This window comes from Microlunatus sp. M237 (assembly GCF_056896895.1).
The window spans coordinates 1,073,175-1,128,827 of the sequence record NZ_JBXHBL010000001.1; the positions used below are offsets into that span (position 1 = coordinate 1,073,175).

The 55,653-nt window shown below is 69.9% G+C and carries 54 protein-coding genes and 1 pseudogene (2 of these 55 running past the window's edge); 24 read left to right on the plus strand and 31 right to left on the minus strand.

What is annotated here, in order from left to right; all coding sequences use genetic code 11:
• Positions 1-1,298: the 3' portion of an amylo-alpha-1,6-glucosidase gene (locus AC1XX3_RS05155; RefSeq protein ID WP_483319993.1), read on the plus strand. 613 nt of this gene lie to the left of the window's left edge; only the last 1,298 of its 1,911 coding nucleotides appear in the window; its start codon lies beyond the left edge, outside the window; the stop codon is at positions 1,296-1,298.
• Between the two features lie 11 nt (positions 1,299-1,309).
• Here AC1XX3_RS05155 and AC1XX3_RS05160 read toward each other — a convergent pair whose 3' ends face one another.
• Complete coding sequence (locus AC1XX3_RS05160) at positions 1,310-2,098, minus strand: Fpg/Nei family DNA glycosylase (protein ID WP_483319994.1); 789 nt, start codon at positions 2,096-2,098, stop codon at positions 1,310-1,312.
• Between the two features lie 26 nt (positions 2,099-2,124).
• A complete protein-coding gene (locus AC1XX3_RS05165) occupies positions 2,125-3,372 on the minus strand; it encodes an MFS transporter (RefSeq protein ID WP_483319995.1) in 1,248 nt (415 codons plus the stop codon).
• Positions 3,373-3,433: 61 nt separating this feature from the next.
• Between AC1XX3_RS05165 and AC1XX3_RS05170 the strand changes: the two genes are divergently transcribed.
• Entirely contained in the window at positions 3,434-4,189 is a 756-nt protein-coding gene (locus AC1XX3_RS05170) for a SanA/YdcF family protein (protein ID WP_483319996.1), read from the plus strand.
• Here the strand turns inward: AC1XX3_RS05170 and AC1XX3_RS05175 are convergent.
• The gene (locus AC1XX3_RS05175; RefSeq protein ID WP_483319997.1) at positions 4,079-5,290 is read right to left on the minus strand and encodes an MFS transporter; all 1,212 of its coding nucleotides are present in this window, start codon (positions 5,288-5,290) and stop codon (positions 4,079-4,081) included. The genes AC1XX3_RS05170 and AC1XX3_RS05175 overlap by 111 nt on opposite strands.
• A gap of 150 nt (positions 5,291-5,440) precedes the next feature.
• Here AC1XX3_RS05175 and AC1XX3_RS05180 point away from each other — a divergent pair, with 150 nt between their 5' ends.
• Positions 5,441-6,022, plus strand: coding sequence for a hypothetical protein (locus AC1XX3_RS05180; RefSeq protein WP_483319998.1), 582 nt, complete (start codon positions 5,441-5,443; stop codon positions 6,020-6,022).
• Here the strand turns inward: AC1XX3_RS05180 and pgi are convergent.
• Positions 6,019-7,692 (minus strand): glucose-6-phosphate isomerase, encoded by a 1,674-nt coding sequence (gene pgi / locus AC1XX3_RS05185; protein WP_483319999.1) that lies wholly within the window; start codon positions 7,690-7,692, stop codon positions 6,019-6,021. The genes AC1XX3_RS05180 and pgi overlap by 4 nt on opposite strands.
• Before the next feature lie 163 nt (positions 7,693-7,855).
• Here pgi and AC1XX3_RS05190 point away from each other — a divergent pair, with 163 nt between their 5' ends.
• Both AC1XX3_RS05190 and AC1XX3_RS05195 read left to right on the plus strand, forming a co-directional pair.
• Positions 7,856-8,260 carry a DoxX family protein gene (locus tag AC1XX3_RS05190; protein WP_483320000.1) on the plus strand — a complete coding sequence of 135 codons (405 nt, stop codon included), beginning with the start codon at positions 7,856-7,858 and terminating at the stop codon, positions 8,258-8,260.
• Positions 8,261-8,310: 50 nt separating this feature from the next.
• Positions 8,311-9,837 carry a deoxyguanosinetriphosphate triphosphohydrolase family protein gene (locus AC1XX3_RS05195; RefSeq protein WP_483320001.1) on the plus strand — a complete coding sequence of 509 codons (1,527 nt, stop codon included), beginning with the start codon at positions 8,311-8,313 and terminating at the stop codon, positions 9,835-9,837.
• A 489-nt stretch (positions 9,838-10,326) separates the two neighbouring features.
• On the opposite strand, the gene AC1XX3_RS05200 is transcribed toward AC1XX3_RS05195, so the two are convergent.
• Positions 10,327-12,117, minus strand: a complete 1,791-nt coding sequence (locus AC1XX3_RS05200) for an HNH endonuclease signature motif containing protein (protein WP_483320002.1) — start codon at positions 12,115-12,117, stop codon at positions 10,327-10,329.
• A gap of 59 nt (positions 12,118-12,176) precedes the next feature.
• A complete protein-coding gene (locus tag AC1XX3_RS05205; RefSeq protein ID WP_483320003.1) occupies positions 12,177-13,841 on the minus strand; it encodes a hypothetical protein in 1,665 nt (554 codons plus the stop codon).
• 153 nt (positions 13,842-13,994) lie between these two features.
• Between AC1XX3_RS05205 and AC1XX3_RS05210 the strand changes: the two genes are divergently transcribed.
• From AC1XX3_RS05210 to cobA, 4 genes and pseudogenes are all read left to right on the plus strand, one after another.
• The gene (locus AC1XX3_RS05210; RefSeq protein ID WP_483320004.1) at positions 13,995-14,591 is read left to right on the plus strand and encodes a LysE/ArgO family amino acid transporter; all 597 of its coding nucleotides are present in this window, start codon (positions 13,995-13,997) and stop codon (positions 14,589-14,591) included.
• 48 nt (positions 14,592-14,639) lie between these two features.
• Positions 14,640-14,990: an MmcQ/YjbR family DNA-binding protein gene (locus tag AC1XX3_RS05215; protein WP_483320005.1), complete on the plus strand. Its 351-nt coding sequence runs from the start codon at positions 14,640-14,642 to the stop codon at positions 14,988-14,990.
• A 102-nt stretch (positions 14,991-15,092) separates the two neighbouring features.
• Positions 15,093-15,386: pseudogene (locus AC1XX3_RS05220) on the plus strand (NAD(P)-dependent oxidoreductase); the annotation flags it as partial.
• 36 nt (positions 15,387-15,422) lie between these two features.
• Positions 15,423-16,196: a uroporphyrinogen-III C-methyltransferase gene (cobA, locus tag AC1XX3_RS05225; RefSeq protein WP_483320216.1), complete on the plus strand. Its 774-nt coding sequence runs from the start codon at positions 15,423-15,425 to the stop codon at positions 16,194-16,196.
• 36 nt (positions 16,197-16,232) lie between these two features.
• Here the strand turns inward: cobA and AC1XX3_RS05230 are convergent, their stop codons facing one another.
• Together AC1XX3_RS05230 and AC1XX3_RS05235 are read right to left on the minus strand one after the other, a co-directional pair.
• Positions 16,233-16,658, minus strand: coding sequence for an MmcQ/YjbR family DNA-binding protein (locus AC1XX3_RS05230; RefSeq protein ID WP_483320006.1), 426 nt, complete (start codon positions 16,656-16,658; stop codon positions 16,233-16,235).
• A 146-nt stretch (positions 16,659-16,804) separates the two neighbouring features.
• Positions 16,805-17,095 (minus strand): DUF1330 domain-containing protein, encoded by a 291-nt coding sequence (locus AC1XX3_RS05235; protein WP_483320007.1) that lies wholly within the window; start codon positions 17,093-17,095, stop codon positions 16,805-16,807.
• A 99-nt stretch (positions 17,096-17,194) separates the two neighbouring features.
• Here AC1XX3_RS05235 and AC1XX3_RS05240 point away from each other — a divergent pair, with 99 nt between their 5' ends.
• Positions 17,195-17,575 carry a VOC family protein gene (locus AC1XX3_RS05240; protein ID WP_483320008.1) on the plus strand — a complete coding sequence of 127 codons (381 nt, stop codon included), beginning with the start codon at positions 17,195-17,197 and terminating at the stop codon, positions 17,573-17,575.
• A 19-nt stretch (positions 17,576-17,594) separates the two neighbouring features.
• Here the strand turns inward: AC1XX3_RS05240 and aqpZ are convergent, their stop codons facing one another.
• Together aqpZ and AC1XX3_RS05250 are read right to left on the minus strand one after the other, a co-directional pair.
• Positions 17,595-18,428, minus strand: coding sequence for an aquaporin Z (gene aqpZ / locus AC1XX3_RS05245; RefSeq protein WP_483320009.1), 834 nt, complete (start codon positions 18,426-18,428; stop codon positions 17,595-17,597).
• Positions 18,429-18,537: 109 nt separating this feature from the next.
• Positions 18,538-19,275 carry a TetR/AcrR family transcriptional regulator C-terminal domain-containing protein gene (locus AC1XX3_RS05250; RefSeq protein WP_483320010.1) on the minus strand — a complete coding sequence of 246 codons (738 nt, stop codon included), beginning with the start codon at positions 19,273-19,275 and terminating at the stop codon, positions 18,538-18,540.
• A 104-nt stretch (positions 19,276-19,379) separates the two neighbouring features.
• On the opposite strand from AC1XX3_RS05250, the gene AC1XX3_RS05255 reads away from it, so the two are divergent.
• From AC1XX3_RS05255 to AC1XX3_RS05270, 4 genes are all read left to right on the plus strand, one after another.
• Positions 19,380-20,081, plus strand: a complete 702-nt coding sequence (locus AC1XX3_RS05255; protein WP_483320011.1) for a DUF4386 domain-containing protein — start codon at positions 19,380-19,382, stop codon at positions 20,079-20,081.
• A gap of 390 nt (positions 20,082-20,471) precedes the next feature.
• Positions 20,472-20,903 carry a phosphotransferase gene (locus AC1XX3_RS05260; RefSeq protein WP_483320012.1) on the plus strand — a complete coding sequence of 144 codons (432 nt, stop codon included), beginning with the start codon at positions 20,472-20,474 and terminating at the stop codon, positions 20,901-20,903.
• Positions 20,904-21,057: 154 nt separating this feature from the next.
• Positions 21,058-22,485, plus strand: coding sequence for an APC family permease (locus tag AC1XX3_RS05265; RefSeq protein WP_483320013.1), 1,428 nt, complete (start codon positions 21,058-21,060; stop codon positions 22,483-22,485).
• 3 nt (positions 22,486-22,488) lie between these two features.
• The gene (locus tag AC1XX3_RS05270; protein WP_483320014.1) at positions 22,489-22,956 is read left to right on the plus strand and encodes a universal stress protein; all 468 of its coding nucleotides are present in this window, start codon (positions 22,489-22,491) and stop codon (positions 22,954-22,956) included.
• A gap of 37 nt (positions 22,957-22,993) precedes the next feature.
• Here AC1XX3_RS05270 and AC1XX3_RS05275 read toward each other — a convergent pair whose 3' ends face one another.
• Positions 22,994-23,881, minus strand: a complete 888-nt coding sequence (locus AC1XX3_RS05275; RefSeq protein WP_483320015.1) for an alpha/beta fold hydrolase — start codon at positions 23,879-23,881, stop codon at positions 22,994-22,996.
• A gap of 149 nt (positions 23,882-24,030) precedes the next feature.
• Between AC1XX3_RS05275 and AC1XX3_RS05280 the strand changes: the two genes are divergently transcribed.
• Positions 24,031-25,998: an AfsR/SARP family transcriptional regulator gene (locus AC1XX3_RS05280; RefSeq protein ID WP_483320016.1), complete on the plus strand. Its 1,968-nt coding sequence runs from the start codon at positions 24,031-24,033 to the stop codon at positions 25,996-25,998.
• Positions 25,999-26,112: 114 nt separating this feature from the next.
• Positions 26,113-27,057, plus strand: a complete 945-nt coding sequence (locus tag AC1XX3_RS05285; protein WP_483320017.1) for a phosphotransferase enzyme family protein — start codon at positions 26,113-26,115, stop codon at positions 27,055-27,057.
• A gap of 9 nt (positions 27,058-27,066) precedes the next feature.
• Here the strand turns inward: AC1XX3_RS05285 and AC1XX3_RS05290 are convergent, their stop codons facing one another.
• From AC1XX3_RS05290 to AC1XX3_RS05320, 7 genes are all read right to left on the minus strand, one after another.
• Positions 27,067-28,275 carry an RNA polymerase sigma factor gene (locus AC1XX3_RS05290; RefSeq protein ID WP_483320217.1) on the minus strand — a complete coding sequence of 403 codons (1,209 nt, stop codon included), beginning with the start codon at positions 28,273-28,275 and terminating at the stop codon, positions 27,067-27,069.
• Positions 28,276-28,295: 20 nt separating this feature from the next.
• The gene (locus AC1XX3_RS05295; RefSeq protein WP_483320018.1) at positions 28,296-28,619 is read right to left on the minus strand and encodes a YciI family protein; all 324 of its coding nucleotides are present in this window, start codon (positions 28,617-28,619) and stop codon (positions 28,296-28,298) included.
• A gap of 118 nt (positions 28,620-28,737) precedes the next feature.
• Positions 28,738-29,301 carry a dihydrofolate reductase family protein gene (locus AC1XX3_RS05300; protein WP_483320019.1) on the minus strand — a complete coding sequence of 188 codons (564 nt, stop codon included), beginning with the start codon at positions 29,299-29,301 and terminating at the stop codon, positions 28,738-28,740.
• A 62-nt stretch (positions 29,302-29,363) separates the two neighbouring features.
• Complete coding sequence (locus AC1XX3_RS05305; protein ID WP_483320020.1) at positions 29,364-29,900, minus strand: hypothetical protein; 537 nt, start codon at positions 29,898-29,900, stop codon at positions 29,364-29,366.
• Positions 29,897-32,296: a DEAD/DEAH box helicase gene (locus AC1XX3_RS05310; RefSeq protein ID WP_483320021.1), complete on the minus strand. Its 2,400-nt coding sequence runs from the start codon at positions 32,294-32,296 to the stop codon at positions 29,897-29,899. The genes AC1XX3_RS05305 and AC1XX3_RS05310 overlap by 4 nt, the downstream gene beginning before the upstream one ends.
• Positions 32,293-33,102: an ABC transporter permease gene (locus AC1XX3_RS05315; protein ID WP_483320022.1), complete on the minus strand. Its 810-nt coding sequence runs from the start codon at positions 33,100-33,102 to the stop codon at positions 32,293-32,295. The genes AC1XX3_RS05310 and AC1XX3_RS05315 overlap by 4 nt, the downstream gene beginning before the upstream one ends.
• The gene (locus AC1XX3_RS05320; protein WP_483320023.1) at positions 33,099-34,055 is read right to left on the minus strand and encodes an ATP-binding cassette domain-containing protein; all 957 of its coding nucleotides are present in this window, start codon (positions 34,053-34,055) and stop codon (positions 33,099-33,101) included. The genes AC1XX3_RS05315 and AC1XX3_RS05320 overlap by 4 nt, the downstream gene beginning before the upstream one ends.
• Positions 34,056-34,156: 101 nt before the next feature.
• Here AC1XX3_RS05320 and AC1XX3_RS05325 point away from each other — a divergent pair, with 101 nt between their 5' ends.
• Complete coding sequence (locus AC1XX3_RS05325) at positions 34,157-34,918, plus strand: TetR/AcrR family transcriptional regulator (protein WP_483320024.1); 762 nt, start codon at positions 34,157-34,159, stop codon at positions 34,916-34,918.
• Positions 34,919-34,961: 43 nt separating this feature from the next.
• On the opposite strand, the gene AC1XX3_RS05330 is transcribed toward AC1XX3_RS05325, so the two are convergent.
• The 5 genes from AC1XX3_RS05330 to AC1XX3_RS05350 form a co-directional block, all read right to left on the minus strand.
• Positions 34,962-35,816, minus strand: a complete 855-nt coding sequence (locus tag AC1XX3_RS05330) for a class I SAM-dependent methyltransferase (protein ID WP_483320025.1) — start codon at positions 35,814-35,816, stop codon at positions 34,962-34,964.
• A gap of 76 nt (positions 35,817-35,892) precedes the next feature.
• A complete protein-coding gene (locus tag AC1XX3_RS05335) occupies positions 35,893-36,624 on the minus strand; it encodes a Type 1 glutamine amidotransferase-like domain-containing protein (protein ID WP_483320026.1) in 732 nt (243 codons plus the stop codon).
• A gap of 44 nt (positions 36,625-36,668) precedes the next feature.
• A complete protein-coding gene (locus AC1XX3_RS05340) occupies positions 36,669-37,628 on the minus strand; it encodes a hypothetical protein (RefSeq protein ID WP_483320027.1) in 960 nt (319 codons plus the stop codon).
• Between the two features lie 88 nt (positions 37,629-37,716).
• Complete coding sequence (locus AC1XX3_RS05345; RefSeq protein ID WP_483320028.1) at positions 37,717-38,268, minus strand: histidine phosphatase family protein; 552 nt, start codon at positions 38,266-38,268, stop codon at positions 37,717-37,719.
• Positions 38,268-38,990, minus strand: coding sequence for an ion channel (locus AC1XX3_RS05350; protein WP_483320029.1), 723 nt, complete (start codon positions 38,988-38,990; stop codon positions 38,268-38,270). The genes AC1XX3_RS05345 and AC1XX3_RS05350 overlap by 1 nt, the downstream gene beginning before the upstream one ends.
• 267 nt (positions 38,991-39,257) lie before the next feature.
• Here AC1XX3_RS05350 and cobT point away from each other — a divergent pair, with 267 nt between their 5' ends.
• Together cobT and AC1XX3_RS05360 are read left to right on the plus strand one after the other, a co-directional pair.
• Positions 39,258-40,328, plus strand: coding sequence for a nicotinate-nucleotide--dimethylbenzimidazole phosphoribosyltransferase (gene cobT, locus AC1XX3_RS05355; RefSeq protein ID WP_483320030.1), 1,071 nt, complete (start codon positions 39,258-39,260; stop codon positions 40,326-40,328).
• Positions 40,325-41,095 (plus strand): adenosylcobinamide-GDP ribazoletransferase, encoded by a 771-nt coding sequence (locus tag AC1XX3_RS05360; RefSeq protein ID WP_483320031.1) that lies wholly within the window; start codon positions 40,325-40,327, stop codon positions 41,093-41,095. Before cobT ends, AC1XX3_RS05360 begins: the two co-directional genes overlap by 4 nt.
• 11 nt (positions 41,096-41,106) lie before the next feature.
• Here AC1XX3_RS05360 and AC1XX3_RS05365 read toward each other — a convergent pair whose 3' ends face one another.
• Genes AC1XX3_RS05365 through AC1XX3_RS05375 form a run of 3 tightly spaced genes read right to left on the minus strand, consistent with a single transcriptional unit; the run spans position 41,107 to position 45,514 of the window.
• Positions 41,107-41,673: a bifunctional adenosylcobinamide kinase/adenosylcobinamide-phosphate guanylyltransferase gene (locus tag AC1XX3_RS05365; protein WP_483320032.1), complete on the minus strand. Its 567-nt coding sequence runs from the start codon at positions 41,671-41,673 to the stop codon at positions 41,107-41,109.
• 41 nt (positions 41,674-41,714) lie between these two features.
• Entirely contained in the window at positions 41,715-43,586 is a 1,872-nt protein-coding gene (locus AC1XX3_RS05370; protein WP_483320033.1) for an ABC transporter ATP-binding protein, read from the minus strand.
• Complete coding sequence (locus tag AC1XX3_RS05375; RefSeq protein ID WP_483320034.1) at positions 43,583-45,514, minus strand: ABC transporter ATP-binding protein; 1,932 nt, start codon at positions 45,512-45,514, stop codon at positions 43,583-43,585. Before AC1XX3_RS05375 ends, AC1XX3_RS05370 begins: the two co-directional genes overlap by 4 nt.
• A 213-nt stretch (positions 45,515-45,727) precedes the next feature.
• Here AC1XX3_RS05375 and AC1XX3_RS05380 point away from each other — a divergent pair, with 213 nt between their 5' ends.
• From AC1XX3_RS05380 to AC1XX3_RS05400, 5 genes are all read left to right on the plus strand, one after another.
• Entirely contained in the window at positions 45,728-46,771 is a 1,044-nt protein-coding gene (locus AC1XX3_RS05380) for a hypothetical protein (protein WP_483320035.1), read from the plus strand.
• Between the two features lie 155 nt (positions 46,772-46,926).
• Positions 46,927-48,045 carry an S-(hydroxymethyl)mycothiol dehydrogenase gene (locus AC1XX3_RS05385; protein ID WP_483320036.1) on the plus strand — a complete coding sequence of 373 codons (1,119 nt, stop codon included), beginning with the start codon at positions 46,927-46,929 and terminating at the stop codon, positions 48,043-48,045.
• The gene (locus AC1XX3_RS05390) at positions 48,042-48,665 is read left to right on the plus strand and encodes an MBL fold metallo-hydrolase (protein WP_483320037.1); all 624 of its coding nucleotides are present in this window, start codon (positions 48,042-48,044) and stop codon (positions 48,663-48,665) included. Before AC1XX3_RS05385 ends, AC1XX3_RS05390 begins: the two co-directional genes overlap by 4 nt.
• A 57-nt stretch (positions 48,666-48,722) precedes the next feature.
• Positions 48,723-49,118: a phage holin family protein gene (locus tag AC1XX3_RS05395; RefSeq protein ID WP_483320038.1), complete on the plus strand. Its 396-nt coding sequence runs from the start codon at positions 48,723-48,725 to the stop codon at positions 49,116-49,118.
• Positions 49,111-49,590: a low molecular weight protein-tyrosine-phosphatase gene (locus tag AC1XX3_RS05400; protein WP_483320039.1), complete on the plus strand. Its 480-nt coding sequence runs from the start codon at positions 49,111-49,113 to the stop codon at positions 49,588-49,590. Before AC1XX3_RS05395 ends, AC1XX3_RS05400 begins: the two co-directional genes overlap by 8 nt.
• A gap of 20 nt (positions 49,591-49,610) precedes the next feature.
• Here AC1XX3_RS05400 and AC1XX3_RS05405 read toward each other — a convergent pair whose 3' ends face one another.
• From AC1XX3_RS05405 to AC1XX3_RS05425, 5 genes are all read right to left on the minus strand, one after another.
• Entirely contained in the window at positions 49,611-50,279 is a 669-nt protein-coding gene (locus AC1XX3_RS05405; RefSeq protein WP_483320040.1) for a response regulator, read from the minus strand.
• A gap of 19 nt (positions 50,280-50,298) precedes the next feature.
• Positions 50,299-51,537 (minus strand): sensor histidine kinase, encoded by a 1,239-nt coding sequence (locus AC1XX3_RS05410; protein WP_483320041.1) that lies wholly within the window; start codon positions 51,535-51,537, stop codon positions 50,299-50,301.
• Between the two features lie 10 nt (positions 51,538-51,547).
• Positions 51,548-52,456, minus strand: a complete 909-nt coding sequence (locus tag AC1XX3_RS05415; protein ID WP_483320042.1) for a CPBP family intramembrane glutamic endopeptidase — start codon at positions 52,454-52,456, stop codon at positions 51,548-51,550.
• A 149-nt stretch (positions 52,457-52,605) separates the two neighbouring features.
• On the minus strand, positions 52,606-54,870 hold the full coding sequence (locus tag AC1XX3_RS05420) for a YhgE/Pip domain-containing protein (protein WP_483320043.1): 2,265 nt from the start codon (positions 54,868-54,870) through the stop codon (positions 52,606-52,608).
• A 45-nt stretch (positions 54,871-54,915) separates the two neighbouring features.
• A protein-coding gene (locus AC1XX3_RS05425) for an MMPL family transporter (protein ID WP_483320044.1) crosses the window boundary here: on the minus strand, positions 54,916-55,653 show its end. It continues 1,983 nt past the right edge of the window; the window shows 738 of its 2,721 coding nt (coding positions 1,984-2,721); its start codon lies beyond the right edge, outside the window; its stop codon occupies positions 54,916-54,918.

Consider the following 55,653-nt stretch of genomic DNA (forward strand, 5'->3'; position numbering starts at 1 on the left):
TGACGTTGACCATCGGCGACGCCGGCAGCGTGGTGGTGGCCGCCACCGGCATGGCCTTGGAGGTGGACGCCCTGACCGCCCGTGCACTGGACCCGCTGGAGGCACCCGACCCCCGGCTCGAGCCGTGGCTGCGCCGCTCCCTGGCGGACCTGGACAGCCTGCGGATGGCCACCGCCGACGCGCCCGATCTGACCTTCTTCGCCGCCGGCTCCCCCTGGTATCTCACCTTGTTCGGCCGGGACAGCCTGTGGGCGGCACGACTGCTGCTGCCCCTCGACCTCGAGCACGCGCTGGGCACCCTGCGTACGCTGGCGCGCCTGGCCGCGACCACGATGGACCCCGAGACCGCAGCACAACCGGGCAAGATCATGCACGAGCTCCGGCGCGACCAGCTCGCCTTCTCCGACACCTCGCTGCCGCCGCTCTACTACGGCACCATCGACGCCACCCCGCTGTGGATCTGTCTGCTGCATGACGCCTGGCGGGGCGGGCTGCCCGAGAGCGCGGTACGCGAGCTCGCGCCGACCCTGGTCGGAGCCCTGGCGTGGCTGACCGACTACGGCGACGCGGACGGCGACGGGTTCTTGGAGTACATCGACGAGAGTGGCCGCGGGCTGGCCAACCAGGGCTGGAAGGACTCTCACGACTCCGTCCGGTTCGCCGACGGCACGATCGCCGAAGGCCCGGTGGCGCTGTGCGAGGTGCAGGGCTACGCGTACCAGGCCGCTATGGCCGGCGCGGAGCTGCTGGACCATCTCGGGATGGAGGGAGCCGAGGGATACCGTCGCTGGGCCGGCGCACTGCGGCAGCGGTTCCGCGAAGCGTTCTGGTGCGGCACGGGCGACGGCCGATATCCCGCGCTGGCCCTGGACGGGACCAAGCGGCGGGTCGACGCCGTGACCAGCAACATCGGCCACCTGCTCGGCACGGGTCTGCTCGACCGCCACGAGGAGGAGCTCATCGCTCGCCGGGTCACCGCGGCGGACCTCGACTCCGGCCTCGGGCTGCGCACGATGTCGACCCTCGCCGGCGGCTACTCACCGCTGAGCTATCACTGCGGCTCGGTCTGGCCGCACGACACCGCCATCGTCATCGCCGGGCTGGTGCGCGCCGGGTTCGCGGAGTACGCCCGACCGCTCGCCGACGGCCTGCTGCGCGCCTCGGCGGCGTGGGACCAGCGACTGCCGGAGCTGTGGTCCGGCGAGTCCGACCCGGTCCCGTACCCGGCCGCCTGCCGGCCTCAGGCCTGGTCCGCCGCCGCGGCTGTCACGGTGGCCGCCGCGCTCGCCGCCGGCTGACACTGAACCCGTCACGGAGCCGGCTGGCAGCGCGGGCACCAATAGCTGCGTCGCTCCTGACCGCGGGGACCGAACTCCTCGGTCCGGATCGGCGTCCGGCAGCGTCGGCACGGCTGGCGGGCCCGCTCGAACACCCAGGCCCGGCGGGTGGGCCGGAGGTCGCCGGTGGTGGCCTGCTCGGGGCGCCAGCGGTTGGCGTACAGCAGCTGCTGGGCACGGATCACGAGGCGGCGCAGGTTCTGAACCGCCGCGACCGGGGTACGTGGGTGGATGCCCTGCAAGAACAGCACCTCGGCCCGATAGAACGTACCGATGCCGGCGAGGTTGCGCTGGTCGAGCAGCGCCTCGCCGATGCTGCGCTCGGGTTGCGCACCGATCCGACGTAGCGCCTCGTCCACGTCCCAGTCCGGACCCAGCAGGTCGGGGCCCAGGTGCCCGACGACGGTGTCCTCGTCGGCGGTGGGCAGCAGCTCCAGCACCGGCAGCCGGTAGCCGACCACGTCGTGGGTGGCGGTGCCGAGCACGACCCGGATCTGGAACTCCTCACCGCCGGACCACCGCCGGCCGGTGCCGTAGATCCGCCAGGTGCCGTCCATCCGGAAGTGGGCGTGGATGGTGTAGTCGTTGTCCAGCCGGAGGAGCTGGTGCTTGCCGCGGGAGACCACCTGACGCACGGTCACCCCACTGAGGTCGGTCGTGGCCAGCTGCGGCACCCGGAACTCGCACCGGGTCAGTCGCTGGCCGGCGAGCGCGTCGTCGAGTCGGCGGCAGGCGCGCCAGACCGTGTCTCCCTCGGGCATGGACCCATTGGACCATCCCGCCTCGGTCAGCTCGCCGGGATGGCCGCCCGGGCCAGGACGCCGAGGCGACGCCAGACCAGCACCGTCAGCAGGACCATTGCGGCGAACGCGACCCAGAATGGGGTGACCAGGGTGAAGGCCTGCGCCACCGCGCCGCCGAGCAACGCACCGAGGGCGGCCCCACCGACGGCGAAGACCAGATAGACGCTGGTCACCCGCCCCATCAGCTCCGACGGTGTGGCCCGCTGCCGGGTGGATAGCGACACCGACCCCCAGACGGTGGCGTGCACACCGAAGGCAACCATGGTGATCACCGCCGGCAGCCAGTGCCGGCTCAGGGCCAGGCTGAGATGGGTCAGCGTCTCGATCACCAGCCCGGCGCGCAGCAACGTCGCCGCATCGAAGCGCCGTTCCAGTCGGGGATACAGCAGCGAGCCCAGGACGCCGCCGACCGCTCCGACCGCGATCACCAGCCCGTACCCCACCTCGCTCAGCCCGAGCCGCTCCCGGACGTAGAGCACCCAGACGGCGAAGGCGCAGACGAAGGTCACGTTCATCACGAAGATCGTCACCGCCAGGGTCCGCAGGCCCGGGTGGGTGATTAGGAAGCGGATGCCGTGACGCATCGCGGTCAACACCGGCTCGTGCGCCGACTCCGGCAATACCGACGGCCGGGTCCGGATCCGGACCACGAGCAGGGCAGCGACCACCAGGCAGACGGCGTCGAAAGCCAGCGGCAGGGCCGAGGACGCTGCGAAGGCCAGCGCACCCAGCGGCGGGCCGGCCAGCTGGTTGGCCACCGTCATGGTGCCGATGATCCGCGCGTTGGCCGCGCCGAGCTGCTCGGGCGGCACCACCTGGGTGACCAGGGCCGACTTGGCGTTGTCAGCCAGCGTCTCGGCCGTACCGAGGCAGAAGACCGCGACGTAGACCACCACGATGGTCGCCACGTCGGTGACGACGGCGACCGCCAGCAACCCGACGACCAGCGCCCGGCACAGGTCGACCACCACGATGATGCGGCGCCGGTCCAGCCGGTCCACCAGCACACCGGCGAACAGGCCGAACACCAGCCAGGGTAGCTGCTGGGCGAAGACCGCGGCGGCGACGAGGAAGGGCTCGGCGGTCAGCGAGGCCACCAGCAGCGGGCCGGCTGCGAGCAGTGCACCGTCACCGAGGTTGGTCGCGGTGAAGCTGGCCCAGAGCCGGGCGAAGTCGCGTGACATGGCCAGGTCCGCCGTGCGGCGGCGCAGGGTGCTCCAGGGACCGGCCATTCCCGCGAGGCTAGCGGCCGAGTCCCGCGGCGGCGAGGACTTTACGTAAGGTGGGCCCGTGATGCGATGGGGACGAGCGGCCGGGTGGGCCGTCGCTATCGGCGCGGCCGGGTCCGGGGTGGCGGTTGCCGCCTCGGTCGCCTTCGTCCGGCACGCGGCCCGCGGCCATCTGTACGCGCCCGAGGACGTGCCGCCGGCGCCGGTCGCGCTGGTGCTCGGCGCGATGGTGCACCCCGACGGGATGCCGTCCAGCTTCCTCGCGGCCCGGCTGGACCTGGCCAAGCGGCTGTTCGACGCCGGCACGGTGAAGGTGCTGCTGGTGTCCGGCGACAACCAGGCCAAGGAATACAACGAGCCGGAGGCGATGCGGCGCTATCTGGTGCGGGCGGGGGTGCCTGAGGACCGGATCGTGCTGGACTACGCCGGCTTCGACACCTACGACTCCTGCTATCGCGCTCGGGCCGTCTTCGGGGTGGACCGTCTTGTCGTGGTCTCGCAGACCTACCACGTGCCGCGTGCCGTCGGCACCGCGCGGCTGCTGGGCCTGGAGGCGTACGGCGTCGGCGACGACACTGTGCGGCAGTTCTCGGACCCCTGGCGTCGGGGCGTGATCCGCGACCAGGTGGCGTGCGTGAAGACCGTGCTCGACCTGGCGAAGCGACGAAAGCCGGTGCTGGGCCGGGTCGAGACCGGGGTGGACGACGCGCTACGCGCTGCTCGCAGCTCGGTCCGACTCGATCCGGCCGGGCAGCAGGCCGGCCAGGACGATGACGACCACCGCGGCCAGCGGGGCGAACAGCAGCCCCACCCGAAGTGAGCTGGCGTCCGCGATCACGCCGATCACCGGCGGTGAGACGAGGAAGCCGATCCTGGTGATCCAGCCGACGGCGGCCAAGCCGGCGCCGGCTGGCAGGCCCGGGATCTCATCGGCGCCGTGCATCGCCATCGGGATCATCACCGCGATCCCCCAGCCGGCGGCGGCGAACCCGATCACCGTGGCCGGCACGCTCGGGAAGGCCAGTGCGCCGCCGAGGCCGAGCGCGGCGGCGAGCCCGCCGAAGCGGACCACCGCACGCGGCCCGAAGTGGGTGACCAGCGGGTCGCCGGCGAAACGCCCGACCGTCTGCAGTCCCTGCAGGGCGACGAAGGCGAGCCCGCCGACCGCTGCCGGTGCGGCCAGGCTGCCAGTCAGATAGATCGCGCCCCATGAGCTGCCGACGTCCTCGATCACGGCACCAACTGCAGCGATGGCCCCCAGCCCCACCAGCCGCAGACCCACGCCCGCATGCCACCACCGCCGGGGTTCGGCACCGGCTGTGGTGGCGTCGCGCTCAGCAGCGTCCGAGCCGGGCAGCAGCCAACGGCTCGCCAGCAGCGCCACAGCCGCGAAGATCACGGCCGTAGCGCCGAAGTGGACGGCGAGCGGGATGTGCAGGCCGGCGGCCGCGGAACCGATCAGGCCGCCGAGGACAGCACCGACGCTCCACACCCCGTGCAGCGAGTTGATGATCGAGCGGCCGTAGAGCCGCTGCACTCTCAGGCCGTGGGCGTTGTTGGCGATGTCGATCACCGAGTCCATCGCCCCGGCGCAGAACATCACCAGCGCCAGCACCCACCACTGGGGCGCGAAGGCGACGGCGAACGACACCATGATCATCACCAGGGTCCCGGCCAGCGCGACCCGGGCGGAGCTGAACCGGGCCACCAGCCGGCCGGCGATCAGACCGGCGACCAGGGCACCGACCGAGAAGCCGGCGATGGCGGTGCCCAGGCCCGCGTTGGACAGGTCCAGCGACGCCTTGATCTCCGGATAGCGCGGCAGCATGTTGGCGAAGACCAGACCGTTGGTGGCGAACATCGCCCCGGTGGCCCACCGGGCCTTGCGTACGTCGGTCTGGGCAGGGCTCAAGACAGTCACGCGTGCTCAACTCCGGATTCGGCGGCGGCCGACCGGCCGGGGTCGGAGCAGACAGCGTACGACCATGCGGATGTCTGCGACCACTTGACTGAGCGCGTTACGGTGTAATCATGTAATCACGGCGGTTACGTAACCCGGAGAGGTGTCCGCATGAACGTTCACTCACATTCCGACGAAGACGACACGCCGCGCGAACGCCGACGCGGCGGCCGTTTCGGTCGCCCCGGTGGCTGGCAGAACGTCGATCTGCCGCCCGCGGACGACGTGCAGGCCTGGTTCGAAGGTCGGCTCCCCGCCGACTGGTTCCGCGAGATCTCGGTCGAGGTGGACCGCGAAGAGATCCTGGTCGTCGGGACGCTGTCCGACGAGGTGGACAGCTCCGCCGCCGCCGAGGGGCGGATCAGCCGGTTCCGTGCGGACAGTCGCGAAGCGCGGATCGAGATCGCGCTGGAGGCGGAGCACCGCTATCGCCGCAAGGTGTCGTGGGGCGCCCAGCTGGGCGACACCCGCACGTTGTTCACCCACATCTCGGTGCCGGTGATGACCCGGCTCCGTCAGCCGGAGCGTCAGGTGCTGGACACCCTCGTCGACGCCGGAGTGGCCCGCTCCCGCTCGGAGGCGCTCGCCTGGGCCGTCAAGCTCGTCGGCGAGCACGCCGACGCGTGGCTGGCCGAGCTGCGGACCGCGATGAGCGAGGTCGACAAGCTCCGCTCCACCGGCCCGCAGATCTAGCTGCGGTGCTCCCGGTAGTAGGTGATCAGCGCCTGGGTCGACGCATCCTGACCGGCCAGCGCCTCGGCGTCACCGGCGACTGCCGGGGTGACCGCCTGGGCCAGCTGCTTACCGAGCTCCACACCCCATTGGTCGAAGCTGTCGATGCCCCAGACCACGCCCTGGACGAAGGTGATGTGCTCGTAGAGCGCGATCAGCTGGCCCAGCACCGATGGGGTCAGCGCGGGCGCCATGATCGAGGTGGTCGGCCGATTGCCGGAGAAGACCCTGGCCGGCACGATCTTCTCGTCGGTGCCCTCGGCGCGTACCTCGTCGGCGGTCTTGCCGAAGGCGAGCGCGGCGGTCTGGGCGAAGAAGTTGGCCAGGAACAGCTCGTGCACGTCGGCGTCGCCGTCTGTGAGCGGGTGTGCGGGGGTCGCGACCGCGATGAAGTCGGCCGGGATCAGCCGGGTGCCCTGGTGGATGAGCTGATAGAAGGCATGCTGTCCGTTGGTCCCGGGCTCGCCCCAGAACACCTCACCGGTGTCGGTGGTGACCGCTGAGCCGTCGAAGCGGACGCTCTTGCCGTTGGACTCCATGGTCAGCTGCTGCAGGTATGCCGGGAACCGGTGCAGATACTGCGCGTACGGCAGCACCGCGTGCGTGGCGGCGCCGAAGAAGTTGACGTACCAGACGTTGAGCAGTCCCATCAGCACCGGGACGTTGGCCGCCGGCTCGGTCTCGCGGAAGTGTGTGTCGATGGTGTGGAAGCCGGCCAGGAAGTCGGCGAAGTTGTCCGGCCCGATCGCGACGACCAGGGACGTACCGATGGCCGAGTCGACCGAGTAGCGCCCGCCCACCCAGTCCCAGAAGCCGAAGGCGTTGGCCGGGTCGATGCCGAAGTCGGCGACCTTGTCGAGGGCCGTGGAGACCGCCACGAAGTGCTTGGCCACCGCGTCCGAGGTCGCGTCGTCGGTGTCCTCGATCGCGCCGGCGTTCCGCAGGCTCGCAAGCAGCCAGGCCCTGGCCAGCCGCGCGTTGGTGAGTGTCTCGAGGGTGGAGAACGTCTTCGAGGCCACGATGAACAGCGTCGTGGCCGGGTCCAGGTCCTTGGTCTTCTCGGCCACGTCGGTGGGATCGATGTTGGAGACGAAACGCACCGACAGGCCGGGCTGGACGTACGGCAGCAGCGCCTCGTAGGCCATCACCGGGCCGAGGTCGGAGCCGCCGATGCCGATGTTGACCACCGTGCGGATGGGCTGGCCGGTGACCCCGACCCACTCGCCGCTGCGGATCTTCTCGGCGAAGGCATAGACCTTGGCCAGCTCTTCGTGCACCTGGGCCACCACATCGGTGCCGTCCACCTCCAAGGTGGTGTCGGCCGGGTCGCGCAGTGCGGTGTGCAGGACGGCACGATCCTCGGTCACGTTGATGTGCTGACCGGCGAACATGGCCTCGGTCCGCTCCGCCAGCCCGACCTCGTCGGCCAGCTCCAGCAGCGACCGCAGCACCGCAGCGTTGACCAGGTTCTTGGAGAGATCGACGTGCAGGTCGCCGGCGGTGAAGGTGAAGGCATCGACGCGCTGCGGATCGGCGGCGAACCAGCCGCGCAGGTCCGGGGTCAGGGCGGCGTGGAACTCACGGAGCTTGGCCCAGGCTGTCGTGGTGGTGGGATCTACCGGAGCGCTCATCGAAACCTTCTCTGGCTGGGGGTGGTCGTCACCTGGCAGCCTACTGAGCGCGTTGCCGTCGGCCATCGCGGGCCGCCGCGGGCGACCGATGACTTTCGAGGCCTCGGGAGGTCAGCTCCGTCATGGACAACACGTGGACCCGTCAGAATCTGGAGGCCCAGCGATGAGCGCCACCACCCAACGGGCGCCGTCGGCCTCGCGGGTCGCCGTGATCGTGACCTGGGTGCTGCAGGTGCTGCTCGCCCTCGGCCTGCTGGCCGCCGGCATTCCCAAGCTGATCGGTGACCCGGCCATGATCGAGCTGTTCGCCGACATCGGCGCGGGCGAGTGGCTCCGGTTGGTGGTCGGCACGTTGGAGGTCGCCGGCGCGGTCGGTCTGCTGATCCCTCGCACCCGGGCACTGGCTGCACTCTGCAGCTGCCTGCTGATGATCTGTGCGACGCTGACGAACCTGTTGGTGATCGATGCCAATCCGGCGGTGTCCACCGGCTATGCGGTGGTGGCAGCGATGGTGTTCTACCTTCGGCGGGCCGAGCTGCTGGTCGAACGTCGCCCGTTCGCCGGGTAGGGCCAGCGGGGCCAGATGCAGGGGCCCGGGCCGCGCAGTAGGTTCGGGGCATGGATCCCCGTCTTGCCCGGGCCCGAACCGAGGGCCCGTCCAACCGGCAGTACGCCGGCGTGGAGTCGGACTTCCGCACCGACCTGGAGCGGATCCGGTTCGCGCCGTCGTTCGCCCGGCTGGCCGAGGTCACGCAGGTGGTCACGGCCAGTGCCACCTCCGGCGTCGTGCACAACCGGCTGACTCACACCATCAAGGTGGCGGCGGTGGCACGGGCGATCGCGGTGCGGCTGCTGCGGACCGAGGACCTCGACCTGCTGGAGAAGCTGGGCGGTCTCGATCCCGTGGTGGTCCAGGCTGCGGCGGCGGCCCACGACCTGGGTCACCCTCCGTTCGGCCACCTGGGCGAGCGGGTGCTCGACCAGCAGGCGCGGGACCGGTTCGGGCTGAGCGACGGCTTCGAGGGCAACGCGCAGACCTTTCGAATCCTCACCGAGCTGGAGGTACGCGGCCCGGCCGACGAGGGCCTGAACCTGACTGCGGCGGTGCTGGCAGCGGTCTGCAAGTATCCGTGGGGTCGGTTCCACGTCCCCGAACCGCATCCCACCGACTGGCCTGAGCGCCCTCGCGGCGCGGCGTACGGCGTGGACGGGCCTGGGGCTGCGAAGTTCTCCGCATATTCGATCGACCTGCCAGAGATGGTGGTGGCGCTGTCGGCGTTCCCGCATCTGCCGCCGGGGCGGCAGACCCTGGAGTGCTCGGTGATGGACCTGGCGGACGACATCGCGTATTCGCTGCACGACGTGGAGGACTTCCACCGCAGCGGGGTGCTGCAGTTCTCGCCGGTGTCGGCGGAGTTCCGGTCCTGGGCCAACGACCGCCGCAGCTTCGCCGACCTGGACGACACGGCCCTGGCCGCCCTGGGCCATGCACCCGGGGCCGGGCTGGAGCGGCTGCGGCGGCGGCTGCTTGCCAAGGACGGCTGGGTTTTCGACGAGGAGATCTTCGCGGACGCGATCCTGACGGTGGGCGAGGAGTTCGTCGACGGGGTGCTGGCCGTGCCGTACGACGGGTCGATGGCTGCCGACCGGGCCATCTCCGGGTTCACCGGGCGGTGGATCGACCACCTCATCGCCTCGGTCCGGCTGGAGCCGGAGCCGGGCGTGAGATCTGCCTACGTCACCTTGTCCCCCGACGCGTGGCACGAGGTGTCGGTGCTGAAGTTCGTCCACCAGTACTTCATCCTCGACCGACCGGACCTGGCGATGTTCCAGCGCGGACAGGCGGAGACGATCCTCCGGCTGGTGGCCGGGTTCGACAACTGGCTGTCGGACCGGATTGACGGCGGGCGCGCACCACGACGGCTGCAGGATCTCGTGAACGCCGCCACCTTCGGCTATGAGCGGACCGCCGCGTCGCACCCCGAATGGCTGGACGGCAAGGTCAGCGAGAGCGAGATCGCCCGGATGGGACGCGGACGCGGCATCGTCGACTTCGTCAGCGGCCTGACCGACGCCCAGGCCGTTGCGTTCGACGCCCGACTCGGTGGTTCGACCAGCTTGCTGTGGTCCAACGGCGGGTTCTGACCGCAGGGGGGTGCATCCATAACTGGCGTAGGTCAGAATAAACAGCATGCTGACTGATCGCGTACGTTCGCTGGTCGTCGCCGTGCTGGCTGTCACCCAGGTGATCGCCTCTCCGGTGACCACGTGGCTGCTCGGCGACAGCTCAGACACCGGGGCCATCTCCGACGCCAACAACAATCCGGTGACCCCTGCCGGATATGCCTTCTCCATCTGGGGTCTCATCTATCTGCTGTCGCTGGCCCTGGCCGTCTATCAGCTGCTGCCGAGCCAGATCACCCGCGACGTGCACCGCCGCAGCGGCTGGTGGATCGCCGCGGCGTTCGCATCCAGCACCCTGTGGGTGCCCGCCTTCGGCAGCCGCACGATCTGGCTGTCGCAGGTGATCATCGTCGCCCTAGTGGTGTTCCTGATCGTGGCGACGACGCGGCTCACGCGCTCCCCCGCGGCCACCATGGCCGAGCGCTTCTTGTTGCGACTCCCGGTCACCGTCTATCTCGGCTGGGCCACCTTGGCCTGCGCCGCCGGCTTCGGCGTCACCTTGCGCTCGTTCGGCATGCCCGAGCGAGCCACCTGGGTGACGGCGGTGTCGGTGCTGCTCGTCGTCGTGGCGACGCTGGTGTCGCTCTGGACGGTACGGCGCCAGACCGCGACAGCCGGCTTCGCCTTCACCGCCTGCTGGGCGCTGGTGGCGATTGCCCTGGCCTCGTACGAGGTGCCAGTGCAGGTGGTCGCCGTGGTGGCGTTGCTCGCCGTCGTCGCCCTGCTGGTCATCCGCACCGGACGCAGCGCGGACAAGGCCCGGGTCCTGCTCGGCTGATCCGCGAACCGTCCGACGGCGTCGCCAGCTGTCCGCCGGTCGTGCTGGACCGGCGGCGATGTGGCTGCCTGCCAGATGCGGTCGGTGAAGGCGTTGTTGCCCAGGGCTTGGGTGCCTTGGTTGGTGACCAGGTAGACCCAGCCGTGCGGCGAGCGCCACAGATATTCACCCGGGACGGGTTGTCGGAGTCGCCAGCGGCCGTGGGTCTTGAGCCGGTGATGTCGTCGGTCGAGGGGTCCGAGGTTGGCCAGGCTGGTCTGCTCGGGTGGTCCTGGGTTCGCGTACGGGATGGTGTGGTCCAGGTCCATGGTGCGACTGAGGCTGGTGCCGTAGGGGAAGACATCGGCCGGATTGCGGAGCCGCAACGCCTCACGATGGCGGTGCGGGATCTCGTAGGCGTCCACCGGTGCCGGGTTCGGGTCGAGGACCGGGCGAACGGTGATCGTGTTCGGGGTGTTGGCCAGGAACCGGCGAATCTGGTCCACGGTGACCGGACCATCACCCTCGATCCGACCGACCAGGCCAGTGGGGTCGGACCCAGCGGTCAGGGCATCCTGGCTGAGGTGGATGTAAAGCGTCGTCTGCGGTCGAGCCTTCACCGGATCCAGCGTGGGTCCCTCGAACCGCACCGACTGATGCGTGTCGATGTTCCCGGGGTCGTCGGCACTGGGTTCGACCTGATCGCACGGGTCGCCCTGATGGGCTCCCAGCATCGCCAACGCCATCGCCGGCTGACCCAGGATCCCGATCGCCCTCGACCGACGCACCCCCACCGGACCGGTATCGCCTTCCAGCCGAAGGATCTCCGCAATCCGGTTGACCATGGCGACGAACCAGACCACATCACCAGCATTCGCCCGGGCGACCAGCACTTTGAGGCCGCCGACTTCGGTGCGAGCGACCCGGACGAACCGCTCCGCTTCCCACAACCTTGCCCGTGCCTCCGCACCTACGGGGTCGGCGCTCATCACGGCCGCCTGCAGCAGGTTCTCAAACCGTGCCCACGAGATCGCCCCGATCGGACCGGCGACCATCGCATCCACGATCGCGGCTGCGTCGGCTGACAGGTGGCGGGTGTGCTGGGCGACCTTACGGGCTTTCCAGCCACGGACCTCGCCGGCGAGGACCCGTGCCCAGAGCCGCGGGAAGCGGTGCCGCAGATCCAACGCATCGGCCATCTGCGCCGACGCCGCGCCGCTGGTGGTCTCCTGCAACGCCCCGAGCTCTCCGGCGGCGTACTCCGACACCAGCGGTGTCCCGTCCCCACCGAGCTGACGGAACCGTTCCTGCCACGGCGGCCCATCGACCAGCACAGCAGCCGGGTCCGGGCCGTGCAGGTCCGCCCAGTGCGCGGCAACCATCAACAACCGCGTCTCCGCCGCCACCACCATCCGGTGCAGCTCCGCGACGCATGTCGCAGTGGCCGACGTGTCAGCCGGCAACTCCATCCGTAAATCGAACATACGTACAATTTACGATCCACCACTGACACTTTCGCTGCTCATCCACAGCCCACGTTGGTTCAGTTCTGCCGACGGCGACGTCCTCCGATGACAAGCACCCCACCGGCTGCCAGCAACACACCGAATCCGGCCAGCCCGGCCGGTCCGACCGACGAACCAGTCGCCGCAAGATGGCCGCCACCGCCCACGTTGCCGACCCCGTTCGCATCGCAGCCCTGCTCGACGGCCAAGTCGTCGGCCCCCGCGTACGCCTGCAGTGCGTCGGCGTCGACCACCGCGAGATAGCTGAAGCGCTTATCGCCGGTGTGCACCTCGGTCGAGTCTCCTGGCGCGAGCGTGATGCCACCCTCCGCCCGGTCGGCCCCGGGACGTCCGTAGCTGATCTCGACCGCTGGGTTGCTGGCCGGGTTGGTGAAGCTGACCGTCGCGCAGCTCACCTCGACCTCGACGCACTCCACCACGGCGAACTCCACGATGTCGTAGATGTCGTCAGAGCCCAGCAGGAACAACCTGACCTGATAGTCCCCGATACCGAGCAGATCGACGTCGATCTCGGTGACCTCAGGATCCTCCGTGACGCTGACGCGCCCCTCGGCCATGAGGCGTCGGTCGCTGGTCCGCCAGACCTCATACTCGGCCGTCAGTTCACCGAGCTTGCTGATGGTGACGACGCCGGTGGTGGGCGCGGCAGCGTTCGAGGAGCAGCCGGCCTGGACGCGGACGATCGACGCGGCACAGTCGCCCTGCGGCACGGACACGTCAGTGCCCGAACCAGCAGAGGAGATCTGCGCGATGATCCCCGGCCCTTCGTCGAAGATGTCGCCGTCGACCCATATCGCGTCGTAGTCGATCGTCGCGCGCGGTGTGAGCACGCGTTGCGAGCCGCCGGGGGCCAGAGTCACCTCACCGGCCAGGTCGACGTCATCGCCCTCGGACGACAGGTCGCCGTAGGCGAGATAGACCTCGGGATTGGCGTCCGGATTGGTGAAGGTCACAGCGACGCAGTCCACAGCCACGGTGACGCAGCTCAGCACGCGGAACTCATCCTCGAGCACGACGGCACCCTCAGCGGAGTACGTGATGGCGTACGTCCCGACGGAAAGGCCCGCAAGGGTGTATTCCGCGTAGCCTTCCTCGTCGAGTGTGACGATGCCGGATTCATCCACCCCTGGGCCGGTGACCCGCCAGGTCAGAGTGCCCGGCGCGTCCTCGGCCTCGGCCGCGACAATCGGCGTCACGTCGGTGGTGGCGCCGCCCATAACGCAGTCCGGAAGCGGGAGCGAGATCAGCGCGCCGTCCTCCGAGATGGCGATGGCCGGGGTGAGGTCGGCCGCCGGTACGTCCACGGAGCTGGCCTCAGCGGCCAGCCGGGCGACCTCGCGTCGACTGACGGTCTGGCCGGCTGTCCTTGCCTTCGGCCGAGACTCAGCAGACGCCTTGTCGGTGGTCGGGGACGCGGCGGTCGGGGTCGGCGGTGTATCGGGGATCGGCGGTGTCGTCTCGCCGTCCGGAGTGGGTTCGCCGTCCGGAGTGGGCCCGCCGGTCGGGGTGGGCCCGCCGGTCGGGGTGGGTCCGCCGTCCGGGGTGGGGGTCGCTGAGGTGCTGGGCGAAGCGGTGGGTTCAGCTGTGGCCGTCGGCGCGAGGCCGAAGACGAGGGCAACGAGCACGGCCAGCAGGCCGATCGCTCTCGGGAAGGTGCTGGCACCGGTGCTCAGAGACGTCACCTGGCGTCCTCTCGACGGGTGCGCCGTTCGGACGGCGCTCACTGGACCACAGGGGTCCCCCGGCGGCGGGGGTCAGTCTGGCCGACTCGTCAGCGGACCCACAAGCAGGTGGGATCGGAATCCGACTCGGGTCCGCCACGCTAGCGTCGACGCGTGCACAGCTTGCTGGTCGGTCTCCTGTCATCGTTGGCGCTGATCGTGGCGATCGGGGCGCAGAACGCCTTCGTGCTGCGGCAGGGACTGCGCCGCGAACACGTGGGCACTGTGGTGGCGATCTGTGCGGCGGCCGACGCGGCCCTGATCACCGCCGGCATCGTCGGGCTGGGCGTGGCCATCACGCAGGCCCCGGTGTTGCTCACCGTCATCCGCTGGGTCGGTTTCGCCTTCCTGCTGGGCTATGCCGCGCTGGCCGCACGGCGTGCCCTTCGGCCGGCGGCGCTGGAGGCCGCTCCCGACCGGCAGTCAACGCGGCGGCGGGCCGCGCTGACCTGCCTGGCTCTGACGTTCCTCAACCCGCACGTCTATCTCGACACGGTCGTGCTGCTCGGCTCACTGGGCAATCAGCAGGGCAGCACCGGACGTTGGTGGTTCGCCGTCGGCGCGGTGATCGCCAGCATCACCTGGTTCAGTGCGCTGGGCTACGGCAGCCGCCATCTCGGACGGCTGCTGGCACGGCCGCGGGCGTGGCAGGTCCTCGACGCCGGCATCGCGGTGCTGATGATCGTGCTGGCCGTGCTGCTGGTGATCTGACGTCTCGGCTTGAGGCCGCCCGACGTCGGACAGTGCTTGGATATCAGGATGGGTACGCGCGACGAGGACCTGCTCGAGCTGATGGCTCAGCTGGACGACGTTGAGCGCAGCGACGGGTCCCGCTACAGCACCTTCCGAGTGCACGGCCACACCTTCGGCTACCTGTGGCCCGCCACCCAGACGGTCGGGCTGAAGCAGGAACTGGCCGAGCAGTTGGCGCTGGTCGCCGAGCGACCCGAGGTGTTCGAGGTGCAGTTCACCGCCGGTCAGTTCGGCTGGGTGGTCGTGCGCCTCGAGCGGGTGGATCGGCGTGAGCTGGCAGAGCTCACCTACGAGGCGTGGCGACTGACGGCGCCGGCGACGCTGGTGGCGGGCCGCGGCGACCGGCTACCCATCTGATGATCGCCCGGTGACCGAGGAGGTGGGAGCACGCCCTGCCGGATTCCCGTTCGCCGTCCGCCACGGGAGACGTTCCCCGGCCCGACCTCGGACTGGATCACAATGGCGGTTCGCGACGACCCCACGTACGGAGGCAGCCCGGTGACCTTTTCCGCCCAGCTCGACCTCACTGGTCGGTCGGTGCTGGTCTGCGGTGGCCCGGCGGCCGCCCTCGGCACGGTGACCAGTCTGCTCGAGGCGGGTGCCCGGGTGCAGGTCGTCGATCTTGAGGTCGCCACCTCGTTGCGCGACCTGGCCGAGCGACGGCTGATCACCTGGACGGTGGCTGAACCGTCGAGGGCCGAGGTGGCCGGCGCAGCGCTGGTGGTGCTCACCGCTGCTGACGATGCGCTGGCCGAGCGGGCGCGGCGGGCCGACGTACCCGTGGTCCACATCGAGGCCGAGACCAGTCCGGTCCGCGGCAGCTCGGGCAAGGTCATCCTCATCGGCGGTGGACCCGGCGATCCAGGGCTGCTGACGGTCGCCGGGTTGGACGCGATACGCACCGCCGATGTGATCATCTGCGACCGGCTGGCCCCGCTCGGGGTGCTGCAGCAGGCGCGAGCGGGAGCCGAGGTGATCGACGTCGGCAAGATCCCGCGCGGTGAGTTCACCTCGCAGGAACGGATCAACGCGCTCCTGCTGGAGCACGCCCAGCTGGGCCGGGTGGTGGCACGGCTCAAGGGCGGCGACAACTTCATCTTCGGTCGTGGCGGCGAGGAGTGGCAGGCATGCGCAGCCGCCGGGGTGCCGGTCGAGGTGATCCCCGGCGTCTCCTCCGCGACTGCCGCCCCCGCGCTGGCCGGCATCCCGCTGACCCACCGTCAGCTGACCCAGGGGTTCACGGTGGTCTCCGGGCACCTGCCGCCGGGTCACGAGGGATCGACGCTGGACTGGAGCGCGCTCGCCCGGGCCAATACGACGCTGGTGATCTTGATGGGAGTCGCGACGTTGGCGGCCATCACCGAGGAGCTATGCAGGAGCGGCATGGATCCGGCCACCCTGGCGGCGACCGTCGCCGACGCGGGACTACCGAGTCAACGTACGGTGCGCGGCACCGTGGCCGATATCGCCGCCCGTTGCGGCGAGGAGGGGTTACGGTCCCCGGCCGTGACCATCATCGGTGCGGTGGTTGGTTTCGACCCTCGCCGGCCAACGCTCGGCTGAGCCCACCGCCGCAGCCGGCGAGAGGGCCGGACCGGGTCAGCCCGGCGGTCGCGCGACCTGTGCCACCAGCTTCTTCGGCGCCCGCACGCAATAGCTCTCGGTCAGCAGCTCGGTCACCTCCTGCCAGTCCACCGCGGACCCGGGACGCATCATCAGACCGACCAGACCCCTGCCCCAGGGCGCCGGGAAGAAGGGGTCACCCATGGTGGTGAGGATCTCCAGCTCCGGGCCTTGGGAGTGGAAGGTCAGCACGTCGGCCGGCCCATCGGTGCCGGCTGTACGGGCGATGGCCTCCGGATAGCCCTGGTGGAGCCGAAGGACGTGCGCGAAGGTGCTCGACCGGATCCGCCACCGGACCCCCACCCAGGCGGCCTCCTCCACTGCCTCGGGCAGCGCCAGGCAGATCGCGCCGACCCGGTCGACCAGCTCGACCGGGACGAGCGGGCGGTCAACTCCGGCCATGGTCACCCCTGGCCCTGTCGAGAAAGGTCCTGTGGAGATAGGTCCTCTGCCCATATCGAAACGGTAGTGCGGGTCGCTGACAGTCCCCGGTCCGCTGACGGTTCGCACCGCTACTCAGCGGAGAGGAAGCGCCCGGGTTGACTGGGTCAGACGATCGTCTCCACCGTGAGAAGTTCAGTCCGCGCCACCACTTCCCGATGCACATCGGCCAAGGCGACCCGCTCGGGGTCCTTGATGTACTCCTGCAACGCGGCGTCATCCGGCACGTGAATCACCTGCACTTCGAGGGGCCCGGCGCCCTCGCCGACGCGCCGGACGCGGCTCACCACCGTGCCACCGTGCTTCGGCATCAGGTCGAGCACTGTGTCCTCGTATCGCGACAGCGCTTCCTCATTGCCTGGTGTCGCCCAGAGCAGCACACAGAGTTCCAGAGCCATAAAGCGACACTATCCACTGGCGACCGCGTGGGAAGCAGCCAAACAAATCCGGCCACCCGATGATTTACTCCGCCCGCCGGGGTCGAATGCACTATGACGATGACAACGAAAGTATTGAGTGTGTCGGTCCCCGTGGCCGATCAGGACTCCGCCCTGAAGTTCTACACCGAAGTCCTGGGCTGCGAGCTGCGGACGGACGTCGAGGCATGGCCCGGTGCACGGGTGGTGGAGGTGGTGCCGCCCGGCTCGAGTGTCTCGCTGATGCTGTTGCCACCGGATAGTGAGGTCCCGGTGGCTATCCGGCTGGGGACCACGAACGCCCAGCAGGCCCATGACCGGATCCGAGCCGCCGGCGTGACACTGCACAACGAGGAGCTGGTGGAGCTGGACGGAGTGCCACCGATGTTCTCGTTCGCTGATCCCGATGGGAACGGTCTGGTGTATCTCCAAGACACCGCCGACGCGGCCCCGATGGGGTGAGGAGATTCGCGGGATGCCCTCAGTGCTCGGCGTCGTTGCCGAGGTCGGGGTCATGGTCAGCTCTACGGCGGGCATTCTGGGCATCGGGATTGTTGGCGATGCCCTCGTCCTCGACGACGGTTTGGTTGGCGCCGGTGATCAGGGCGTAGGTCGCTCCGGCGATCGCTGCGCCGATGATCGGCGCGACGATGAACAGCCACACCTGACTGAGCGCGCCCCCGCCGGCAAACCAGGCCACCCCCAGCGAGCGAGCGGGGTTCACCGAGGTGTTGGTCACCGGGATGCTGATCAGGTGAATCAGGGCCAGCATCAGACCGATCGCGACCGGGGCAGCAGCCTTCGAGGTCCGATCATCGGTTGCGCCGAGGATGACGTACAGGAACGCCGCCGACAACACGATCTCGATCAGCAGCGCAGCACCCAACCCGTAGTTGCCCGGCGACCGATCGCCGTAGCCGTTGGACGCGAATCCGGTGGCCATCACGTCGGCCGCCGAGGTGTCAGCACTTCCGGTGGCGATGATGAACAACACAGCACCCGCGACCGACGCGGCGATCACCTGGGTGGCGATGTAGGCCGGAGCCTCGGACCAGGCGAAGCGCTTGGCCACAGCGAGCCCGATCGTCACCGCTGGGTTGAAATGACCACCCGAGACATGTCCGAAGGCGTACGCGCCGGTCAGCACCGTCAGCCCGAACGCCAGGGATACGCCGAGGAAGCCGATTCCGAGCTGGATGCCGTCCTCGTTCAGGAACAACGCGGCCAACACGGCACTGCCGCAACCGCCGAAGACGAGACCGAACGTACCGAGGAACTCCGCGCCGAGTTTGGCGCTCAGGGGGACCGTAGCCATGTTCTTCCTTTCGTCCGTGCGCATGCATGAAGCACCGCCACGGTGACGAACCCCCACGTTCCCGGCGGAACACTGACCCCCCATGTAACCGCACGCTACTTAGAGTCTGTCAACCCTTTGGCCGCGGCGAACCGTCCCCGGTCGCTTGCACCACCGCTTCCCCCGGCGTAGCGCGCCACGAGGCTCGCAAGGAGTCGACGCCGTCAAGGATCAGATCGAGCCCGACCTCGAACTCGGTGTCGTAGTCGTAGCCCTGCTGGCCAAGCTCGACGACAACCTCCATCAGATAGGGATACCGGACTGCGGCATCGGCAGGCTGCGCCTGCTGCGTGGCCGCAGCCGACGCGGCCGACTCCTGGGGCGTCTCGAAGGAGAGCGTCTTCTGCTGCAGCGCAAACCCGTAGACGTACGCGTCCAGCGCCGAGGTTACGTGCACGGTGGTGCGGAACGAGAAGCCGCTCTCCCGCAGGCAGCCCATCATCGCGTTGTGCTGACGCAGGTTCTCCGGCCCCGGGCGTCCGTGCGCCTCCAGCAGTCCGACCGCCCAGCGGTGACGAGTGAGGGCGGCGCGAAGCGAGACGGCCCGCTCCCGCATGGCCGGCTTCCAGCCGCGCTCGGCAACCGGTTCGACCACCTCACCCCACACCAGATCGACCATGCCCTCGAGGAGCTCCTGCTTGTTGGCTACGTGCTTGTAGAGCGCCATCGGGACCACGCCGAGCTCCTGGGACAGGGTGCGCATGGTGAACCCGTCAATCCCGACCTCGTCAGCCAGCTTCACCCCGGCGCGCAGCACTGCCTCCCGGTTGAGCCGGGGACGGCGCGGGACGCCCGCACGCTGTGCCATCACTGCGCCTCTCGTTCGTGGTCATTCGGCTTGACAAAGTGTACGCCATACACCTACGTTTCACTCGCTGGTGTACGCCGTACACCTTGAGTGTCAGGAGTGCCATGCCGCCCACCAACCGCACCGCCCGGATCGCCGGGGTCTTCTTCGTCCTCACGTTCATCTCGGCCATCGTCGGCGCCGTGCTCTACGGACCCGTCCTGGATGACCCGGGCTACGTCTCGGGGACGGGATCGGACATCCGGGTGCTCCTGGGAGCCGTCTGCGAAATCGTGCTGGTGATCACCAACCTCGGCACCGCTCTCGTTCTCTATCCCGTGCTGCGTCGACACCACGAAGCGGCGGCACTCGGATACCTCACCGCTCGGATCATGGAGTGCGTGCTCATCGCAGTGGGCATCCTCTGCGTACTCACGGTCGTCAGTCTTCGATCCGGCGCCAGCGCTGGGGCCGGGGACCCGGGGACGTACGAAGCTGTCGCCCACGCCCTTGTGATGCTGCACGACTGGACGTTTCTGCTCGGCCCCGGCTTCGTCGTCGGGATCGGCAACGGGTTGCTGCTGGGATTCCTGATGTATCGGTCCCAGCTGGTGCCCCGGCGAATGGCCCTGCTGGGACTCATCGGCGGGCCGCTGATGTCGGTCTCGGGCATTGCCGTGCTGTTCGGGGCGTACGGCCAGACGTCGGTCTGGTCTGGGCTCGCGACCCTGCCAGAGATCGCCTGGGAAGCCTCACTGGGTCTGTATCTGATCATCGTGGGATTCCGGCGCCAGAAGGTCGGCCAACTGGGAACTGTCGTCTCGTAACCGCGTGCCGTCAGTCAGCTCCGGCAGGTGCGTCAGACGCTGTGATTCATCGCGAGAATGCGTCAGGCTCATTCCCGTGACGAGCGGCGTCCCCACCGAGGCAGTGCCAGTGCCGCGGCAGATCACCCGGGCCGCGGCTGGCAGGAGCATCAGTCCCGTCTGGGTCAACGGCTCCGGGGGCATCACCTTCCAGCTCGGGGATGGTGACCGTCGGCGGTTCGCCAAATGGGCACCGACCGAGTCAGGGCTCGATCTGGTCGCAGAGAGTGAGCGCTGCCGGTGGGCGGCTGGCTATGCGGCAGTGCCCCAGGTGGTCGAGATCGGTACGGACCCGGACGGCAGCTGGCTCGTGACCGAAGCGCTGCCGGGCGAGAACGCCATCAGCCCGCGGTGGAAGGCCCAGCCGCAGCGGGCGGTGACCGCTGCCGGCCGAGGCTTCGCCGACTGCACGACCAGCTGCCGGTCGCGCAGTGCCCGTTCGACTGGTCGGCGGCGTCGAGGCTGGCCGAGCTCGTCGCCGCTGGGATCGCGGTGGACCGACTCGGGACTCCGCCGGCCAGCGACCAGGACGTCGTCTGCCATGGAGATGCCTGCGTACCCAACACCTTGATCGATCGGCTCGGCCGCTGCAGCGGACACGTTGATCTTGGGTCGCTGGGGGTGGCCGACCGCTGGGCCGACATCGCGGTCGCCACCATGAGCCTGGACTGGAACTACGGCCCCGGTTGGCAGGGAGTCTTCCTCGATGCGTACGGGGTCGAGCCGGACCCTCCACGGACCGACTACTACCGCCGGCTCTGGCATCTCGGGCATCCGGCATGACGAAGCAGGTAGGTCGGGCGGGTACATCCAGGCTAGGTGTGAACACTGTTCTGGTTGGGTAATGACTGGGTCGCACACCCTGTGCAGCGCACAGGTTCGCCGTTAGGCTGAGCGACTCCACCCAGTGGCACTTCTCCGGGAAGCGGGACCGTACATGTCCACCGAGTCCACCGCGACCGCCCACGAGGGCGAGAGCGATTTCAAGCGGTCCATCACCGGACGGCTGCTCTTCTTCTACGTGCTGGGCGACGTGCTGGGATCGGGCATCTATGTCCTGATCGGCCTCGTTGCGGCGGCGGTGGGCGGAGCATTCTGGATCGCGTTCGCGGCCGGCGTGAGCATCGCGATCATGACCGGACTGGCGTACGCCGAGCTGGTGACCAAGTATCCGCAGGCCGCCGGCGCGGCGCTGTACGTCAACAAGGCGTTCCGCAAGCCGATACTGACGTTCTTGATCACCATCTGCATGCTGTCGGCCGTCTTCGCCGCAGCCGGGTCGCTGGCGACCGGCTTCGCCCGCTACTTCTCGCAGATCTTCGAGCTGCCACCTGCGCTGCTCATCACCTTGGTGTTCATCGCCCTGCTGAACCTGGTCAACTACATCGGCATCACCGAGTCGGTGGTGGCCAACATGGTGATGACCTTCGTCGAGATCGCCGGTCTGGCCCTGGTGCTGTTGATCGGGATCATCTACGTGGCTCGCGGTGACGCCGACTTCGGTGTCCTGGTCAGCTTCAACGTCGACGGCAACCCGATCTTCGGCATCGTGGCCGGCGTCGCCCTGGCGTTCTTCGCGATGACCGGATTCGAGAACGCCGCCAATGTGGCGGAGGAGACCATCAACCCGTCGGTCACCTTCCCCCGGGCGCTGGTGGGCGGGATGATTGCCGCCGGTGTCATCTATGTGCTGGTCGCTATGACGGCGGCGCTGGTGGTGCCGCTGGACGTGCTCGGCAGCTCCGATGCCGCCCTGCTCGAGGTCGTCCGGGCGGGGATCCTGCCCGCGCCGGTCGGCGCCATGATCATCATCTTCGCGATCATCGCGATGGTCGCCATCACCAACACGACGCTGGTCTCGGTGGTCACTCAGTCACGCATCCTCTACGGGATGGCCCGCGAGGGCGTCGTGCCGAGGATCTTCGCCAAGATCCACCCCACCCGGCGCAGCCCGTGGGTGGCGCTGCTCTTCTCGGCCGGCGTCGTGGCCGCGCTGCTGGTGATCGGGGCGTTGGTGAGGAGGATCGACCCGTCGGCGGACATCGTCGACCGGTTGGCCACCGTGACCGTCGTCTTCACCCTGTTCATCTACGCCCTCGTGATCTTTTCGGCGCTGAAGCTGCGCGGCACCGACGAGACCGAGGACACCTACCGGGCCAACACCGCGCTGCTGTATATCGGCATTCTGGGCAACGCCATCCTGCTGGTCTACGTCGTCGTCGACGACCCGGGCTCGCTGCTCTGGGTCGGCGGTCTGCTGCTGCTCGGCTTCGCGCTCTACCTCGCCGCCCGACTCGGCAACCGCAACGGCTCTCCCCCAACCGCCCGCGGCACCGCGGCGGCCCCGACGGACCAGGAGGTTTGACAGATGCACGTGATCGTCGCCACTGACGGATCGAAGCAGTCGCTCGCCGCCGCCCGACACCTGAAATCCTTCGCCGACCCCACCAAGATCTCCGACATCACCGTGGTGGCCGTCACCAGCCCGCTCGCGGCCGTACCGTTCGCCAATGAGCTGAGTGGCCGCCGGCAGCGCGACGACACCGGGGCGATCAGCTTCCGCGAGGAGGCGCAGGCCGCCGCGGGCGTGGTGATGGCGGAGTTCGACGGCTGGGGACCGAAGGTTCACCGCCGACTCCGCAGCGGGTCAGCCGCCACCGAGATCATCAAGGTGGCCACCCAGCTGGACGCCGGTCTGATCGTCATCGCCAGCGGAAGCCGCGGACTGAGCGAGACCGTCCTGCTGGGCAGCACCGCCCAGCGGGTGCAGTACTCCGCCCCGTGCCCGGTGCTGGTCACCCGGATCAGCCGCCCCGGGACGAAGAAGAAGTCCTGAGGCTGCTTCACTCGGCCGAGCGGCGCCCGGGTACGCGCTACCCGCGAGTGCGGCCGACCAGGTCGCGAATGGCTCCGGCCACCACGGCCGGCGCCTCCTCGGCCATGAAGTGACCGCAGCCCACGGTCTGGTGGTGCAGGTCCGGGGCCCAGGCACGCCACACCGCCGCGGCGTCATAGCCGAGCGCCGAGCCCCAGTCCTGCTGCAGGACGCTGACGGGCATGGCGAGCTGGCGGCCGGCATCCCGGTCGGCCTGGTCGTGCGCGACGTCGATGCCGGCGGAGGCGCGGTAGTCGGCCACGATGGACGGCACCGCGGCGGCGCTGGCTCGCAGGTATTCCGCCCGGACCTCGGGTGGAATCGCACCGGGCTTCGTCGCCCAGCTGTCCAGGAAATAGCTGAAGAACGCCTCGGCGCTGCTGCTGATCATGGCCTCCGGTAGCCCCGGTGGCTGCGCCATCAGATAGAGGTGGAAGGCGACGGCGGCCGACGCCCCGTGCAGCACGTCCCACATGTCCAGCGTGGGGAGCACATCGAGGCAGGCCAGGTGGGTGACGACATCCGGGTGGTCGAGGCCGGCCCGGAGCGCCACCAGCGCCCCGCGGTCGTGACCCACCAGCGCGAACCGGTCGAAGCCGAGGGCCTTCGCCAACGCGACGACATCGGCGGCCATCGTCCGCTTCGCGTAGGTGGTGTCGTCGGCTTCGGCCGGCTTGTCGCTGGCCCCGTAGCCGCGCAGGTCCGGGCAGATCACCGTGTGATCGCCGACCAGGTCTGCCGCCACGTGGCGCCACATCAGGTGTGTCTGGGGAAAGCCGTGCAGCAGCACGATCGGGCTGCCTGATCCCGCGACCGCGGCCTGCAGCGAGATGCCGTCGGCCACCTGAACCTGCCGATAGTCGAAGTCGGGAAGAATGGAGGTCATGGTGTGATTCCTTCTGCTTGATCGAGAAGCGCACCGGGAGCACCCGAGCGCCAGGAACCAGCCTGAAGGGGCCGGATGAGCATCCGGTCAGCACGCGGCAAGCTCGCGCCGCCGTCATGAACGAACCAGGGCCAGAGAAGGAGCAGAGCGTGCCGGTCCAGTTCGGGGTGCTGGGACCCGTCACCGCGTGGGACGACGACGGTGGGGCGATCGACCTCAAAGGGCCACGCCACCGCGCCGTGCTGGCCCGCCTCCTCGTCGCCCGCGGCCGGATGGTGCCGGTCAGCGTGATGGTCGCGGACCTGTGGGAGGAGCCGCCGCCCGGAGCGGTCGGCGCAGTCCGTACGTTCGTCGGCGCGTTGCGTCGTGCGCTCGAACCGGCACGCCCACCACGCACGCCCGCGAAGCTGCTGGTCACCGATGGCCCGGGGTACGCACTGCGGACCGACCCGGACACCGTGGATGCGCTCCGGTTCGAGCGGGCCGTCCAGCAGGCCGGCACCTCGCCGCCGACAGAGGCCCTCTTGATCTTGGACACGGCGTTGAGCTGGTGGCGCGGTCCGGCGTACGCGGAGGTGGCCGAGGAGCAGTGGGCCCGAGCCGAGCGGTCCCGGCTGACCGAGACGCGGTTGCACGCAGTCGAGCTGCGGGCTGCGGCCCGGCTGGAGACCGGACACGCCGCGGATGCGGTGGCCGAGCTGGACGCGCACATGAGCGAGCACCCGTGGCGCGAGGAGGGCTGGCGTCTGCTGGCCCTGGCGCTGTATCGCGACGGCCGGCAGGGAGATGCCCTCGAAGTGCTCCGGCGAGCCTCCCGGCTGCTGGATGAGGAGCTCGGCATCCAGCCCGGTGCCGCGCTCGGCCGGCTCCAGCACGACATCTTGAACCAGTCGCCGCGGCTGGATCTGACGCCCCGGCCGGACGCCGCGGCCGAACGGATCTGGTCCGAAGCGGCGGCCAGCTATGACAAAGCCGTGGCCACCGGCGCCCGCGCCCGGCTCCGCTCCACCGTGGACCTGCTGACCAGTCTCGCCATCACCGGCGGCACAGGTCTGGAAGCGGCGCGGCAGCAGCGGCTGACCACCATCCTCGCGGCGGAGGAGCTGGGCGACCCCGAGGTCACCGCCCGGGTGATCGGCGCGTACGACGTTCCGGCCATCTGGACGCGCTCCGACGACCCTGAGCAGTCGGCGCAGGTGGTTGCCGCGGCGGAACGTACGCTCGGGGCGCTTCCCGCCGACGCACCGGCCGCGACCAGGGCCCGGCTGCTCGCCACCATCGCCGTCGAGTCGCGCGGGACTGCCGATCCGCGGGGCCGGGATGCGGCGGTCGAGGCCGAGCAGATCGCTCGTTCGCTCGGGGATCCGGGGCTGCTGGCGTTCGCGCTGAACGGGGTCTTCATCCAGTCCTTCCGCCGAGCAGGCCTGGCTGAGCAGCGCGACCGACTCGGGGCAGAGCTGGTGGAGCTTGCCGGACGGCACGGCCTGGTCACCTACGAGCTGCTGGGACACCTGATCCGGATCCAAACCCGGGCCGCGGTGCTGGACCTTCTCGGCGCCGATCATCACGCCCGCGCCGCCGACGCCTTGGCGGCTCAGTACGAGTCACCGCTGGTCGGCGTCTTCACGAGCTGGTACCGCGCGTGCCGGCTGGCCCTGACCGCGGCGCCCCTTCCCGACGTCGAAGATGCCTACCGCGCGGCCGCAGTTCGGCTCGACGGTGCCGGTATGCCCGGGCTGCAGCGCGGCCTGCTTCCGCTGGCCCTGCTCACGGCCCGCCTCCGCGCCGGCCGCCCGGCACCAGTGGACCTGGACCAGGACTGGGGTCCGTACCGGCCGTGGGTGACTCCGCTGGCCCTGCTGCAGACCCATCGCCCCGCCGATGCCGCCGGGGCCGTCCACCAGTTGCCGGACCCGCCCCCGGACCACCTGCTGGAGGTGCTGTGGTGCCTGACGGCCAGGGCCGCCATCGCCGTGGACGACCGGCCAATGATGCAACGAGCCCTGACCGCGCTGGCCCCGGCACGGGCAGAGGACGCCGGCGCCGGGAGCGGACTGCTCACGATCGGGCCGATAGCTGAGCAGCTGGCCGCGCTCGAGCGTTCCCTGCGTGGCTGACGGCGAACACCCGCATTGTGATGCGTGTCACACTCGTCGTGCGGATCGACCAGCTGGTGTGTTTAGGTCAGTACGCGGCCCGGAACGGCCGACCCGATCGAAAGGCTGTTGATCTTGTCCATTCCGCAGCTGAGTTCCGTGCTCGCCCAGTGGGCGACAGTGCTGGGGGACCACCCACAACTCGGCGCGGAGCACGAGGGGCGCGAGCTGTGGTCGGTGACCGCGACCGACGGCCGTTCCTACTTCCTCAAGCATCTCGGCCGGTGGCGAAACCTCCCCGTCGCAGACCAGGCCCGGATCCTCGCGTATCTGTCCAGCTGCGGAATCTCGGTGGCACCGTTCCTGATCACCGACGGCGCCGCCCTCTTCGCCGGTGAGGTCGAGGACTCCTTCGTGTTGATCCCCGAGCTGCGCAGCGAGCAGCTCAACGCCGATGAGGTGATGGCAATCGAGCCGTCCATTGGTCGCGCGGTCGCCGAGCTGCACAGTGCCCTCGCTACCTATCCGTGGCCCGCCAACTCCTATCGGGAGCAGGTGGTTGAGTCACTGGCTGGTGACGTTCGGCTTCCGGGTGACGTCGGGGACGCGTTCCTTCGGCAGCGCAGCTTGATCATCGACTCGCTGGCAGTCATGCCGCTGCAGCTGGTCCACGGTGACCTCACCCCGGAGAACATCCTGCTCTCCCGGTCCGGCCCGCCGGGCTTCATCGACTTCGACCATCTGCCGATGGCTCCGCGGGTGTGGGACATCGGCAAATACCTGGGCCGCCGGTTCCGCGGGGGTTCGCCAGCCGACGGCATCCAACACCTGGTCCGCTTTCTGGCGGGCTATCGGGATGCGGCCCCGTTGACCGAGGGTGAGCTCGCCGCCGTCCCGGCTGCCACCATCGCCGTGAACGCGTTGGAGACCGACTGGACCCAGCGCATCGTCTCCGGTGAGCTCGACCGACGACTGCTGCCGGGCCAAGAAGAGGATCTGCGGATCACCGCGGACACGCTGCGCTGGCAGCTGGCGCGCCTCGTGGAACTGACCGACGCGGCACGGGGCCGCACTCGCTGATTCGGACGATCACCCCAGCTCGTCACGGCGGCGGGTCAGGTGAGCGATCTCGGCGGTGTTCCCGGCCAGCTCGATGGCTCTGTCGTACGCCGCACGCGATTCCTGGCTGCGGCCCAGCCGGCGCAGGAGATGAGCGCGAGCCGCGTGGTAGGAGTGATAACCGGCCAGTGAATCCTCCAGCCGGTCAATGGCTGCCAGGGCCACCTCCGCCCCGTCGAGCTCGGCGACGGCGATGGCCCGGTTGAGCGCCACGATCGGCGACGGGTCGAGGTGGCGGAGCTGGTCATAGAGGGCGACGATCTGAGACCAGTCGGTGTCGCGTACGTCCGCGGCGGAGGTGTGTACGGCGTTGATGGCGGCGAGGATCTGATAGCGGCCGGGAGCCGCTTCGCTGGCCAGACGCTCCCGCACCAGCCGATGACCCTCGGCGATCAGCGTCTGATCCCAGTCCTGGCGCTCCTGCTGGTCCAAGGTGACGAGCTCACCGCTGGCCGCTACCCGAGCTTCGCGCCGGGCCTCGGTGAGCAACATCAGCGCCAACAGCCCGGCCACCTCGCCGTCGTTGGGCAAGAGATGCCGGGTCAACCGGGTCAGGCGGATGGCCTCGGCAGTGAGGTCGCTCCGGATGGGATCGCGGTCCGGGCCGGTCGCGAGATAGCCCTCGTTGAAGATGAGGAAGAGCACCGCGAGCACACCGGAGACGCGGCCCGGGAGCTCGTCGCGGGACGGCACCCGGAAGGGGATCTTCGCCGCCCTGATCTTGGCCTTGGCACGCGTGATCCGCTGGCCCATCGTGCTCTCCTGCACCAGGAAAGCACTGGCGATCTCGGACACGGTCAGCCCGCCGATCATCCGCAGCGTCAGCGCCACGCGGGTCTGTATCTCCAGCGCTGGGTGGCAGCAGGTGAAGATCAGCCGGAGCTGATCGTCGTCGATAGCGTCGCGCGGCTCGACCGGACCGCTGTCGAACAGCGTCGCGGCCTGCTTCTGTTTGGCGAGGCGCTTGCTCTCCCGCCGGACCCGGTCGATCGCCTTTCGGTGGGCGGTAGTGGTCAGCCACGCTCCGGGGTTGGCCGGTACGCCGTCGATCGGCCACCGCTCGACGGCCGTGGCGAACGCCTCGGCCGCCGAGTCTTCGGCGACGTCGAGGTCACCGAAGCGCTTGGCCAAGGCGGCGACCACCCGCGCCCACTCCTCGCGATGGACCCGGGTGATCATCTCCCCGGTGTCGGCCGTGCTCACAGGAACGGCCGCACCTCGACCCTGCGGTTGCAGTGCTTCGAACCCTCGGCAGAGAGCTTGAGGGCCACGTCGAGGTCGGACGCCTCGATGATCCAGAAGCCGGCGACGTACTCCTTCGACTCCAGGAACGGACCGTCGGTGAACAACGTCTCGCCGCCGCGGTTGTCGATAACGGTGGCCGCGCTGGGCGAGGCAAGGCCGCCGGCGAAGACCCAGTGGCTCTCCGCCCGGAGCCGGTCGTTGAAGGCGTCGATGGCGGCCATCTCCTCCGCTGTGGCGGAGTTGGTGCTGTCGTCGATCACGGAAACCAGGTACTGCATCTCGATCATCTCCTGCGTCTGGGGGCTCCAGCCGAGCGCCCGTTCATTCCTACGACGAACGCCGCCACCCCGATCCGACAGTCGCACGGCGATTGTTTCAAACGGGCGGTGCTGCAGGTCAGCGCCTGGATTCGTAGTGGGACAGGGTCACGCCGTCGGGGAAGGTTCTGGTCTCCACAAGCCGCAGGTTCACCCAGCTGTCCAGCGCGCTGAAGAACGGCGTCCCGCCACCGACCAGCACCGGGTGCGTGACCACCTGATACTCGTCGATCAGGCCGGCGCGCATCGCTGCGCCCGCGAGGGCGGCGCCGCCGATTTCCATCGGGGCGTCGTCGTCGGCCTTCAGCCGGGTGATCTCCGCCACCGCGTCGCCGGTGACCAGGCGCGCGTTCCCGCTGACCTCGTCCAGACTCGAGGAGAACACCACCTTCGGCATCTTCTGCCAGATGCGGGCGAACTCGACCTCCACCGGCGTCGCGTCCGGCTGCTGGTCGGCGGTCGGCCAGTGCGCACTCATCAGTTCCCACAGCCTGCGGCCGTACAGCGAGACGCCGAGTTCGCGGGCTCGGTCGTTGAACCACTGGTGCAGCTCGGCACTGGGGACGCCCCAGCCGATGTCGTCGCCGCGCGCGGCGATGTAGCCGTCCAGGCTCACGTTCATCGAATAGATCAGTTTCCGCACGGTGTCAGCCTTCCATCAGCCGTGTCGGTCTCCTGTGTACCGACCGCGCCGACAACGGAAAATCATCGGTGCCCGCAACGGGTCAAGAGCTCACTCGCTCGAACTGCAGCCTCCGAGGCGACCAGCCAGTTGTGATCTCGTCCTCGCAGTCGGCAGAGCATCCACGGGTCGTCGCGGGTCAGATCCGCGAAGGTCAACGCCACACCCAGCGCGTGCGGGCAGGGCACCAGCCAGTCGTCACAGTCGCAAGCCGGCTCCAAGGCCGCCGAGCTGGGGATGAGCTCGGCCACGATGGCGTCCAGATCCCGGTTGGGCTCCAGCCGTTGCCCCTGCAGCAGAGCCGCCATCACCAGTGGCCTGGCGTGGATCCACTTCTCCACTTGGGTCCAGTCCGCGTCCGACAGGGGGACGATGCTCCAGTCGACCCGATGCACGCCGTCCGCGTCTCGGACCAGTCCGACCAGGTGGCCAGGCGCTGAGGTGACCGCCTGCACCAGGTTCCGCCGGTTCAAACGCCGCGCTTCCTTGATCACGTCCTCGTCGAGCGCGGTCGCGGTGACTGCGTCACGCAGGAGGCCGGGCCACGCTGATCGCCTCATGACAGGGTCCCGTCCAAGGTGATGAGTGAGGCGAGGGCTGCATCGTCGAGTTCGGCCAGCCGAAGGTCCGCCGCCTCGTCGAGGATGGATTCAGACAGCGCGCGCTTGGAGCGGAGGATCTCGTCGATCCGCTCCTCCAGGGTGCCTTCGCAGGCGAGCCGATGGACGTACACCGGGTGGGTCTGTCCGATCCGATGCGCGCGATCAGTCGCCTGGTCCTCGACGGCCGGGTTCCACCACTGGTCGTAGTGGATGACGTGCTCGGCGCGGGTGAGGGTGATCCCCGTTCCCGCTGCATGGGTGGAGAGCACCAGGTTGGGAAGCGAGCCGGCTTGGAAGGCGTCGATCAGACGTTGCCGCTGCCCCATCTCCAGGCCGCCATGGAGGATCTCGGCACCCAGACCCCGATCGCGCAGGTGAGTAACGATGAGGTTCCCCATGGCGACGAACTGGGTGAAGACGAGTGCCGGTGAGTTCTCCGCACCGGTGATCTCGAGGATCTCGGTCAGCGCATCGAGCTTTCCCGATCGTCCCTGCAGGTCCGGGGCTGGTTCCTTGAGGTACTGGGCCGGATGGTTGCAGATCTGTTTGAGTGACGTCAGGAGGGCCAGGACGCGTCCTCGGCGCGTGCCCTGATCGAGGTCGGCGATCTGGGCGAGGCTGGCGTCAACCACAGCTCGATAGAGCCCCACCTGCTCGCGGGTCAGCGCCACGGCCTGATTGATGATCGTCTTCGCGGGCAGCTCGGGCGCGATCTGCGGGTCGTCCTTCCGCCGGCGCAGCACCGCCACGCTGGTGAGCTTCGCCAGCCGAAGCCGGGCCGCCTCGTTACCGCCCTGCAGCGGTACGGCGAAGTGACTTCTGAACTCCCGCTTGCTGCCGAGGAGTCCCGGGGTGGTCCAGTCGAGCAGCGCCCACAGATCGTCGAGACGGTTCTGGATCGGGGTCCCGCTGAGTGCCAGCCGATGGGCGCTGGGCAGCCTCCGGAGTGCCCGCGCGGTCTGGGACGCTTCGTTCTTCATCATCTGCGCCTCATCGGCGATGACAAGTCCCCACTGCGTCCCGCTCAGGGCCTCGTGGTCGTTGCGCACGGTGGCATAGGTCGTCACCACCAGGTCGGCGTCGGGGCGGACCGTCCGCGAGGCACCGTGATAGCGGACCGCCCGTTGCGTCGGCGCGAACCGTTCGACCTCGCGCTCCCAGGTGCTCAGCACCGAGGCCGGGCAGATGACCAGGGTCGGGCCGCCCGCCACGCCGTCGCGGGAGACGCCCTCGCGCAGAGCGAGGTGGAAAGCGAGCGCCGAGACCGTCTTGCCCAGACCCATGTCGTCAGCCAGGCAGCTCCCCAGCCCGAGGCTCGCATTGCGCAGCATCCAGGCCAGGCCGTCGAGCTGATACTGCCGCAGCGTCGCCGCCAGCGCCGTCGGCTCCGTCACCGCAGTCGGGGATGCGGACAGTGTCGCGAGCCATCGGTCGGCGGCGGCGGAGGTGGTGAGCGGCACGGCTGTCTCGCCACTCAGGTAGGTGCCGGTGACCACAGTGGCGACGCGCTCGCCTGCCGTCAGGCGACGCGGCCGGCGGCGCCGAAGCGAGTCCAGCTGCCGGGGCGCGTTCACCACCCAGGTATCGCGGACGCGGACGAGTGGCCGGTGGGACGCGGCGAGCTGGTCGACCTCGGCCTGGCTCAGGGTGCCCGCCGGGATCCGAAGCTGCCACTGCAGTGTCGCCGCGTCGTTCCCGGCGAGGCCCACCGAGAACGTGGGCTCGGCGACGCCGGGCGCCCACCTCGTCTGGATGCCCGCCTCACGCAGCGTGGAGCGGAGCACCGGATCGACCAGGTCAGCCACCTCGGCCTCACTCAGCTCGGTGCGCGGCTCTCCGGCGGCGAGCCGCTCGACCGGTGACCAGATCGCTGCCGCGGATCGCAGCGCGTCGCGGGTGGCACGGTCACTCCCCGGCGCGGCAGGCGCGAGGTGGGCCCGGCCTTCGCTGTGAACGTCGATCAACAGCGTCACTGGCGCTCCTGCCGCGGTGAGCTGCGGCCCGGCGTCCCCGGTGACGAACGCATGCACCAGCTCGTCGGCGAGCAACTCCGCAGCGCCTCGCGGCGTGGGGCTCTCGTCACCGCCGCCCGTGCCCAGCTGCCACCGACCGTTGGCGGCGTCTCGCCTGATGGTGCGAGCGGCGACGGCTTGCAACGCACGGAGGGCGACCTCGCTGAGACCGAGGATCGGCTCGGAGATGATCTGCCGGTTGGCCCGCGCCGTCATCAGGGGCTCGATCAGCTGGGCCACGGGTACGCGGAGCCGGTCCTCACCACGCGAGACAGTGGCCCACCCATCGGCGATCTCCAGCTGAGCCGTTGACGCGGTGAGGTGCTCGAGGAGTTCGCTCACTTGCCGCCCCGGCGGAAGCGTCGCGCTGCGAGCGGGAGATACACCGCGGTGAGGACCAGCGGCCAGAGCACCGCCAGGGTGACCGCATGGTCCCCGGCGAGGCTCTGAGTCGGCCACGAGGTGCTGCCCAGCAGCGATCGGAGCGCCGTCGCCGCCGCGGAGACCGGGTTGAGCTCAGCGAGGGTGCCGAGCCAGCCGGGCATGGTCGCAGGGTTGACGAACACACTGGAAAGGAACGCGATCGGCCAGACGAGGATCTGGACGTAGGCGACGGACTCCACCGATCGCGCGCCGTACCCGACGAAGATGCCGATCCACAGCAGGGCGAACCGCAGCGCAAGGAGCAGGAGCAGCCCCAGCAGAGCGTCGGCGGCGCTCAGCCCGGGGCGCCAGCCGATGGCGAGGCCGAACCCGAGCATCAGCGCCAGGCTGATGAGTGAGCTGAGCAGGTCGGCGGCGGCCCGGCCCAGGACGATCGCTGTGCTGTTGATGGGAAACGACCGCAGCCGGTCGTTGATGCCGCTGGTGGCGTCGGCCGCCGCAGACAGGGTGGTGGTCTCCAGGCCGAAGAGCACCGTGACGGCGAGCATCCCCGGGATCAAGAAGTCGGTGTACGTCGAGCCGTTCGGCACCTCCAGCGCGCCACCGAACAACCCCAGGAACAGGAGGGCGGTGAACACGGGAAACAGCCAGACGGTCAGCATCGCGCCGATCTGCTGGCGCCATCCGCTGATGGTGCGCCGGGCGATGATCCACGTGGACGCGAGGAGGCGAGGAGGAGCGGGCGTCGGAGTCGTCATGGTCATTCGGTCACCTCGGTTGCCGCGGCGTCGCCCGTCAGGGTCAGGAACACCTCGTCCAGGGATGGCTTGCGCAGCGTCACTTCGGTCGGTGTGACGCCGGTGGTGGCCAGCGCCGCCACGGTGCGGGTGAGCGTGTCGCTGCCGGCGGCGGGCACGAGGACTCTGGCGCCGGAGCTGTCGACCCGCGCTCCCTCGATGTGCTGGAGAGCGGGCAGGGCGGCAACGGCATCGCTCCCGGCCGCGAACCGGATCTGAATCACCGCGGGACCGACCATCGCCTTGAGGTCGTCGGCTGTCCCCTGCGCCACGACGACTCCGCGGGCGAGAAGCACGATCTGATCGGCCAGCTCGTCTGCCTCCTCGAGGTATTGCGTGGTCAGCAGGATCGTGGTGCCCGCGCTGACCAGCGCACGCAGCGAGTCCCAGAGGTCGCGACGAGCGGCGGGGTCAAGCCCCGTGGTCGGCTCGTCGACGAAGAGGACCTCGGGAGGGACGATCAAGCTGGCGGCCAGGTCCAGCCGTCGGCGCATGCCGCCGGAGAAGGTGCGCACGGAGCGGTCCTGCGCCTGCTCGAGACCGAACCGCTCCAGCAGCAGCTGTGCTCGCTTCGTCGCGGCGGCGCGGTCCAGCCCGCGCAGTCGCCCGAAGAACCGCAGATTCTGCCGAGCCGTGAGCTGTTCGTCGACAGCGGCGGACTGCCCGACGAGGCCGATGCGCTCGCGCACCCTCGCCCCGTCTCGGCGCACGTCGAAGCCGGCGATGCGAGCACTGCCGCGGTCGAAGGTGAGCAAGGTCGACAGTCCTCGAACGGCCGTCGTCTTGCCCGCTCCGTTCGGGCCCAGGAGGGCCAGCACCTGCCCTGGCGCCACCTGCAGGCTCAAGTCACGCAGCCCCACCTGACCCTCCTTCAGCGGATATAGCTTCCCGACGTGGTCGGCCTCGATCGCCCATGACATTCGCGACTCCTCTCGTACGCTGTTCCGTACGACGTTTCGTACACTGTACCGTAGAGTAGCATGGTGGTGAATACTTCCGACGACGGCTGGAGTTGACTGAGGTGGCCGAGCACACCGGGACCGGTGATCCGCTGCAGAGCATCAGCCTGCTGTGGCGGACGAATCCCCGGACCGGACGGTCGGGTCTCACCCTCGATGCGGTGGTCGACGCCGCGATCGCCGTGGCATCGGAGATCGGCATCGACAAGCTTTCGATGCGCAAGATCGCCGAACGCCTCGGCGTCGGCGTCATGTCGCTCTACGCGTACGTGCCCGGCAAGGGCGAGCTGGTCGACCTGATGGTCGACCACGTCTACGGCCGGCTGTATTCGTCGCCCGGCGATCTGCCGCTGACCGCGGGGTGGCGCCCGGCGCTGGAGTCGATCGCCGACCACAACTGGAGCCTCCTCACCGAGCACCGATGGTTGCTGGGCGTCGACGTCACCCGCCCTCCGTTGGGCCCTGGCACCACCTCGAAGTACGACACCGAGCTGGAGCCGCTGATGGGTATCGGCCTGGACGACGTCGAGATCGATCAGGTGCTGTCGCTCGTCCTTGATCACGTCAAGTCAGCAGCACGGCTGTCACTCGGCGTCGCCGAGACCACACAGTCCACAGGCCATGACGATCAGGAATGGTGGGCCACCGCCGGCCCGCTGCTCGCCGCCCTCATCGACCCACAGCGGTTCCCCAACGCCGCCCGGATCGGAAGCGCGGCCGGCCAGGAGTACGACTCCGCCGTGGACGCCGACCGGGCCTACAGCTTCGGGCTACGGATGATCCTCGACGGCGTCGAACGGCTGGTGGCGAGCAAGCAGGGCTGAGGCCTCGGCGATCACAGGTCGAGTGTTCGCGACGGGGCGGCCGTCAACGCCAGAGATTGAGCGTGATGGGGCCCTGCCGCTCGCTGTAGCGCCCCGCTGGGCTCACCTGCTCGAGCAGCTGCCGCAGATCGGCCTCGAACGCGGCGAGCCGGTCACCGAACAGGTGCGGCGCGGCACTGGACAGCGAGAACACCGACGCGACCACCTCCTCGGTGCTGCGTTCCAGGACCCGACCATCCACGTGGATCCGCTGAGGCCCGGTGAATCCGGCGGCGCGATAGATGGTGTCCTCCCCTGCCGGTGTTCCGGCCACCAGCTGCCCCTGCCCGGCTCGACGAGTCTCACCCAGATACTGGCGCACCAGCTCCTTGATGGCCGACCGCGGTGGCTGTGGGAAAGGCAGTTCGGCGTCGCCGGCAAGCCCTTCGTGGGTGGTGGCGCTGACGTGCACCAAGACGCCGCCCGGCATCAGCAGACCGCGCACGGCGGCGGCGACGCGGGGCCGGTCCATCCAGTGGAAGGACTGGGCCAGGGTCGCCACCCTGATCTCGGGCAGGTCGGCGGGCAGCTGCTCGGCGCGCAGCTGCAGCCAGCGAATGTTGTCGATCCCCGCCGCGTCGGCGAGCCGTGCCCCCTCGGCGATCATGTCGGCGTCCGCATCGAGGCCGATCGCCTCGGCGAACAGGGGCGCCAGCAGCAACGTCAGGGACCCCGGCCCGCAGCCGATGTCGAGCAGTCGGCCACGGCCGTCCAGCTGCAGCGCGACCCGAAGCCGCTCGGCCAGCTCCGGCGGGTACGGTGCCCGCCCGATCGCGTAGTAGGCGGCGCTCCCGGCGTACAAGGTCGGATCCCAGGTCCAGGAGGGACCCTCACCGGGGCCCATCTGGTCAGCGGACATGAGCGGAGCATGACACGAGCGCGGCCACCCGACCAATGATTTCGGCCGCTGTCCGATGAAACCCGCAGGCGGTCGGTCAGGCCAGCAGCCGGGTGTCCAACCGGGTCTCGACGGCTGTGCCGTCCCCGGCCGGCTGCACCGCGTACGCCCCTTTGCCGTCCTGCTCGCTCAGCGCTTCGACCAGCTCGGTGCCGCGGTAGAGCAGACCGACCCCGTCGTCGGTGGCCATCCCCGGCGGCAGCACCTGTGACCCGACCAACGACTGGAACAGCGGTCGGCGCTGCTCCTCGGTGTCGTAGTGGACGGCGTTGGAGTACGGCAGCAGGGCCAGCCCGTCGGTCACCGGGCGCAGCTCCGGACCGTAGGAGTCGGTGGTCCCACCGACGTGCCAGCAGAGCGAGCCGGCGGAGATGCCGGTCAGCACCACGCCGGCCTGCCACGCCGTCCGCAGCGCCTCGTCGTAGCCGTGCAGCCGCCACATCGCCAGCAGACCGGCGACGCTGCCGCCCATCACCCAGACCACGTCCTGCTCCAGCAGGTGCGCGGTGGGATCGGCCACGTTGGGCATCGAGAACGTCGACAGGTGCGAGGCGTGATAGCCGCGCAGCATGGCGGCTTCGTACAGCCAGGTCAGCACCACCGGGTTGTCGCCGCTGGCGGTGGCCAGGAAGCAGACCTTCGGGGCACGCCCGCTCACCCCGGCCAGCTCCACGGCATAGTCGGTCAGCGGCGAGAACTCGTACCGGGTGCGCGACCCGGGCACGATCCCGCCGGAGGTGGCCAGGATGGTCGGTTGGTCGGCAGCCATGCGCTCGACCCTAGGGCCGCGAGCCCGTCCATGCATCCGGGTTGTCAGCCCGGCAGCAGTCGGCAGATCGTGCAGGTGCTCTCGGCCAGCCATCGCGGCGACGAGACCACCATTCCGGCGGCGACCCGGTCCAGCTCTCCGCCGCTGAAGTCCCCCTTGGCGACGGTCAACAGCACGACCGCCTCCCCGCGGACCACGATCCGGTGGTCCGCGCCGCCCTCGGTCGAGTCCGGTCCGACCCAGACGTCGGGCGACCGCTCCTCGCAGGCCACCGTGCGGTACGGATCGCTCGAGCAGTTCGTCGGCGGGTTCAGGTCGGCGTCGTCGACGTGCACCACCGACACACGCAGCTCGCGGCCGCGCTCGTCGACCAGCAGATACGCCATCCCGCGGTGGACCACGTCCTCCCTCGCCCACTCGACCTTCCACGTGTCCGGGTCCCCCGGAGCCACCGGGGTGACCCCTTCGCGGGCGAACCGGTTCTCGCGATAGGAGGCGGAGCGAAGCTCGGTCGCTGCCGACGCGAGCGGCACCAGCGCGACGACCGCGAGCAGCACCCCGATCCGGATCCACCAGCCGCGCTCCCAGCGAAGGCCCTCGGTTCGCCGGGGACCGGTGACGATGGCCGCGACGCCGGGCGCGAGCAGACCTATCACCACCCGGATCGGCTCCATTCCAGGAGCGATCGCCGCCAGCACCAGCAGCGCCACGGCGATCAAGCCGAACCACCCGCTGAGGCGGGCGCGCAGACCCAGCAGCAGCAGCGCGATCGCCGCCACCACGGCGCCGGCCAGTCCACCGAAGATCACCCAGCCCAGGCAGCCGAACCCCTCCAGATCGCACCGATCGGCGGCCACCAGGGACAAGATGGCGGGCACCAACCCGATCACCGCGGCGATCATGGTGACGACGTACGCGGATCCGATCCGGTGCCAGCCGACGGGCTGCGGGCGGGGCGAGCGGGGGGCGGGATCGAGCGCAGGAACGGTCGTGCTGGAGGTCATGGGACCACTCTCTCGGCTGCGGCCGCCGCGGACGTCAGCCTCCGGTCGGGTCGTGCCCTCCACCGAGGGGATGACACCGCAGTCACCGTCAGCCGACGGGGCCGAGCTGCTGCAGCCGCCAGCCCAGGCCACCGCGCGACATGGCCACCCGCCCGAGCGGGCCGACGTCGACCCGGAAGATGGCTGCCGCCGGGACCCCGAGGGCGTGCACCGCCGCCGCCCGGGCGACGATCGGGGTCACCAGCAGGTTGCTGGTTCCCTCCGGCCAGGTCCGCGACTCGCAGAACTCCCCCACCCGGGTGATCAGCGCTGAGAGGCTCTCACCCCCGTGCGGAACCGCGTCCGGGTCGGTGAGCCAGGCAGCCAGGTCCGCCGACCAGTTGTCCATCACCTCGGCGAAGCTGAGCCCGCGCCACAGACCGGCATCGAAACCGGCCAGCTGCGGTTCGACCGCCGGCTCCACCCCCAGCCGCGCGGCGGTCTCCGCGCAGGCGGGCTCGGGTCCGCCGGTCCACGAGACTCGGCGACCCACCCACCGGTCGACGGACTGGGGATGGCTCAGCGATGTCTGGTCACCGAACAGCAGCTCGCGCATCCCGACGGTGGCCGCATGCGCCACCCACAGCAATCTCGCCGCCATCACAGGCCCCTGGACTCGGGCGGCCCGGAGGCCGGATCCACTGCTTCCTGGTGCTGGCGCGACAGGGTGAGACCGACCAACCGCGATACGAACAAGGCGACGTAGGCGAGTCCCGCGAGCTGCTCCAGCATCACCACCGACCGTGCGTGTGGCAGCACCGGGACGACGTCGGAGAGTCCCGTGCTGGACAGATTGGTGAAGCTGAGGAACAGCAGCTCGAACCAGCTCCGTTGCGCCTCCGGCTCGACGGCGGCGATGAAGGAACCGGGCTGCAGATACTGGATGATCACGAAGACGTACGCGAACGCCCAGGCGACCAGGGTGAAGGTTGCCCCGACGGCGTACAGCTCGTCGCGGGTCACCGTCCGGTCGGCCAGCATGTAGACCATCAGGCTGCCGGCGGCCCAGAAGTAGAACACGGCATGGAAGAACGCCGACGACACCGCCAACGCGTCCAGGTGGTGCACCGCGTCCGCGATCCCCAGTCCCGACGCCACCACACCCAAGATGATGGCGATCCAGGTGGGTCCGGCCGAGTCGCGCACCGACCAGATGGCCAACGCCAGCACCAGCGCTCCGAACACCTCGAACGCCCCGCGGCCGAGTGCGGTGTCCTCCATGAACGGATAGATCAGCACCCCCAGCAGCTGAACCGCGAGCAAGATCGCCGACGGATGGCTGATGACCCGGCGCATCGTCGACGGACCTATGGCAACGCTCACCGAGGAAGGGTATCGCTGGGCACGTGTCGCCGACGGCCGTGCGCGAACGAGGACGGCCGGACCGCCCATTGCCGCCGGTTTCGCTCCGCAGCTACAGTTCACGCGTTCGCGAGAGGGACCTGGAAGCCGGTGCGAACCCGGCACGGTCGCGCCACTGTATGAGCTACGGCTCGAGTCAGACCCACCCCTCCTTCGGGCTCCATCACCACGGGTCGCCGAACCCAGGAGGAAACATGCCCCACAGCCCCGCTGCCCCTTCGGTGCCCCATGTCGCGGCCTGAGGTGGCTGGATCCGACGCCCGGATCCGACCGCCGTCGGCGGCGGCTGCGAGCCGGACCCGCCGCCATCTCGACACGCTGGCCAAGCCGCTCGGTGCGCTCGGGGCCTTGGAGGACGCCGCCGTGTGGCTGGCCGGCTGCCAGGATGCGTGCCCGCCGCGACCGATCGAGAACGTACGCGCCGTGGTCCTGGCCGGCGACCACGGCGTCGCCCAGCACGGCGTCTCCGCCTATCCCCAGGAGGTGACCGCGGCGATGATCCGCGCCTTCCTCGACGGGGTGGCCGGGGTCAGCGTGCTGGCCCGCCAGCACGGCGTCTCGCTCGCCGTGTATGACCTCGGCGTGGACGACGACCTGGTCGGGGCGCCGGCCCCGGTCACGGCGTACAAGGTCCGACGCTCCAGTGAGCCGCTGCACCTGCGCGACGCCCTGACCGCGGCCGAGACCGCGCAGGCCCTGCGGGCGGGGGAACAGATCGCCGCCGAGCAGCTCGCTGCCGGCGCCGACCTGCTGATCGTGGGCGACATGGGGATCGGCAACACCACCCCCGCCGCCGCCCTCGTCGCCGCATCGCTGGGACTGTCCGGCACCGAGGTCGCCGGTCGCGGCACCGGCGTGGACGACGCCACCCTGCAGACCAAGATCAGGTTGATCGACACTGCGCTGGTGCGGGTCGGCGACCGGGCCCGCGACCCGGTGCAACGGCTGGCGGCGCTGGGTTCGGCCGACCTGGTGGCCGGGGTGGGTTTCCTGGTCGCCGCCGCGCGGGTCGGCGTGCCAGTGCTGCTGGACGGGCTGATCGCGGTGGCCGAGGCGACGGTGGCCGAGGACCTGGCCCCCGGCGTGATCGGCTGGTGTTCGGCCGGCCACCGGTCCACCGAACCGGCCCAGCGGCTGGCGCTGGACAAGCTGGGGCTGGTTCCGCTGCTCGACCTCGGTCTGCGTCTCGGCGAGGGCAGCGGGGCGGTGGCCGCGGTCCCGCTGCTGCGCTCCGCTGTCCTCCTCAGCCGCGAGATGGCCACGTTGGCCGACCTCGCTGCGGCGACTGACGCCCCGTGATCGCGGGTCTGCGGTTGGCCGTCGGCACCTTCACCGTCCTGCCCACCGGCAGGATCGAGCGGGTGGACCGCTCGGTCGCCCGCACCGCCATGCTGCTGGCCCCGCTCGCCGTGGCTCCGGTGGCGGTGCTGACGGCGCTGGTGTGCTGGCTGGCCACGGCGTTGAGCGCCGGTGCGGCCGTCACCGGGCTGCTGGCGGTCGGCACCGTCGCCCTGAGCACCCGCGCGATCCACCTGGACGGGCTGGCCGACACCGCTGACGGGTTGGGATCGGGGTGGGATCGCAGCAGGGCCCTGGCCGTGATGCGCAGCGGCGACGTGGGACCGATGGGCGTGGTGAGCCTGGTGCTGGTGCTCGGGCTGCAGTCGATGGCGCTGGGCGCGCTGGCGCAGGAGGCGTACGGGCCGCTACGGGTGGCGGTGCTGCTGTGCTGCTCCCGGGTGGCGGTGGTGCTGGTGTGCCGCCGCGGGGTCCCGGCCGCCCGCGCTGACGGACTGGGCGCCGCCGTAGCCGGGTCGGTGCCGACCGCCGCCGCGCTCGGGGTGGGGACGGGAGCGCTGGTGGTCCTGGCGGCGGTCGCCGTGCTGGGCGGCACCGGCTGGATCAGCGGGGTCGCCGCCGGGCTCGTCGCCATGGCCGCCGTTGCCACCCTCACCGCCCGCTGCGTACGCCGCTTCGGCGGGGTGTCCGGTGACGTGATCGGGGCAGCGATCGAGGTCGCCTGCACCGCGCTGGCGGTGGTCTCGGTGCTGCGCTGGCCGGGATGAGCCCGATCAGCTCACAGCGACAGCACCCGGCCGGCGACGACCAGGTCGACCCGGTCGCTGGCGGCGGCGACAGCCTGGTTCGTGCGCCCCAGCAGGTCGGTGAACACCCGGCCCGACCGATGCTCCGAGACCAGGCCCCAGCCCACCTCGTTGGTCACCGCGACGAGCGGTCCGGCGGCCGTGCGCCAGGCCCGGACCAGCTCCGCCAGCCGGCGGTCGAACTCCGGCTGCCACTGCTCCAACGGCTGGTCCCAGGTGCCGAGCTCGTCGACCACGGCGGTGAGCCAGGTGCCGAGGCAGTCCAGCAGCACGGCGCCGCCGGCAGCGCCGAGGGCCCCGGCCAGATCGGTGGTCTCCACGGTCTGCCAGTGCGCCGGCCGATCCGCCTGGTGCCGCGCGACCCGAGCCGCCCACTCCGGGTCCGTGGCCGGGTCCGATATCGGCCCGGGCGCGAGATAGGTGACGGCGGGCTCGCCGGCCAGCAGCGACTCGGCGTGGCGGGACTTGCCCGACCGGACGCCCCCGGTCACCAGCGTCCGCGCGACCGGGAAAGGTCGCGCCGCGAGTTCGGAAGCCACAGACCAGGACCCTATCCGGACCTTCGACGGCCGGGCCCGGATCAGGCCAGCGACTCCTCCCAGGCGTGATGCAGGGCGGCGTAGCGCCCGCCCTCGCGCGACATCAGCTCGGCCGGCGAACCGTCCTCGATGATCCGGCCGTGCTCGAGCACGAGCACCCGGTCGGCCACCTCCACCGTGCTCAGCCGGTGGGCGATGATGACGGCTGTCCGCTGCTTCAAGATGGTGCCCAGCGCACGCTGCACCAGTCGCTCGCTCGGCACGTCCAGGCTCGAGGTGGCCTCGTCCAGGATCAGCACGGCCGGGTCAGCCAAGAAGGCCCGGGCGAACGCCACCAGCTGACGCTGCCCGGCCGACAGCCGGCCGCCGCGCTTGGCCACATCGGTGTCGTAGCCCTGCGGCAGCTCGGCGATGAACTCGTGTGCGCCGACCGCCTTGGCGGCCGCGATGATGTCGGCACGGTCGGCGTCGGGCCGGCCGAAGCCGATGTTGTCGGCCACGGACCCGTCGAACATGAAGTTCTCCTGGGTCACCATCACCACGGCACGGCGCAGGTCGACATCGGAGATCTCTCGCAGGTCGACGCCGTCCAGCGTGACCCGGCCACCGGTCGGGTCGTAGAACCGCGACATCAGCTTGGCGATGGTCGTCTTGCCGGCGCCGGTGGTGCCGACCAGGGCCACGGTCTGGCCCTCGGGGATGGTCAGCTCGAGCCCGGGCAGCACGGGCCGGTCGTCGACGTAGCCGAACTCGACCCGATCGAGGTGCACCTCCCCGCGAGCCTTCGGCAGCGGGACCGGGTTGGTCGGCTCGACCACGGTCGGCTGCTCCTCCAGCACCCCGGACGCCTTCTCCAGCGCCGCCGAGGCGGACTGGAAGGTGTTGTAGAACTGGCTGATCTCCTGCATCGGCTCGAAGAACATCCGCAGGTAGAGCAGGAACGCCGCCAGCACGCCGACCGTCATGTCGCCCTCGATCACCCGGTAGCCGCCGTACAGCAACACGACGCCGATGGTGATGTTGCCGATCAGCTTGATGCCCGGCATGAAGATGGCCACCAGCCGGAAGGACTTGATGTTGGCGTCGGCGTAGCGGTCCGAGAGGTCCTCGAAGATCTCCTGGTTGCGGCGCTCACGCCGGTATGCCTCGACGGCGCGGATGCCGGTCATGGTCTCGACGAACTGCACGATCACCAGGGCCGAGTTCTCCCGTACTGCGCGGTAGGTGAGCGAGGACTGCCGGGAGAACCAGCGGACCAGGAACAACAGGATCGGGAAGCACAGCAGGCAGACCGCGCCGAGTTTGACGTCGAGCGTCAGCATCAGCACGGTGACGCCGACCATGGTCAGCACCGCGGTGATCAGCCCGTCGAAGCCGTTGGCCAGCAGCTCCATGATGGCGTCGACGTCGTTGGTGAGCCGTGACACCACCCGGCCGGAGGTGTAGCGGTCGTGGAACCGCACGTCCAGCTTCTGGAAATGCTTGAACAGGCGGCGCCGGATCTCCAGCAGCACCTCCTGGCCGATCCGGCCCGACTGGCGCAGGAAGATGACCCGGGTGATGGCCTGGATGATCACCGCGGCGAGCATCACGCCGACCGTCTCGTAGAGAATCTTGCCGCTGCCGCCCTCGAGCAACGGCGGCACGCCCAGGTCGATGCCGCGCTGCACCAGCAACGGGACGCTCAGTCGGGCAGCGTTCTCCACCAGCACGATCGCGATCAGCAGCCAGACATAGGTCTTGTACGGCCGCAGCAGTGAGCCGAGCAGCGCCCGGCTGCGCTGCTTGAGGAAGACGCTGCCCTTCTCGCTGATCTCGGCGGAATGCTCCGCGCCTACCCCGCGCCACTCCTCAAGGGAGTCGTCGGTCGGCGCCGGGGTCACCGCGTTCTTGTCGACAGCTTCTGCAGTCATCGGGTGACCTCCTCCTCGAGCCAGACCTGTTCGATCTGGTCGAGCTCTTCCTCTGGGTTGAACTCCGCGGACAGCAGTGCCCGATACTCCGGCACGGTGGCCAGCAGGTCGTGGTGCTTGCCGACGTGGGTGATGGTGCCGCCGGACAGCACCGCGACGCGGTCGGCCAGCATGACGGTCGAGGCGCGGTGGGCGACCACGATGCCGGTGACGCCGACCAGCACCCGGGTGAGTGCCTCCTCGACCAGCGCCTCGGTGTGGATGTCGAGCGCGGACAGCGTGTCGTCGAGCACCAACACGGCCGGCCGCGCCAGCACCGCGCGTGCCAGGGCCAGCCGCTGGCGCTGACCACCGGACAGACTCATGCCCTGCTCCCCGATCCGGGTGGCCAGGCCCCACGGCAGGTCATAGACGAAGTGGGCCTGCGCCACCTCGATCGCCTCGGCGATGTCCTCCTCGCTGGCGTCCGGACGACCCAGGGTCAGGTTCTCCCGCGCCGACATCGAGAACAGGGTCGGCTCCTCGAAGGCCGTGGCCACGATGCTGCGCAGCTGGCTCAGCTTGAGGTCACGGATATCGACGCCGTCGATGGTGATCCGGCCGCTGGTGACGTCGTAGAGCCGCGGCACCAAGGCAGTGAACGCGGTCTTGCCCGAGCCGGTGGCGCCGACGAGAGCGATGGTCTCGCCGGGGGCGATCTCGAGGTTCAGATCGTGCAGCACGTCGGTGTCGGCGTCGGCGTACCGGAACCCGGCGCCCTCGAACCTCACCCGGCCACGGACCTCGGCGAGGTCGGTGTCGCCGTCGGTGATCTCGTTCTCCGCGTCGAAGATCTCGGCGATCCGGTCAGCGGCTGTCATCGCCTCCTGCGCCTGTGAGAGCAGGAATCCCAGCGCGGCCACCGGCCAGACCAGCGACAACATCATGGTGATGAAGGCGACCAGGGTGCCCAGGGTCAGCCGGTCCTGGCCGGCCGCAATCGCGCCGAAGCCGAGCACGATGATCAGGGTGACGCTCGGGATGACCTCCAGGAAGGTCCAGAACTTCGAGGTGAGCCGGACCCGCTCGATCGAGGTGTCATAGAGCTGCACACTGCGAGCGTCGAACTTGGCGAAGACGTGGTCAGCGCGACCGAACGCCTTGATCACCCGCAACCCGTGGGCGCCCTCCTCCACCGAGGAGGCCACGTCGCCGGTCTCGTCCTGGATCCGCCGGGACAGCCGGGTGTACTCCCGCTCGTTCTTCAGGCAGAGCCAGCTGACCGGGAAGATGGAGGCCAGCACGACCAGCCCGAGCGGCCAGTACATGTGCAGCAGCAGCGCGGTGACCACGATGATCTGGACCACGTTGAGCAGGATGAACAGCATCCCGAAGCCGAGGAAGCGCCGCACGGTGGCGAGGTCGTTCATGATCCGGCTGAGCAGCTGGCCGGACTGCCACTGACCGTGGAAGCTCATCGGCAGTCGTTGCAGCTTGGCGTACAGGTCGGTACGGATGCCCGTTTCGGTGCCGAGGGTCGCCTTGGACACCACCCACCGGCGGAAGAACATCAGCACGGCCTCGACCACCCCCAGGCCGAGTGCGAACAGGGCGAGCGTGTAGAGCCCGGGGCGGTCCGCGTTCGCGATCGGACCGTCGATGACGGCCTTGGTCACCAGCGGCACCACGATGCCGGCCGCCAGACCCAGGGCCGCGAAGATGACCATCACGATGAACCGGGACCGGTACGGCAGCATGTAGCCGCGCATCCGCCACAGCGAGGTGCTGCTGCGACGCTTCGGCTGGCCGTCCCGACCGAGGCGAACTGGCGCCGCCGGTCGGATCGAGGGGGGTCGGTCCAACGACGTCGTCTGGCCGGCGAGCCGGCGGACGGGAGGTTCTGCTGTGGTCGGAGCGGTGGACGTGGGGGCCGAGGGATCGGCAGGCATACGAGAAGTCCTCGAGGCAGAAATGGAGGCCGGGCGGCAGAGCTAAGTCCTACTATGCAACCTCAAGCGCGCTAAAGGTCAAACGTATTTCACAGCGTGAGTACCCATCTCAGGGTCAGCACAACCTGGGGAGCCGTCCTAGGCTACTACTGGCTTGAGCTCGGTCCGCAGGCGCAACGGGTTGGGGACCACATTCTCGCTAGGATCCGCGACATGGCGACCTCACGGCCGATGTCCCCGATGGCCCGTACCAAGCTCCATCGCACGTCGCTGGGCTGGGGGGTCGCGCTGCTGCTGCTGCTGTGGACCGTGCTGACCTGGCTGGCGAGCACTGCGCCCGATCTGACCGGCGACGCGAGCCCAGCCCTGCTGCTCGTGCTGCTCGGGCTGGTCGCGGGTCTGCTGCTCGTCCGCGGGACCGTGGGCGAGGTGAGTGCGCGCCGGTTCGACCGCCGGGACTGGGCGTTCGCCGATGCGCTCGCCGACCGGCTGCGTGAGCTGTGGCACCGCCCCCAGGCCAGCGCGTACGCCCCGGACCCGGAGCTGCAGGTGGTGACGAACGCCCGGCTGGTCGAGATCGAGCGCCACTTCGACGCCCAGACCGTCGGCGCGGTCGAGGGCACGCTGAACCACCGGCTGCGGATGTTCGGCGCCACCCTCAGCCACGCATACGGCAACCACTCGACTGCCGTCGGCGGCTTCGGCGGCACGATCAGCGGGATGTCCGCGGTCGATCTCACCATCCGCACCACCACGCGCGACGACCTGATGGGCGATGCGCTGTTCTCGGTGTTCGAGGCGGCCGGCCCGGCGGGCGACCGCGACACCTACCGGGTGATCAGCATGTCGGCGCCCGGCGTGGCGAGCTGGATCTCTGACCTGGTCGGGTTCACCGCGGCCCAGGTGGGCGGCCGGACGACGCACGCCGGCGCCACGGTGTGGGGGTGGGCGCCGGACCTGGTGGCCCAGTTCCGCCCGCAGGACATCTCCTACGTCACCGACCGGCTGAAGGCGCAGGTGGTGCGGCCCTTCGACCAGCGCGAGTCAGTCACGGTCCGAGGAGCGTCGCTCGGCCGCAACGCGGTGATCGCCACCACCCTGCAGATCGGAGGCGGTGAGCCGCTGCTGCTGCTGCCCAGCCGGTTCCCGGAGCTGTTCGCCGAGGCAGTCGCGGCTGCGGCGCGCGACGCGGAGCAGGCGCTGGAGTCGCCGGCGCCCCGGGCAGCCCTGGAAACCGGACCCGACCCCCAGCCCTGACCGGCCTCGGCGGCGGGCTCGGTCCCCGGCGTGCCGGTGACCGGTGATCTACGATGCGAGAGACGCGGCCCCCGGCTGACCACCGCCAGGACCAACCTGTCGCAGTGACTCGGTGCCTCGTCGTGGACCCGTCCGCCGAACCGAGGAGAGCCAGCATGCCCCAGCAGGTGCAAGGGATCATCGCCCGCAGCAAAGGCGCGCCAACCGAGATCGTGACGATCACTGTGCCCGACCCCGGTCCGGGCGAGGCGGTGGTGGCGATCCAGGCCTGCGGGGTGTGCCACACCGACCTGCACTATCGCGAGGGCGGCATCGGCGACGACTTCCCGTATCTGCTGGGCCACGAGGCTGCCGGCATCGTCGAGGCGGTCGGCGACGACGTCACCGACGTGGCGCCCGGTGACTACGTCATCTTGAACTGGCGCGCGGTCTGCGGCAGCTGCCGCGCCTGCAAGCGGGGCCGACCCTGGTATTGCTTCGCCACCCGCAACGCGACCCAGAAGATGACCCTCGAGGACGGCACCGAGCTGACTGCGGCACTGGGCATCGGCGCGTTCATCGAGAAGACCCTGGTCGCCTCCGGCCAGTGCACCAAGGTGGACCCGGCGGCGCGACCCGCCGTCGCCGGCCTGCTGGGCTGTGGCGTGATGGCCGGCCTCGGTGCGGCGATCAACACCGCCGGCGTGACCCGCGGTGACTCGGTCGCGGTGATCGGCTGCGGCGGCGTCGGCTCCGCCGCGGTGGTCGGCGCCCGTCTCGCCGGGGCGGGGACGATCATCGCCATCGACGTGGACGACCGCAAGCTCGGCTGGGCCAGTGACCTCGGCGCCACCCACACCGTGAACTCCAGCCAGCGCGACGCCGTCGAGGCGATGCAGGAGCTGACCGGTGGCTTCGGGCCGGACGTGGTGATCGACGCCGTCGGCCGCCCGGAGACCTGGAAGCAGGCTTTCTACGGCCGCGACCTGGCCGGAACGGTGGTGCTGGTCGGCGTCCCCACCCCGGAGATGACGGTGGAGCTGCCGCTGCTGGACGTTTTCGGCCGCGGCGGATCGCTCAAGTCCAGCTGGTACGGCGACTGCCTGCCGGAGCGTGACTTCCCGATGCTGATCGACCTCTATCTGCAAGGCCGGCTGCCGCTCGACGCCTTCGTCTCCGAGGAGGTGGGCATCGACGACCTGGAGGCCGCGTTCGAGAAGATGCGCGGCGGTCAGGTGCTGCGCTCGGTCGTGGTGCTGCCCGATGCCGCCGGGGCCGGGCAGGTGTCACGGTGAGCGCGCGGATCGACCACGCGGTCACCTCGGGCACCTTCACCCTGGACGGTCAGACCTTCGACGTCGACAACAATGTCTGGGTGGTCGGCGACGACACCGAGTGTGTGGTGATCGACGCGCCGCACGATGTGGAGGCGATCCTCAAGCTGGTGGCGGGTCGCACGGTGCTGGCCGTCCTGTGCACCCACGGCCATGACGACCACGTCCGATTCGCGCCGGCGCTGGGTGCGGCCACCGGCGCACCGGTGCTGCTCCATCCCGACGACGCCCCGGTCTGGGCACTCACCCACGACACCCCACCCGACGGCAGCCTGGCGGACGGCCAGCAGATCCGGGTCGGCGGCACCACCCTGACGGTCCTGCACACCCCCGGCCACGCCCCCGGCGCCGTCTGCTTCTACGCCGAGGATCTCGGCACGGTGTTCACCGGCGACACCTTGTTCGCCGGTGGGCCCGGCGCCACCGGCCGGAGCTTCAGCGACTACGACACCATCGTGGCCAGCATCACCGAGCGGCTGTTCGCCCTGCCGGACGAGACGGTGGTCAAGACCGGCCATGGCGACGACACGACGATCGGTGCCGAACGCGCCGGCCTCGAGCACGACGCCACGGCGGACTGACGACCCCCGTCAGCCCTGGAGGCGACATCGGCTGGACGTCGGTGGCAGGATCGGTCCATGGCAACCATCCTTCGACTGCTGGCCACGGCCGCCGCCCTGGCGGTCGCCACCTTCCTGCTCAGTGGCATCACCCTCACTGCTGACACCACCACGCAGAAGGCCATCGTCTTGGTGATCGTGGCGCTGATCTTCGGTGTGGTGAACGCCGTGGTCAAGCCGATCTTCACCTTCTTCACCGCTCCACTCGTGCTGCTCACCCTCGGGCTCTTCCTGCTCATCATCAACGCCTGCATGCTGCTGCTCACCTCCTGGATCTCGGGGAAGTTCGACCTGGGCTGGAGCGTCGACGGCTTCGGGACGGCGGTGTTCGGGGCGATCATCGTCTCGATCGTCAGCTTCTTGCTCAACGCCTTCTTGCCGGACACGAGCGACCGGTCACGCCGTCGTGGCTGACCCGGTCCGGGTCCTGTTCGTCTGCTGGGGCAACATCTGTCGCTCGCCCATCGCGGAGCGGGTCGCCCAGCGCATGGTGCGAGACGCGGGCCTGGTGGACGTCGAGATCACCAGCGCCGCGACCAGCAGCGAGGAACTCGGCAACCCGATGGACCCGCGAGCGGCCGCGGTGCTGACCCGCCACGGCTATCGCTCCAGTGATCATGAGGCGCACCGGGTCAGCGCGGCCGAACTCGAGCAGTCCGACCTGGTGGTGGCGATGGAGGACGTGCACGTCTCGCTGCTGCGCCGACTGGTCCCCGACGCCGAGCCACGGTTGCTGACCGACTTCGACCCGGATGCCGAGCCCGGGTCCGGCGTGCCGGACCCGTGGTACGGCCCGGACAGCGGCTTCGAGGACACCCTCGCCGCCGTGGAGGCGGCGATGCCGGGCGTGCTGGAGGAGATCCGCCGACTCCAGCGGGCCGCGTAGCCTGCCCGGCGCCACGCCGGTCAGCGGCCGGGCAGGTCGACCACTCCGCTCTGGTAGGCCCAGACAACGGCTTGGAGCCGGGACCGTACGCCCAGCTTGGGCAGCAGTCGCGCCAGGTGCGACTTGACCGTGGACACCTCGACGACCAGCGCCGCCGCGATCTCGTCGTTCGACATGCCCTGAGCCAGCAGCAGCAGGATGTCTCGTTCGCGCGGGGTGAGCAGCTCGCTGCCGCGCCCGGCGCTCACCGGCTGCAGGCGTCGTCGGTGGACGAACTCGCGCAACACCCGCTGGGTGAGGCTCTGGTCGATGGTGCCGAACCCGGCAGCGACCTGGCGGACCGCGTGCAGGATCGAGGCGGGCTCGGCATCCTTGAGGAGGAACCCCGTCGCGCCGGCCTCGAGGGCGCCGAAGACATAGTCATCGAGGTCGAAGGTGGTCAGGATCAGCACCGGGATCTGGGGCTCGGCGTCGGGTCCGCAGAACCTGCGGGTGAGCTCGATCCCGTCCAGCCCCGGCATCCGGATGTCGAGGCACGCCATGTCCGGCGCCAGATCCCGGGCCATCGCCAGCGCCTCGAGTCCGTCGGCAGCCACACCGACGACCTCCAGGTCGGTCTCGGCGTTCAGCAGGGCGGACAGCCCCGCCCGCACCAGCGCCTGGTCGTCAGCGATCAGCACCCGTGTCATGTCGACCTCCTCTCGGTCCTCACCCGGCGGCGGCCAGCGTGCTGTCCGGGTCTCTGGGCAGGACGAACCGAACCGCCCAGCCGCCGTCCGCTGTGGCGCCGTACTGTAGCTGGGCACCGACGAGCTGGGCCCGCTCGGACATGCCGACCAACCCGAACCCGGAGCGCTCGCCGCCGCCCTCGCGGCCGGGGCCGTTCAGCACGGCCACGTCGACGGTGTCGGGAGACCGGCCGTCGATCTCGACCCGGATCGGGGCGCCGACGGCGTGAGTGGTGGCGTTGGTCAGGGCCTCCTGGACGATCCGGTATGCGGCCAGCTGTGCGAACGGCCCCAGTCCCGCGGCCAGCGGCCGCCCGTCCTGGGGCTCCATCACGTCCAGCTCGACGACAGCACCGGCAGACCGGCGCTGATCGACGAGCTCGCGGACCGCGTCCAGCGACTCCACCGACCGCGGCGCGTCGGCCGAGTCACGCATCAGCCCGACCAATCGCCGCAGGTCGGTCAGCACGGCGGTGCTGTGCGACCGCACCTCGCGTACGGACTGCTTGGCCGCCTGCGGATCGGTATCGATCTGCTGGTCGATGGCCGCCGCCATCAGCGCGATGCCCGAGAGGTGGTGCGCGGCGATGTCGTGCAGCTCGCGGGCCATGGCCGCGCGCTCGTCGGCCACCGCCGCCCGGATCAGTGCGTCATGCTCGCGGGCATTCGCCCGCAGCTCGTCCTCGCGCGCTCGCCGAGCGTCACGACGTCCGGTGATCGCGGCCCCGAGCAGCAGCGGTACGCCGATCGCGCCGACTGCCTGGACGACGGCCGCGGTGACACCCGAGGCATCGCTGCCCTGCCCGCTCCAGACGTTGATCAGCCCGGTGCCGACCGCCAGCGCAGTGGCAGCGATCAACGCCGGACGGACGAACGTGACTGAGAAGCGGAATATTGCGAGGAAGACCGCCACCGTCAGCGGCGTACTGGTCAGGCTGAACGCTTCGCCGGCACCCGCGATGGCCAACGGCAGCGGGAGCACCGCGATGGCCACCAGCACCGCCCGGGGCCGGCGACCGACCCATCCCAGCGCCACTGCCTGTGCTGTGACGGTCGCCAGACACCACCACCAGGTCGGGCTGCCCAGCGGCGCGACCCGCATCGAGGGGTCGGCCGCCGCCGCGATCGGCAGCAGCGCGAGCACGCCGCCGACGACCACCCAGGTCCCCATGGCCACGGCCAGGTCGACCAGACGCGGCCGCAGTGTCGTCGCGCTCACACGCGGCATCCTAGGACTCGGACGCCGTGGGTCGCTGCTGGTCGACGAAGCCCAGTCGACCGCGGGTGGCGATCAAGATCACCACGGCGGCCACCGCGGCTGCCGTGGCCTGCGCCAGCAAGGTCCGCTCCGAGTCCAGCGCGGGGAACATCTCGCTCCACACCACGGAGGAGAAGTTGTTCACACTGACGTGGGCCAGCATGGCGAGCGGCAGGCTCTGACCGGTGGAGTTGAACACCCACGACATGACGAAGTTGAACGCGATGCAGAAGGCGATGAAGATGAGCGGGCGGGTCCAGTGCGCGTCCGGCCAGCCACCCCAGTCGCTCAGGAACAGCGGCAGATGCCACATCGCCCACAGCGGTCCGAGGATCAGCGATGCCTGCCAGGGCCCGAACCGGCTCTGCAGCCGCGGCAGGGCGAAGTCGCGCCACCCGGGCTCCTCGGCCAGACCGGTGGTGATCATCTGGAGCAGCAGAGCGGGCAGGTAGACGACCAGCACGAGCACCGAGGGAGCCTGGACCTCACCGCGGGAGAAGACGGCTCCGGTCAGCATCAGCGCCGCGGGGACACCGAGCAGGGTGATGGCGTACCAGTGCCATCTGACCCGCCAGTGCCAGAGCCGCCGCGCCCATCGGCGAAGACCGTCGCGGCCGTCGGCCACCGCTGTGACGACCAGGGCCGAGGTGATCGGTCCGAGGTACGCCCCGGGCAGCACGCCCGAGATCTGGCTGCTGCCCAGCACGGCCGGGAACCGGAACTGCCACAGGCCGAGTCCGTTCAGGGACAAGATGTAGGGAGTCCACGCCAGCCAGCTCATGGAGGTGGCCAGCAGGAAGAAGCTCAACAGCGGGTGGCTGGCGATGACGCCGGCCAGCCCGCGTCGGCGGGTGGTCGTTGGGGTAGCGGTCAGGGTCATGATTGACCCCCATCGAAGGGCCGGCTCGCGGCGGAAATGATCATGCTTCCACGCTAGGGATTTCGCCGCGAGCTCCCTAGACCCACAAGATCGAACCCACCCACCTGCACCGAAAGGTGCAAGTGGGTGGGTCCGCCGGCGTCATCCGGTCAGGCTTCGACCACCGTCCGACCGGGCAGCACCACCCGACGGCGGGCGATGGCCAGCACCCCGGCGGTGGCAGCCACCACGAGCCAGCCCAGCAGCAACCCGGCGGCACCCCCGGCGCCCGTACCGTCAGCGGCGATGGCTCGGAAGCCGTCCAGCGCCGGCGTCAGGGGCAGGAAGGGCCGCACCTGGTCGAAGAACTCCGGCAGCGCCGAGGTGATCGCGCCGGCGGCCGCGAGCACGACCAGCACCACCGAGACGAACCGGCCGACTCCGCCGAACCAGGCGACGAGCGCGTGGTTGATCGCGACGAAGGTGAGGCCGGTGAGCAGGGCGAAGCCGAGCAGCGTAACGACGGTCCCGGCCGACAGGTCGAGCAGCGACTGGATCATCAGCGTCAACGCCAGCGCCTGGACCGACACCGCGACGACGCCGGGCAGCCAGCCCTGGACGGCGAGCCGCCAGGAGGGCTTCATCGAGGTCAGCACCCGTGCGGTCACCGCACGCAGCACCACGTACGTCGCCAGGGCACCGATCCACAGCGCGACGACGGCGAGCAGGGTGGTGGTGGCCACGTCGGAGAAGATCGAGTCGGCCCGCTCGTGGGTGACCGGTGTGGTGACCACGGCCGACAGCTTGGTCCGCTCACTCTCGCTGTAGGTGGGGATCTGGTCCTTGCCCTCGTCCAGCCCGGTGGCCAGCTGCTTGGCGCCATCGGCGAGCGAGCCGCCGCCGTCGCTGAGCTTGACCAGGCCGGCGTTCAGCTGGTTGGCGCCCTCGGCCGAGGCCGCAGTGCCGTCCGCCAGCTGTGAGGCACCGGTGGCGAGCTGTCCGGTGCCTTCGGCCAGCTGCGACGCACCGTCGCTGGACTGGCCGATGCCCTTGCTCAGCGCGGTGATCCCGGTGGCGAACTGGTCGGTTCCGGTGGCCAGAGTCTTCAGCCCTGTGGCCAGGTCACGCGACCCGCCGGCCAGCCCGTCGACGCCGGTGGCGATGCCATCGGCCCCGGTATCGAGCTGCTTGGCGCCCTTGCTCAGCTCGGTTGCGCCGGTCTCGAGGCTCTTGGCGCCGCTGGCCAGTTCGGCAGCGTTGTCAGACAGCGTGCCGGCCGAGGTGAGCAGGCCGGGCTGGTTGTTCGGCTGATCGGCCAGCCCTTGGACGGCGCCGGTCGCCCCGGCGCGGACGCCGTTCTGGAACACCTCGCACAGTGGCCCCTGGAGTTCCGGCGGGCACGCGATGGCGTCGCGCTGGAGCTGCTTCATGGCCTGGGAGTAGCGCTGCAGACCGGCGGCGTACTGCTTGCTCCCGGCGGCGTAGGCGGTCATCCCGTCGCTGTAGTCGGAGACGCCCTTGGCGAAGGTGGCCGTTCCATCGGCGTTGGCCTGGGTGCCCTTGGTGAAGGCGGGCAGGTTCTTGTTCAGCTGCGCCGCGCCGTCGGCGAGCTGATCGGCGCCGTCGGCCGCGTCGTCGGCACCCTTGGCCAGCTGCTTGCTCTGCTTCGGCAGCTCAGCCGTGCCGTCAGCCAGCTTCTTCAGGCCGGTGGCGAGCTGGGTCGTACCGGTGCCGAGCTCGCCGACGCCGGTGGACAGCTGCTGGGCGCCGTCGTCGAGCTGGCCAAGGCCCGTAGCCAGGTCCTTGGTGCCGGTCTGCGCACCGTCGATGCCCTTGGAGAGCTCGCCCGCGCCGTCCGACAGCTTGCCCGCCGCGTCGGCGACCGTGCCGAACTGCTTGGAGACGTCGTTGAACCCGACGTAGATGTTCTGCAGGTACTGCTCGGTCAGCTGGGTGTTCAGGGTGCGCGTCGCCGCGTCGGCGATGGCCTGACCGATCGCTGGGTCGGACAACCCGGTGATCTGCGAGGTCTGTACGTCGATCGTGGCGGCCTGCGCCTCGTCAGCGTCAGCCTTGGAATAGGACGTGGCCCTGGCCGAGAAGCTCTTCGGGATGGTGACGACTGCGGCGTAGCGGCCCGCCGCCAGACCCGAGGCGGCGTCGTCGGGGTCACTCAGCACCCAGCTGAAGTTCTGCTCCTCGTCGCTCGCCACCAGCCCGCCGGACAGTTGCCGGCCCAGTGGCACCAGCTGCTTGCCGATGGTGACCGGCTCGTCCAGGTTGACGACCGCGGCCTGCACCCGGTCCAGCCGGGTGTTGGAGTCCCAGGTCGCCCAGAGGAACCCACCCGCGATGACCAGCGGGATGAGGATGAGCCCGATCAGGGACAGCGGTCCCGCTTTGCGGGAGGTGCCGGCACGTTCCAGGGTGAACATCGTCGATTGCCTTCTTGTTCGAGTCGGGATCAAAGCTGCAGAGACTTAGAACTGGGCGGGGGCTGGCTCGGCGGCCGACCCCAGCGTCAGGTAGGAGTACGTGCTGGGCATCAGGTCGGCGAGCGCACGGTGGTCCGCGACCGCCATCACGACCGCCTGTGAGCTGCCGCTGGCCGCCACCTCGTCCAGCAGGTTGGCCAGCGCGGCCCGGTCGTCCGGGGCGGTCACGGCGTCGGCGTGGTCGAGGAAGATCACGGCCGGCTGCTCGGCCTGCACCGCCCGCAGCTCGCGGCGCAGGTCGGTGCCGGCCTGCGGCCGGGTCAGCTCGGCGCAGTCGACGAAGGCGGTCCGGCGGCGTACGGTGCCGGCCTGCTCCGGCAGCACCAGCGACGCCACCTTCGTACGTCCGGAGGTCAGCTTCATCCGACCGGCCAGCGTCAGCAGCAGCGATGTCTTGCCGCTGCCGGAGGCACCGTCGACCACGACGATCTCCCTGGCCCGGGCCCGGACGGCGACGTCGGTGCTGGCTCCCACCGCCAGGCCCTCGGCGTAGACGAGGTGATCATCATCAGGGCTGGGCCATGAAGCCAGCGACACCTGGTGCGCCAGCGACTCCCCCTCCACGTCGAAGGACGGCAGCCGGGAGTCGATCCAGCGCGGCAGCCACCAGGCGCGTCGCCCCAGCAGCGCCAGCACGGCCGGCACCAAGATCATCCGGACGATGAAGGCGTCCACGAACACCCCAACGGCGAGGCCGAAGGCGATGGTCTTGATCGGCCCCTC

Excerpts from the sequence above, each read along its gene's own strand:
- AC1XX3_RS05190 (WP_483320000.1), top strand. The coding sequence starts at position 7,856 with ATGAGCGCCACCACCCAACGGGCGCCGTCGGCCTCGCGGGTCGCCGTG.
- AC1XX3_RS05385 (WP_483320036.1), top strand. The coding sequence starts at position 46,927 with ATGCCCCAGCAGGTGCAAGGGATCATCGCCCGCAGCAAAGGCGCGCCA.
- AC1XX3_RS05290 (WP_483320217.1), bottom strand. The coding sequence starts at position 28,275 with ATGATCACCCGGGTCCATCGCGAGGAGTGGGCGCGGGTGGTCGCCGCC.
- AC1XX3_RS05235 (WP_483320007.1), bottom strand. The coding sequence starts at position 17,095 with ATGGCTCTGGAACTCTGTGTGCTGCTCTGGGCGACACCAGGCAATGAG.
- aqpZ (WP_483320009.1), bottom strand. The coding sequence starts at position 18,428 with ATGGCTACGGTCCCCCTGAGCGCCAAACTCGGCGCGGAGTTCCTCGGT.
- AC1XX3_RS05380 (WP_483320035.1), top strand. The coding sequence starts at position 45,728 with ATGGCGACCTCACGGCCGATGTCCCCGATGGCCCGTACCAAGCTCCAT.
- AC1XX3_RS05415 (WP_483320042.1), bottom strand. The coding sequence starts at position 52,456 with ATGACCCTGACCGCTACCCCAACGACCACCCGCCGACGCGGGCTGGCC.
- AC1XX3_RS05250 (WP_483320010.1), bottom strand. The coding sequence starts at position 19,275 with ATGGCACAGCGTGCGGGCGTCCCGCGCCGTCCCCGGCTCAACCGGGAG.
- AC1XX3_RS05170 (WP_483319996.1), top strand. The coding sequence starts at position 3,434 with ATGCGATGGGGACGAGCGGCCGGGTGGGCCGTCGCTATCGGCGCGGCC.
- AC1XX3_RS05165 (WP_483319995.1), bottom strand. The coding sequence starts at position 3,372 with ATGGCCGGTCCCTGGAGCACCCTGCGCCGCCGCACGGCGGACCTGGCC.
- AC1XX3_RS05240 (WP_483320008.1), top strand. The coding sequence starts at position 17,195 with ATGACAACGAAAGTATTGAGTGTGTCGGTCCCCGTGGCCGATCAGGAC.
- AC1XX3_RS05395 (WP_483320038.1), top strand. The coding sequence starts at position 48,723 with ATGGCAACCATCCTTCGACTGCTGGCCACGGCCGCCGCCCTGGCGGTC.
- AC1XX3_RS05335 (WP_483320026.1), bottom strand. The coding sequence starts at position 36,624 with ATGGCTGCCGACCAACCGACCATCCTGGCCACCTCCGGCGGGATCGTG.
- AC1XX3_RS05320 (WP_483320023.1), bottom strand. The coding sequence starts at position 34,055 with ATGTCATGGGCGATCGAGGCCGACCACGTCGGGAAGCTATATCCGCTG.
- AC1XX3_RS05255 (WP_483320011.1), top strand. The coding sequence starts at position 19,380 with ATGCCGCCCACCAACCGCACCGCCCGGATCGCCGGGGTCTTCTTCGTC.
- AC1XX3_RS05200 (WP_483320002.1), bottom strand. The coding sequence starts at position 12,117 with ATGTTCGATTTACGGATGGAGTTGCCGGCTGACACGTCGGCCACTGCG.
- AC1XX3_RS05275 (WP_483320015.1), bottom strand. The coding sequence starts at position 23,881 with ATGACCTCCATTCTTCCCGACTTCGACTATCGGCAGGTTCAGGTGGCC.
- AC1XX3_RS05370 (WP_483320033.1), bottom strand. The coding sequence starts at position 43,586 with ATGACTGCAGAAGCTGTCGACAAGAACGCGGTGACCCCGGCGCCGACC.
- pgi (WP_483319999.1), bottom strand. The coding sequence starts at position 7,692 with ATGAGCGCTCCGGTAGATCCCACCACCACGACAGCCTGGGCCAAGCTC.
- AC1XX3_RS05270 (WP_483320014.1), top strand. The coding sequence starts at position 22,489 with ATGCACGTGATCGTCGCCACTGACGGATCGAAGCAGTCGCTCGCCGCC.
- AC1XX3_RS05265 (WP_483320013.1), top strand. The coding sequence starts at position 21,058 with ATGTCCACCGAGTCCACCGCGACCGCCCACGAGGGCGAGAGCGATTTC.
- AC1XX3_RS05305 (WP_483320020.1), bottom strand. The coding sequence starts at position 29,900 with ATGAGGCGATCAGCGTGGCCCGGCCTCCTGCGTGACGCAGTCACCGCG.
- AC1XX3_RS05345 (WP_483320028.1), bottom strand. The coding sequence starts at position 38,268 with ATGGCGGCGAGATTGCTGTGGGTGGCGCATGCGGCCACCGTCGGGATG.
- AC1XX3_RS05160 (WP_483319994.1), bottom strand. The coding sequence starts at position 2,098 with ATGCCCGAGGGAGACACGGTCTGGCGCGCCTGCCGCCGACTCGACGAC.
- AC1XX3_RS05315 (WP_483320022.1), bottom strand. The coding sequence starts at position 33,102 with ATGACCATGACGACTCCGACGCCCGCTCCTCCTCGCCTCCTCGCGTCC.
- AC1XX3_RS05420 (WP_483320043.1), bottom strand. The coding sequence starts at position 54,870 with ATGTTCACCCTGGAACGTGCCGGCACCTCCCGCAAAGCGGGACCGCTG.
- AC1XX3_RS05405 (WP_483320040.1), bottom strand. The coding sequence starts at position 50,279 with ATGACACGGGTGCTGATCGCTGACGACCAGGCGCTGGTGCGGGCGGGG.
- AC1XX3_RS05180 (WP_483319998.1), top strand. The coding sequence starts at position 5,441 with ATGAACGTTCACTCACATTCCGACGAAGACGACACGCCGCGCGAACGC.
- AC1XX3_RS05195 (WP_483320001.1), top strand. The coding sequence starts at position 8,311 with ATGGATCCCCGTCTTGCCCGGGCCCGAACCGAGGGCCCGTCCAACCGG.
- AC1XX3_RS05295 (WP_483320018.1), bottom strand. The coding sequence starts at position 28,619 with ATGCAGTACCTGGTTTCCGTGATCGACGACAGCACCAACTCCGCCACA.
- AC1XX3_RS05330 (WP_483320025.1), bottom strand. The coding sequence starts at position 35,816 with ATGTCCGCTGACCAGATGGGCCCCGGTGAGGGTCCCTCCTGGACCTGG.
- AC1XX3_RS05340 (WP_483320027.1), bottom strand. The coding sequence starts at position 37,628 with ATGACCTCCAGCACGACCGTTCCTGCGCTCGATCCCGCCCCCCGCTCG.
- AC1XX3_RS05230 (WP_483320006.1), bottom strand. The coding sequence starts at position 16,658 with ATGGCCGGAGTTGACCGCCCGCTCGTCCCGGTCGAGCTGGTCGACCGG.
- AC1XX3_RS05375 (WP_483320034.1), bottom strand. The coding sequence starts at position 45,514 with ATGCCTGCCGATCCCTCGGCCCCCACGTCCACCGCTCCGACCACAGCA.
- AC1XX3_RS05215 (WP_483320005.1), top strand. The coding sequence starts at position 14,640 with ATGGGTACGCGCGACGAGGACCTGCTCGAGCTGATGGCTCAGCTGGAC.
- cobT (WP_483320030.1), top strand. The coding sequence starts at position 39,258 with ATGTCGCGGCCTGAGGTGGCTGGATCCGACGCCCGGATCCGACCGCCG.